Source organism: Acrocarpospora macrocephala (genome assembly GCF_009687865.1).
GTDB lineage: Bacteria > Actinomycetota > Actinomycetes > Streptosporangiales > Streptosporangiaceae > Acrocarpospora > Acrocarpospora macrocephala.
Genome location: NZ_BLAE01000018.1, coordinates 101,895 through 142,358 on the forward strand (window position 1 = coordinate 101,895; position 40,464 = coordinate 142,358).

At 69.4% G+C, this 40,464-nt stretch carries 29 protein-coding genes and 1 pseudogene; 10 read left to right on the forward strand and 20 right to left on the reverse strand.

Annotated features, from left to right (window positions below; all coding sequences use genetic code 11):
- The 5 genes and pseudogenes from Amac_RS17605 to rpmE all read right to left on the reverse strand — a co-directional run.
- Positions 1-2,025, reverse strand: a pseudogene (locus Amac_RS17605) (hypothetical protein); the annotation flags it as partial.
- Positions 2,026-2,271: 246 nt separating this feature from the next.
- The gene (locus Amac_RS17610) at positions 2,272-2,916 is read right to left on the reverse strand and encodes an L-threonylcarbamoyladenylate synthase (protein WP_155355469.1); all 645 of its coding nucleotides are present in this window, start codon (positions 2,914-2,916) and stop codon (positions 2,272-2,274) included.
- Between the two features lie 8 nt (positions 2,917-2,924).
- Positions 2,925-3,779, reverse strand: coding sequence for a peptide chain release factor N(5)-glutamine methyltransferase (prmC, locus tag Amac_RS17615; RefSeq protein ID WP_155347312.1), 855 nt, complete (start codon positions 3,777-3,779; stop codon positions 2,925-2,927).
- Between the two features lie 26 nt (positions 3,780-3,805).
- The gene (gene prfA, locus Amac_RS17620) at positions 3,806-4,852 is read right to left on the reverse strand and encodes a peptide chain release factor 1 (RefSeq protein WP_155355470.1); all 1,047 of its coding nucleotides are present in this window, start codon (positions 4,850-4,852) and stop codon (positions 3,806-3,808) included.
- A gap of 110 nt (positions 4,853-4,962) precedes the next feature.
- On the reverse strand, positions 4,963-5,181 hold the full coding sequence (rpmE, locus tag Amac_RS17625; protein WP_155347310.1) for a 50S ribosomal protein L31: 219 nt from the start codon (positions 5,179-5,181) through the stop codon (positions 4,963-4,965).
- A gap of 293 nt (positions 5,182-5,474) precedes the next feature.
- On the opposite strand from rpmE, the gene Amac_RS17630 reads away from it, so the two are divergent.
- A complete protein-coding gene (locus tag Amac_RS17630) occupies positions 5,475-6,542 on the forward strand; it encodes a hypothetical protein (RefSeq protein WP_155355471.1) in 1,068 nt (355 codons plus the stop codon).
- A 156-nt stretch (positions 6,543-6,698) separates the two neighbouring features.
- The gene (locus tag Amac_RS17635) at positions 6,699-7,811 is read left to right on the forward strand and encodes a hypothetical protein (protein WP_155355472.1); all 1,113 of its coding nucleotides are present in this window, start codon (positions 6,699-6,701) and stop codon (positions 7,809-7,811) included.
- A 187-nt stretch (positions 7,812-7,998) separates the two neighbouring features.
- Here the strand turns inward: Amac_RS17635 and Amac_RS17640 are convergent, their stop codons facing one another.
- The 5 genes from Amac_RS17640 to thrC form a co-directional block, all read right to left on the reverse strand.
- Positions 7,999-8,637 carry a response regulator transcription factor gene (locus Amac_RS17640; RefSeq protein WP_155355522.1) on the reverse strand — a complete coding sequence of 213 codons (639 nt, stop codon included), beginning with the start codon at positions 8,635-8,637 and terminating at the stop codon, positions 7,999-8,001.
- 17 nt (positions 8,638-8,654) lie between these two features.
- Complete coding sequence (locus tag Amac_RS17645; protein ID WP_246268413.1) at positions 8,655-10,043, reverse strand: sensor histidine kinase; 1,389 nt, start codon at positions 10,041-10,043, stop codon at positions 8,655-8,657.
- Positions 10,044-10,381: 338 nt separating this feature from the next.
- Positions 10,382-12,427 carry a transcription termination factor Rho gene (rho, locus tag Amac_RS17650; RefSeq protein ID WP_155355473.1) on the reverse strand — a complete coding sequence of 682 codons (2,046 nt, stop codon included), beginning with the start codon at positions 12,425-12,427 and terminating at the stop codon, positions 10,382-10,384.
- A gap of 398 nt (positions 12,428-12,825) precedes the next feature.
- Positions 12,826-13,719: a homoserine kinase gene (gene thrB, locus Amac_RS17655; protein ID WP_246268415.1), complete on the reverse strand. Its 894-nt coding sequence runs from the start codon at positions 13,717-13,719 to the stop codon at positions 12,826-12,828.
- Between the two features lie 17 nt (positions 13,720-13,736).
- Entirely contained in the window at positions 13,737-14,795 is a 1,059-nt protein-coding gene (gene thrC / locus Amac_RS17660) for a threonine synthase (RefSeq protein WP_155355475.1), read from the reverse strand.
- A 260-nt stretch (positions 14,796-15,055) separates the two neighbouring features.
- Between thrC and Amac_RS17665 the strand changes: the two genes are divergently transcribed.
- Positions 15,056-16,528: a glycosyltransferase family 2 protein gene (locus Amac_RS17665; RefSeq protein ID WP_155355476.1), complete on the forward strand. Its 1,473-nt coding sequence runs from the start codon at positions 15,056-15,058 to the stop codon at positions 16,526-16,528.
- 8 nt (positions 16,529-16,536) lie between these two features.
- Here the strand turns inward: Amac_RS17665 and Amac_RS17670 are convergent, their stop codons facing one another.
- Entirely contained in the window at positions 16,537-17,370 is an 834-nt protein-coding gene (locus Amac_RS17670; protein WP_155355477.1) for a polysaccharide deacetylase family protein, read from the reverse strand.
- Between the two features lie 220 nt (positions 17,371-17,590).
- On the opposite strand from Amac_RS17670, the gene Amac_RS17675 reads away from it, so the two are divergent.
- The 3 genes from Amac_RS17675 to Amac_RS17685 are packed head-to-tail and all read left to right on the forward strand — an operon-like array spanning position 17,591 to position 22,403.
- Positions 17,591-19,921: a methyltransferase domain-containing protein gene (locus tag Amac_RS17675; RefSeq protein WP_155355478.1), complete on the forward strand. Its 2,331-nt coding sequence runs from the start codon at positions 17,591-17,593 to the stop codon at positions 19,919-19,921.
- Entirely contained in the window at positions 19,918-20,976 is a 1,059-nt protein-coding gene (locus tag Amac_RS17680; protein WP_155355479.1) for a glycosyltransferase family 4 protein, read from the forward strand. Before Amac_RS17675 ends, Amac_RS17680 begins: the two co-directional genes overlap by 4 nt.
- Positions 20,977-20,984: 8 nt before the next feature.
- Positions 20,985-22,403 carry a hypothetical protein gene (locus Amac_RS17685; protein ID WP_174900181.1) on the forward strand — a complete coding sequence of 473 codons (1,419 nt, stop codon included), beginning with the start codon at positions 20,985-20,987 and terminating at the stop codon, positions 22,401-22,403.
- Here Amac_RS17685 and Amac_RS57340 read toward each other — a convergent pair.
- The gene (locus Amac_RS57340; RefSeq protein ID WP_155355480.1) at positions 22,341-24,275 is read right to left on the reverse strand and encodes a CgeB family protein; all 1,935 of its coding nucleotides are present in this window, start codon (positions 24,273-24,275) and stop codon (positions 22,341-22,343) included. The two genes, Amac_RS17685 and Amac_RS57340, sit on opposite strands and share 63 nt — an antisense overlap.
- Before the next feature lie 70 nt (positions 24,276-24,345).
- Here Amac_RS57340 and Amac_RS17695 point away from each other — a divergent pair, with 70 nt between their 5' ends.
- Together Amac_RS17695 and Amac_RS17700 are read left to right on the forward strand one after the other, a co-directional pair.
- Entirely contained in the window at positions 24,346-25,995 is a 1,650-nt protein-coding gene (locus tag Amac_RS17695; protein WP_155355481.1) for an asparagine synthase-related protein, read from the forward strand.
- Positions 25,996-26,044: 49 nt separating this feature from the next.
- The gene (locus tag Amac_RS17700) at positions 26,045-27,694 is read left to right on the forward strand and encodes an asparagine synthase-related protein (protein ID WP_246268436.1); all 1,650 of its coding nucleotides are present in this window, start codon (positions 26,045-26,047) and stop codon (positions 27,692-27,694) included.
- Here the strand turns inward: Amac_RS17700 and Amac_RS17705 are convergent.
- From Amac_RS17705 to Amac_RS17730, 6 genes are read right to left on the reverse strand one after another with little or no spacing between them, the layout of a single operon-like run.
- Entirely contained in the window at positions 27,675-29,192 is a 1,518-nt protein-coding gene (locus Amac_RS17705; RefSeq protein ID WP_218041140.1) for a glycosyltransferase family 39 protein, read from the reverse strand. The genes Amac_RS17700 and Amac_RS17705 overlap by 20 nt on opposite strands.
- 54 nt (positions 29,193-29,246) lie before the next feature.
- Positions 29,247-30,536, reverse strand: a complete 1,290-nt coding sequence (locus Amac_RS17710) for a homoserine dehydrogenase (protein ID WP_246268417.1) — start codon at positions 30,534-30,536, stop codon at positions 29,247-29,249.
- A complete protein-coding gene (lysA, locus tag Amac_RS17715; protein ID WP_155355484.1) occupies positions 30,533-31,915 on the reverse strand; it encodes a diaminopimelate decarboxylase in 1,383 nt (460 codons plus the stop codon). Before lysA ends, Amac_RS17710 begins: the two co-directional genes overlap by 4 nt.
- A gap of 59 nt (positions 31,916-31,974) precedes the next feature.
- Positions 31,975-32,604 carry a DALR anticodon-binding domain-containing protein gene (locus Amac_RS17720; RefSeq protein WP_155355485.1) on the reverse strand — a complete coding sequence of 210 codons (630 nt, stop codon included), beginning with the start codon at positions 32,602-32,604 and terminating at the stop codon, positions 31,975-31,977.
- 9 nt (positions 32,605-32,613) lie between these two features.
- Positions 32,614-33,501, reverse strand: a complete 888-nt coding sequence (locus Amac_RS17725) for a serine/threonine-protein kinase (RefSeq protein ID WP_155355486.1) — start codon at positions 33,499-33,501, stop codon at positions 32,614-32,616.
- A gap of 9 nt (positions 33,502-33,510) precedes the next feature.
- Positions 33,511-35,229 (reverse strand): HsdM family class I SAM-dependent methyltransferase, encoded by a 1,719-nt coding sequence (locus tag Amac_RS17730; RefSeq protein ID WP_155355487.1) that lies wholly within the window; start codon positions 35,227-35,229, stop codon positions 33,511-33,513.
- Positions 35,230-35,290: 61 nt separating this feature from the next.
- Here Amac_RS17730 and Amac_RS17735 point away from each other — a divergent pair, with 61 nt between their 5' ends.
- Positions 35,291-36,100: a PP2C family protein-serine/threonine phosphatase gene (locus Amac_RS17735; RefSeq protein ID WP_155355488.1), complete on the forward strand. Its 810-nt coding sequence runs from the start codon at positions 35,291-35,293 to the stop codon at positions 36,098-36,100.
- Here the strand turns inward: Amac_RS17735 and Amac_RS17740 are convergent.
- Both Amac_RS17740 and Amac_RS57950 read right to left on the reverse strand, forming a co-directional pair.
- On the reverse strand, positions 36,067-36,495 hold the full coding sequence (locus Amac_RS17740) for a hypothetical protein (RefSeq protein ID WP_155355489.1): 429 nt from the start codon (positions 36,493-36,495) through the stop codon (positions 36,067-36,069). The two genes, Amac_RS17735 and Amac_RS17740, sit on opposite strands and share 34 nt — an antisense overlap.
- A gap of 199 nt (positions 36,496-36,694) precedes the next feature.
- A complete protein-coding gene (locus tag Amac_RS57950) occupies positions 36,695-37,033 on the reverse strand; it encodes a DUF6879 family protein (protein WP_373869824.1) in 339 nt (112 codons plus the stop codon).
- Between the two features lie 911 nt (positions 37,034-37,944).
- Between Amac_RS57950 and Amac_RS17750 the strand changes: the two genes are divergently transcribed.
- The coding region (locus Amac_RS17750) for a LamG-like jellyroll fold domain-containing protein (RefSeq protein ID WP_170322540.1) at positions 37,945-40,464 on the forward strand (2,520 nt) is incomplete at its 3' end.

Here is a 40,464-nt window from a genome sequence, read left to right on the forward strand (position 1 = left end):
GTCGCCCGGCTGCTGGGCGGCGAGCGCGCGCGGGTCGATCTCCTCGGCGGAGCCGATCAGGAGGGTGGGTTCGGGGTTGAGCGAGCCCGCCCATTCGTTGCCCGACATGCTGGGCATGTCCATCGGGCCGATGTTCTCGTGCAGGGCGATCAGGGCGCGGAGGGCGTCGTCGTCCAGCTGACCGGCGGGCACGGAGAGCACGTCGCCCGGCTGCTGCGCGGCTAGCGTGCGCGGATCGATCGCGGATCCCGACCCGTTCGAGGCGGCTCCGTAGTTTCCTGACGCCGCGTTATCCGAGGTTCCCGGGCTTTCCGAGGTTCCCGGGCTCGGGCAGTCGTCGCCGTCGCGTGCCGGAGGGTTCTGGGCGGAGGGCGAATCCTGATCGCGCGGGGAGTCCTGGGCGGGCGGCTGGTCCTGGCCACGCGGCGAATCCTGCGCAGGCGGCTGATCTTGACCGCGCGGGTAATCCTGCGTGGGTGGCTGGTCCTGGCCGCGTGAGTCCGGTACGGGCGGCTGATCTTGGCCGCGCGGCGAGTCCTGGGTCGGGGTGTCCTGGCTGGGTCCAGGGTTCTGGGCGGGCAGGTCGCCGCCCGCTCCGATGGCCGAAGGCTCGCCCTGGCCGAGTGGGGCGGTGGGGCCGATGATGTCCGGCGAACCGGAGGGCTCCTCGGTGGGGTTGCCCGCGGTGCCGGAAGAGTTGTCGGCTTCGGACGGGGGGTCCTCGGTGGGGTTGTCCGCCGGGGTGCCGATGTAGTCACCCGTCGGGTCGCCTGGGGTGAGGTCCGGGTTGGTGAGTCCGGCCGGGTTGGTGGCACCGGAGGAGTTGTCGGGGCCGGACGGGGAGTACGGGGGTTCCTCGGTGAGGTTGTCGGCCGGGGTACCGATGTACTCGCCCATCGGGTCGCCGGGGGCCAGCCCTGGCTGGGGCGGATCGAAGGGAATGCTCGGTTCCATCGGCTGCACCAGACCGGCCGGGCCGACAGGTTGCGGTCCGTCGCCGTTGGTGATGTAGACACCGTCCAGCGTGCCGGGCGTGTCGATGGGATCGATCTCCTGCATGTGCTCGCTCAACCAGGCCAGATACTCATCCGACGGCTGGTTGAGCGGAGTAGAGACGACCTTCACCCCATCCACAATGATCACCTGACGCCCACCGGTCTGATCGATGTCGTCCCGGTGATCCTTCCGCGGCGTGTCCACCTGGGTGTCATCGTCGCAAGGCTGCTTCGGCTCGACGGGCCGCTCATCTTCACCCTTGGACGGCGGAGGCTGCTCGGTCTCACCCTTCGATGGCGGAGGCTGCTCCGACTCACCCTTCGATGGCGGAGGCTGCTCCGACTCACCTTTCGAAGGTGGTGGCTGCTCCGACTCGCCCTTGGACGGTGGTGGCTGCTCCGATTCACCCTTCGATGGCGGTGGCTGCTCCGACTCGCCCTTCGATGGCGGTGGCTGCTCCGACTCGCCCTTGGACGGTGGTGGCTGCTCCGATTCACCCTTCGATGGCGGTGGCTGCTCCGACTCGCCCTTCGATGGCGGTGGCTGCTCCGACTCGCCCTTCGAGGGTGGCGGCTGCTCCGACTCACCCTTGGACGGTGGTGGCTGCTCCGACTCGCCCTTTGTGGGTGGTTTCTCAGATTCGCCCTTGGGGTCGGGCTTTTCTGGGGAGCCGTCGGAGGCGGGTTTGCTGGGTTTGGGGTCTTCGGCGGGCTTGGTGGTGTCGTTGTTGGTGTCGGACGAGGGGCCGCCGGAGGGGTTGGGGGGTTTCTCGTCGGTGGCGGGACGAGGTGGGGGGTCCTGCTTCTCGCGCTTTTCGAGGAGGGCGAGGCGGGCCGAGACGTCCTTGACCATGGTGGCGCCCGCGTCGGCGACCAGGGAGGGACGGTGGGTGGCGCGGATGGGGACGCCGGCGGTTCTGGTGAACTGGGCCACCTTCGCCTCGACGAGGTCCATCTGCTCACCCGCACGAGTGATCTGCGCCAGGAGTTCCCGGACCAGCTTGGGGTCCATCCCGTCCAGCTTCGCCATGAGCACGCTCCGCGAGAAGTCAGCGTCAATGGTCGCGCTGGCTGCGGGCGCAGCGGCCGGGCGCGTTTCCTTGATTCACGGTAGCTTCGGCGGACGCCGTACACGGAGGGCGATAGCCAGACGGCATGAATCGGCCCTAATGGATCAACCGGAGGTTGGCCAGGCCGAATACCGGGGACAAGACAGGGATTACCCGGGAACCTGAGTTCGTCATTCCGCCGTCAGAATGCCGCTCTTGGCGGTGGCTCAGTCGGTCGCCAGATAGCCCACGATGGCCTTGATCTTGTCGGCCGGGATCGCCCCCTGGCGGAGCACCCGCGGGACCGCTGTGGTGAGATCCAGGATCGTGGAGGGCACACTGTCGTCACACGGTCCACCGTCCAGATAGACGGCGACGGACTCGCCGAGCTGCTCCTCGGCCTGGGCCGCGGTGGTCGCGGGCGCCGCGCCGGAACGGTTGGCGCTGGAGACGGCCATCGGCCCGGTCTCCTTGAGCAGGTCGAGGGCGACCCCGTGCAGCGGCATCCGCAACGCCACCGTGCCCTTGGTCTCCCCCAGATCCCAGGTCAGCGACCGGTTCACCCGGCAGACCAGGGTCAGCGGCCCCGGCCAGAACGCGTCCACCAGATCCTGTCCATACGTCCCGAGCCCCTCCACCAGCGCATTCGCCGCGCGCACGGTCCCGACCAGCACCGGCACCGGCATGTCCCGCCCCCGGCCCTTGGCTTCGAGCAGCGCGGTGACCGCGGTCGGGGTGAACGCGTCCGCGCCGATGCCGTACACGGTGTCGGTCGGCAGCACGACGAGTTCGCCGCTGCGCACCGCCGAGACCGCGTCGATCAGCCCGGACGCCCGCTCACCGGGGTTCGCACACAAATACCGACGACTCATGACATCCCTCACTCTTGACCGAACTTGGCCGTGACGAAACGATCCCGCCCGGTCAGATCCTGCCGCAGCCGCGCGTCCCGCCACCCGTTGTCCTCGGAGAACAGCCAGTAAACGGCGTTGCCCTGCTCGTCCGCGTGCTCCACCGCGACCAGACCGCCGGGCCGCAACAGCCGCCTGGCCGTGCGCTCCACCGCTCTGACCTCGTCCAGGCCGTCCTCGCCCGAGCCGTACAGCGCGCGGCTGGGATCGTAGTCGCGGACCTCGGGGTCGCGCGGCACCGCCCCCGGCGGAATGTACGGCGGGTTGGAGATGACCAGATCGACCTGCCCGTCCAGCTCCGGCAGGCAGTCGGCGAGATCCTCCGGATGCAGCGAGGTGCGCCCCTGCCCGTGCTCGAGGATGTTCCGCTTCGCCCAGCCGTACGCCACCGGGTCGATCTCCACCGCGTGCACCTGGGCCAGCGCGACCTCCTGGGCGATCGACAGCGCGATCGCGCCGGAACCCGTACCCAGATCGACCACCACCGGGGACGCCACGTCCATCTCGCTCAGCCGGTCGATGGCCCAGCCCGCGACCACCTCGGTCTCCGGGCGCGGCACGAAGACGCCGGGCCCGACCTCCAGCGAAAGGTAACGGAAGTATGCCCTTCCGGTTATGTGCTGGAGTGGCTCCCGGGATTCGCGGCGGGCGACGCCCTCCCAGAACAGGGCGTCGAAGTCGGAGTCCTTGACGGAGTGCAGCCGCCCCCGGCTGACCCCGTGGACGAACGCGGCGATCTCCTCGGCGTCGGTGCGCGGCGAGGGCACACCGGCCTCGGCGAGCCGGGCGGTGGCGAGGGCGATCTCGTCCAGGAGGAAGGTCATGTTTTCACTGGGTTCATTTACAGGGTTCAGGAGTGGGCGGCCAGTTTCTCCGCCAGCTCGGCGTCGAGGAGTGCTTGGATGACGGCGTCCAGGTCGCCGTCGAGGACCTGGTCCAGGTTGTAGGCCTTGAAGCCGACCCGGTGGTCGGAGATGCGGTTCTCCGGGAAGTTGTAGGTCCGCACCCGTTCCGACCGGTCCACGGTGCGGATCTGCGACTTGCGCTCGGCCATCGCGGCGGCGTTGGCCTCCTCCTCGGCCAGCGCCTGCAGCCGGGCCCGCAGCACGCGCATCGCCGACTCCTTGTTCTGCAGCTGGCTCTTCTCGTTCTGGCAGGAGACGACGACGCCGGTCGGCAGGTGGGTGATCCGCACCGCCGAGTCGGTGGTGTTCACGCTCTGCCCGCCGGGCCCGCCGGACCGGTAAACGTCGATGCGCAGGTCGTTCGGGTCGATCTGGACGTCGACCTCCTCGGCCTCGGGGTAGACCAGCACCCCGGCGGCGGAGGTGTGGATGCGCCCCTGCGACTCGGTGGCCGGAACGCGCTGCACCCGGTGCACGCCGCCCTCGAACTTGAGCCGCCCCCAGGCGCCGTTCTTGGCCTTGATCGCGACCGTGACGTCCTTGTATCCGCCTAGGTCGGAGTGCTGCGCGTCGATGACCTCGGTACGGAAACCCACCCGTTCCGCATATCGCTGATACATCCGCAGGAGGTCGCCCGCGAACAGGGCCGACTCCTGGCCGCCCTCGCCCGCCTTGATCTCCATGATGATGTCTTTGTCGTCGTTGGGGTCGCGCGGCACGAGCAGGTGCTTGAGCCGTTCCTCCAGCGCCGGAATCCGCAGCTCCAGCTCGTCCGCCTCGGCGGCGAACGAGGCGTCCTCGCCGGCCAGCTCCCTGGCGGCCTTGATGTCCTCGCGGACGCCGTCCAGCTCGCGGTAGGTGGCCACGATGGGCGTCAGCGCCGCATACCTCTTGCCGTACGCCTTCGCCTTGGCCTGGTCGGCGTGCACGGCCGGATCGGCGAGTTTTTGCTCAAGATCCGTGTACTCGCCGATGAGTTCGTCGAGATTCACCGCGCGTCCTTTCTTGGAAGAAGCCCTGCGACAGCCCAATCACCAAGAACGCCGACCCGGGTCCGCCCCCGACGAAAGGGGACGATTCCGAGTCGGCGTCTGGAAAGGAGCTACTTGCCCGCGGTCTTCTTGCCGAAGCGGGCTTCGAAGCGGGCCACCCGGCCACCGGTGTCGAGGATCTTCTGCTTGCCCGTGTAGAACGGGTGGCAGGCCGAGCAGACGTCGGCGTGGATCGAACCGCTGGTGGCGGTGCTCCGCGTAGTGAACGTGTTCCCACACGTGCATGTCACGTTGGTGACGACATACGCGGGGTGGATGTCGGGCTTCATACCATTTTCCTCTCCGAGGGGCGGTCGCCGGGTCGCCTCTGCCAGCCTGGGGGCGGGAACCGGAACCGCTGCGGTTCGGCTACCAGTGTGCCAGATGCTGGAACCCTCCCAGGCCAATCCGCATTCCCGGGGCCAGATCGGGAGCCTGGGAACTCCGTGAGAACCCACACGATCAGGTGGACCGCGCCCCACCAGCCCCAGTAGGCTCACGTGCTCAAACCCGAACTTTTCCCTCAAAATTACCTAAGTTAGGGGAATCCATGAGGAAAGGCCTGCGGAATCTCATTGCAGGCGTGAGCGGGGCGGCGATGATCGCCAGCGGTGTGGCCATCACCGCAACCCCCGCCAGTGCGGCTCCCATCTTCGATGGAGCCGTCTCGTTTGTGGACTCGTTCCTGCCGCCGAGTGGCAGCAGCGTGATCGACTTCTCGGTCAAGCTGAAAGATCCCTACACCGCTTCCGGAACGCCCGAGAAGACGGTCTGGGCCCGGTTCACCAAGGACGACACGGCGTCGCCTAAGACGTGGGCAGCCGCCAACGTCACACAGCCTGCCAACGTCACGGGGACCCCTCCTACGGAAGTTGTTGTCAAGGGCAGTGTTCCCGTGTCGGTCAGTGACACGGCGAGCGAAAAGTGGCAGCTGCAACTCGCGCTCAACAATGCCACGACCGCCCCCGCTGCCGACGACCCTCTTTGGGGCGCAACCACCGACTTCACCGTCCAGCCCGCCACCAAGGTGGCCAACTTCGATATCGACCCGGACAACGTCACGCTGAAGTCCGGCTCCTCTGTCGACGTGGGCATTCGGGCCATCGTCGAGAAGGGCGGGTCCGAGGTCTTCAAGGACGCGCGCGTCGAGAGCGACGAGACCTCCGACTACTACTCGCTGCAGACCGGCTTCGAGGCTGACGGAAAGACCTACTACGACTACGTCTCGATGGACTCCTCCACCGCGACCGGTCGCTGGCAGGCCAAGCTCACCTTCACCCGTGGCACCAAGACGTACGAGTTCGTCAAGAGCTTCAACGTCAGCAAGGGCACCACGTCCAAGGCCAAGTCGAAGATCACCTTCAAGGTGAGCCCGACGAAGGTCAAGAAGGGCAAGTCCGTCAAGATGTACGGGATCGTCTACCGCGGCTACACCTCGTGGGGCCCCTGGAAGAAGAAGATCCTCAAGCTCTACTTCAAGAAAAAGGGCACCAAGAAGTGGAAGTTCGCGGGCTACATCGGCGCGAACAACTCCGGCAAGTTCACCAAGACCGTGAAGCCGAAGTACGACGGCTACTGGCGCGTGGGCGCCTTCGCCACCTCGGTCACGCTCGGTAAGTGGTCGTCCTACAAGTACGTGGACGTTCGCTAGCGCAAGTCCTGAAAGCTCGCACAGAAGTCCGTTTCTGTGCGAGCTTTCACGTTTTCCGCTACGTTATGCCCTTTGGCTGGACGACTCCCACCAGCCCCACTAGGCTCACAAGCCCGACTTTTCCCTCCAATTGACTGATGTAAGGGGCCATCCAACATGAGGAAGACCCTGCGGCTGGTACTTGCGGCCGTAACGGGGGCAGCGGTTATCAGCAGCGGTGCGGCCATCACCGTCGCCTCCCCCGCCAACGCCCTCGCCGTTAGCATCGGCACCATCACGGTGTCCGATAATTTTGTCCCGCCCAGCGGCAGCGACAAGATGCCCTTCAAGTTCACCATCACGGAGCCGCCCTTCGTGGAGGGCAAGGCACCCAAAGTGACGGCTGTCTTCTACAAGGAAGGCGAGGCGACGTCTGGCGCGGGCACAGCTGCCACCGTCAACGCCATCGCCAACCTCAGTTCCGCCACGGCGACCCCGCCGGCGACTCTGGACGTGACCGGCTCGATTCCGATCGCTTCCTCCGACAAGCCGACTACCACGGGCAAGTGGACGATCAAGGTTTCGGTTGCCGGGGACGCTACCCCCGCGCCCAACCCTGTGGTCAGGGACGACCCCTTCGAAGTTGCCAAGGCCACCCGGGTGACCAGCGCGAGCGTGGACCCCAGCACGGTCAAGCTCAAGTCCGGCTCGGACATCGACGTCTACGCGGCGTTCAAGCTGGAGCGCGGCGGTGCGGCCAGCGACGAGAAGGTCACCGATGTCCGGCTGGAGAGCAAGGACAGCGACGACTACTACTCGCTGAACACTGGTCTGGAGTCGGACGACTCCTACCACGACTCGACCTCGATGGACTACGACACCACGGCCGGTGCGTGGCAGCTCAAGGTGAGCGTCACCCGGGGCTCCAAGACCTACGCCTTCGTCAAGGGCTTCACGGTCACCAAGGGCACCTCCGGCAAGGCCAAGTCCAAGATCACCCTGGTCGCTTCGCCGTCCAAGGTGAAGAAGGGCAAGGCGACCAAGCTCTACGGCAAGGTCTACCGCGGCTACACCTCGTGGGGCGCCTGGAAGAAGAAGATCCTCAAGCTCTACTTCAAGAAGAAGGGCACCAAGACCTGGAAGTTCGTCGGCTACGTCGGCTCGAACTCCTCCGGCAAGTTCAGCAAGTCCGTCAAGCCCAAGTACGACGGCTACTGGCGCCTGGGGGCAACCGCGACCAGCACGACCAAGTCGGCCTGGTCTCCGTCGAAGTTCGTCGACGTGAGGTAACTCGCCGTTGAATACTCGCCCCCGTGTCCGGGCCTGGACACGGGGGCGTTTTCATGCCCGGACCATGCCCCAGAACCAACACCCAGCCCATGCCCCAGAAACAATCCCAGCCCCGTGTGCCAGATCCAACACCCAGCCCAAGGTTCCAACCCGCGGCCCAGCCGCTCCCCCCAGCCAGTGCCGTACCTCAATGCCCCAGATAGGCGAGCACGGCGAGCACCCTGCGGTGATCGTCCGGTGCGGGATCCAGCCCCAGCTTGAGGAAGATGCTGGAGATGTGCTTCTCGACCGCCCCCTCGGAGATGACCAGCCGGGCGGCGATGGCGCTGTTGGAGCGCCCTTCCGCCATCAGCCCCAGCACCTCGTTCTCCCGCCCGCTCAGCCGTTCCCTCGGCAGGCGGCGCCGGCTCAGCAACTGCACGACCACGTCGGGATCGATGACCGTCCCGCCCCCGGCCACCCGCCGTACCGCGTCGAAGAACTCCGCGACGTCGGAGATGCGCTCCTTGAGCAGGTATCCGACGGCGGCGGCACCGCCACCGATCAGCTCGGTCGCATACCGCTCCTCGACATACTGCGACAGCACCAGGATCGGGAAGCCCGGCCGCTGCGCCCGCACCTCCAGCGCGGCGCGCAACCCCTCATCCGTGTGCGAGGGCGGCATGCGCACGTCGACCACCGCCAGGTCGGGCAGGTGCTCCTCGACCGCCGCCACCAGCGCGGGCCCGTCCCCGACGGCCGCCACCGTCGCCACCCCGCCGTCGGCGAGCAGCCGCGTGAGCCCTTCCCGCAGCAGCACGGAATCCTCCGCGATCACGACCCGCATGCCGTCCAGACTAGAGCTCACCACGTGCAGGGCAGCTCCGCCCGGACCAGGGTGGGCCCGCCGGGCGGGCTGTCCACGGTGACGATCCCATCGATGGTCGCGGCCCGATCGGCCAGCCCCGCCAGCCCACCCCCCGGTACGGCGACCGCCCCGCCGACCCCGTTGTCGGCCACCTCCACTACCACCCGCAGATCCTGCCTGCTGACGTGCACCCGCGCCTCGGTCGCCGCCGCGTGTTTGGCCATGTTGGTCAGCGACTCGGCCACGATGAAGTAGGCGATGCTCTCCACGGCCGGCGGCGGCCGCTCGGTGATCTCCACCGACACGTCCACCCGGACCGGGGCCCGCCCGGCCAGCGACGACAGCGCCGCGTCGAGCCCCCGATCCGTGAGGATCGCCGGATAGATCCCCCGAGCCAGATCCCGTAGCTCGGCGATCGCCGCCTTGGTGCCCGCGTGCGCGCTGGCCAGCAGTTCCCGGACCGCTTCCGGATCGGCGTCCATCTTGGCCTGCGCGCGACCGAGATCCAGCGCCACCGCCAGCAGCCGCTGCTGGGCGCCGTCGTGCAGGTCCCGCTCGATCCGGCGGCGCTCGGTCTCGGCCGCGTCCACACCTCTGGCCCTGCTGGCCCGCAACCGGTCGGCCCTGGCCGCGAGGACCTTGGTCTCGTCGGCCCCCAGCAGCAGCCGGGCCAGGGCGCCGTGGAGCCAGGCCAGGCCGCGTATCGCGTACAGACCGGCGAAGACCAGCGCGAATCCTAGGATCGTCACCGGAACGGCCTCGGCGACCGTGTCCACCTCGAACTCGCCGATCGACAGCCACTCGTTCCCGAGCACGATCGGAATCGGGCCGACGATCAGCCAAAGCGAGACACACCAGAACACCATCGAGGCGACGAACTCCACCATCCCCACCGGGAACAGCAGCAGCAGGTATCCCAGGTCCTTCCAGGTGGCCGGATCCCCGAACAGCCACCCGACGTGGTTCCAGAACCCCCGCTCCGGCCTGGCCCGGTAGGGATCCTCCAGTTTCACCCCGAACGACCACCGCACCAGCCGCCGCTCCAGCATGGCCGCCCACCGCCACAGGAACATGGTGAGCACCAGCATCGGCACCCCCACCCAGACCACTATGAACGCCACCGACACCGGAATCGCGAAAACCAGCCCGACGAAGTAGCACCCCCCGAGCACGATGCTCCCCAGCAGGTACGGCACCGCCCGCCAGGTGGCCGGATCGACCGCCACTCCCAGCGGCCCCCACCGCCCGAACGGCACCCGATCGCGCAGCGGCCCACGCTCCGCCACGTCCGCGGCGGCCGGACCTTCGCTCGAGTGTTCCGCACCCGATTCCCCGAGCAGAGCCTCGAACGCTGCGGCAGAACCCCGCTGGTCAGCCGTCATCATCTCGCCTCCCGCAAACCGGACATATACAGCTTGTGCAGCATGCCAAGCCCGCCTGGCGCGGCGGTATGGAGCGAGCGGGCGTCTCCATCCTGGAGCTGTCCCCAGGGCGCACCCATGACAACCGCATGCGGTGAGCCCGGGGCGATAACGTTACGGGGCTTCCTCCGGTGTCACGTCCACGTCCGGGCACGCCGCGAGGGCGACCCACGAAACGAGCATCCAGGGCGAAACATTGTGGGGTCTCACCTGTGCCACGTCCGCATCTGGGCGCGTCGCGGGGGCGTACCCACGAAAAAAGCCCCGGGTGGCGAGCACCCGGGGCGTTTCTCGGAGTGAGGCTAGTCGCGGTCGTTGCTGACGGTGGTCTTCTGGACCTGCATCAGGAACTCGGCGTTGGACTTGGTCTCCTTCATCTTCTCCAGCAGGAGTTCCAGGGCCTGCTGCATGTCGAGCGCGTGCAGCACCCGGCGCAGCTTCCAGACGACCTGGAGCTCCTCCTTGCCGAGCAGGATCTCTTCCTTACGCGTGCTGGAGGAGTCCACGTCCACGGCCGGGAAGATGCGCTTGTCGGCGAGCGAGCGGCTGAGCTTGAGCTCCATGTTGCCGGTGCCCTTGAACTCCTCGAAGATGACCTCGTCCATCTTGGAGCCGGTCTCCACCAGCGCGGTGGCCAGGATCGTCAGCGAGCCGCCGTTCTCGATGTTGCGCGCGGCGCCGAAGAACCGCTTCGGCGGGTAGAGGGCGGTCGAGTCGACACCACCGGACAGGATGCGCCCGGACGCCGGGGCGGCCAGGTTGTAGGCCCGGCCCAGGCGGGTGATCGAGTCGAGCAGCACGACCACGTCGTGGCCCAGCTCGACCAGGCGCTTGGCGCGCTCGATGGCCAGCTCGGCGACCGTGGTGTGGTCCTCGGCCGGACGGTCGAAGGTGGAGTGGATGACCTCGCCCTTCACCGACCGCTGCATGTCGGTGACCTCTTCAGGACGCTCGTCCACCAGGACGACCATCAGGTGGCACTCGGGGCTGTTGCGGGTGATCGCGTTGGCGATGGACTGCAGCACCATGGTCTTGCCCGCCTTGGGCGGGGAGACGATCAGACCACGCTGGCCCTTGCCGATCGGCGAGACCATGTCGATGATCCGCGTCGTCATGATGTTGGGCTCGGTCTCCAGGCGGAGCCGCTCCTGCGGATACAGCGGGGTGAGCTTGTTGAAGTCGGGCCGCTGCCTGGCCTGGTCGGGCTCCATGCCGTTGACCGTGTCGAGGCGGACCAGCGCGTTGAACTTCTCCCGGCGCTCGCCCTCGCGGGGCTGGCGGACCGCCCCGGTGATGACGTCGCCCTTGCGCAGGCCGTTGCGGCGGATCTGGGCGAGCGAGACGTAGACGTCGTTGGAGCCGGGCAGGTAGCCGCTGGTCCGGACGAAGGCGTAGTTGTCCAGGATGTCGAGGATACCGGCGATCGGGATGAGGACGTCGTCCTCGCTCACCACGGGCTCGTTGCTGTCGCCGAAACGGTCCCGGCCACGGCGGTTGCGCTCCCGGAACCTGCCGCGACGGCCACGCGGGTCGTCGTCCTGCCCGGGGGGCCCGCTCTGGCGGTCCTGGCGGCTGTCCTGCCGGGTGTCCTGACGGTCGCGGCCCCGATTGTCGCCGCCGTCGGCCGCGCGCGTGTCGATCCGCTCGGTGCGCTCGGTGCGCTCGCCCCGATCGGTGCGGTCGTTACGGTCCGTGCGCTCGGTGCGGTCCGCACGGTCGGTGCGGTCGCCCCGGTCCCCGCGGTCACGGCGGTCGCCGCGCTCCCCGCGGTCGTTGCGTCCCCGGCGCTCGCGGCGGTCGTTCATCCGCTCGCCCCGGCTGTCGCGGGAGTCACCGTGCGTGACCTCGGTCTGTGCGGCCTGAGCCGGAGCGGCCTGCGGCTCGGGCGCGGACTGCACGACGGGCTGGGCCGCAGACTGGGCCGCAGACTGTACGGCGGACTGGACGGCGGGCTGGGCCGCCGGAGCGCTGTCCACGCGCTCCAGAGCGACGGGTTCCGGCTCCGGGCGAGGCTCGGCGACGGGCAGCGTGGCCTGCTCGGGAGCGGCGGTGGCCCGGGAACGTTCCCGGCGGGCACGGGTGGGGCGCTCAGCCGGCGCCGGTTCCGCCGGCTTCGCCTCCGCGGGTGCCGCGGCCCCCCCCTGCTTCTCCTGGATGGCCGCGATGAGCTGGCTCTTGCGCATCCGTCCGGTGCCGCTGATGCCGAGACTGGTGGCCATGGCCTGCAGCTCGGGCAGCACCATGGCGGACAGGCCGGTGCCGGAGCGACGACGCGGCGAGCGCGCCGCGGCGGCGGTGGGGGCGTCGCCGGCGGGTGCGTCGGCGAGGAGTTCGGTGGTGTCGCTCAACTAATGGTCCTTCCCAGGGGTCGGGCGCCGGGCTTGTTCGTCCAGGCGTCCCGGTGGTGCGACCCGGCGGGACAGACCGGGTCGGGCTTCGCGAACCTCATGCATGGATCCCTCTGGGTACCGAGATTCACGAGCGGTAGAGGCCCGGGGGAATCCCCCCGGATTGCCACCACCGACCAGATGTCGAGGTGGTTCGAACGCGCATGTCTCCGAATACACCGCCCCTGACCGCGTGAGCGACTGGAGGAGGCAGATTCCGGGAAATCCCCACTGCTTCGGCGAAGCGAAGTGCGGAGATGTGCGAATGACAAGCACGCACCCAACACGGGGGCACCTGGTGCGGCTATCAGCCTAACATCACCAGCGCACACAGCTATTCCCTGAAGGTCGAAGAGGCATCAGCGTGTCTCAGGAAACTGAACGAACGCACCCACCGGGTCGACGTTCAGCGGCTGGATGTGCCAGTCACTACCCACTTCTGGCGCGATCAAATCCTGCGCAGATCCGATGGAAAACGCAAGAATTGTGGGCCCCGCTCCTGAGACTACCGCGGGAACCCCGGCAGAGCGCAGACGTTCTACCAGGTCAGCGGTGCGCGGCATGGCAGGCGCGCGATATTTCTGATGAAGATGGTCGTGCGTGGCGGTCAGCAGGAGATCCGGCCGCCGGGTCAGCGCGTGCACCAGCAGCGCGGCGTTGGCGGCGTTGGCGGCGGCCTCGGCGTGCGGCACGGTGGCGGGCAGCAGGCCCCGGGCCGCCTCGGTGGACAGCCGGAAATCAGGAATCAGGACCACGGGCCGCACGTCCTCGTGCACGGGCAGGGTGACCGCCTGCGGCGTGCCCTGGGCGGTGTAGGCGATGGTGAAGCCGCCGTACAGGCAGGGTGCGACGTTGTCGGGATGGCCTTCGATCCGGGCGGCGAGTTCGAGCGCGCACGCGTCGTCGAACCCGGGAGCGTCGGCGAACGCGCGGGCGGCGAGCACGCCCGCCACGATCGCGGCCGAGGACGAGCCGAGGCCGCGGGCGTGCGGGATCCGGTTGCGGCAGCGCAGCCGGATGCCCTTGGGCTGGTCGACGCCGAGCGTGTCGAAGGTCGCCCGCATGGTGGAGATGATCAGGTGGCCTTCGCCGGGGTCCACCTCCCCCGCCCCGTGGCCGTCGATCTCGATCTCGACGTCGTCTCCCGCGAGCTCGACCTCGACCTCGTCGTGCAGATCGAGTGCGAGTCCCAGGCTGTCGAATCCGGGTCCCAGATTGGCGCTGGTCGCGGGCACCCGGACCAGAACGCTCATTGGCATGCGTCTCCCCGTCAGGCAAGTTCCAGTGCGGCCGCCGCCGCGTACACGTCGATCGGGATGGTGACCGGGGTGGGCGCGCCCGAGATGGCCCAGTCCGGGTCCTTGAGTCCGTTGCCGGTGACCGTACAGACGATCCGCTCGCCGGGGTTGATCAGCCCGCGCTCGTGCGCCTGCAGCAGCCCCGCCACGCTGGCCGCCGAGGCCAGCTCGACGAACACGCCCTCCCCCTGGGCGAGCAGCTTGTAGGCCGCCGCGATCTGCCGGTCGGTGACGGCCTGGATGTCGCCGCCCGACTCGTCCCTGGCCGCCTCGGCGAGCCGCCAGGAGGCGGGGTTGCCGATCCGGATCGCGGTGGCGATCGTGTGCGGGTGGGTCACCGGCGCCCCGTTGACGATCGGCGCCGCCCCACTCGCCTGGAACCCCAACATTCTGGGCCGCTTGCTGGCGAGGCCGTCCGCCGCGTATTCCCGATATCCCATCCAATATGCCGAGATATTGCCCGCGTTCCCCACCGGGATGCAGTGCACGTCGGGCGCGTCGCCGAGCGCGTCCACGATCTCGAACGCGGCCGTCTTCTGCCCCTGCAACCGGTACGGATTGACCGAGTTGACCAGCGCGATCGGGTAGTTCTCGGCCAGCTTCTTGGTCATCTCCAGGCAGTCGTCGAAGGACCCCTCGACCTGCAGCAGCTTGGCGCCGTGCACGAGCGCCTGGGCCAGCTTGCCCATCGCGATCTTCCCGCGCGGGACCAGCACGGCGCAGGTCAGCCCGGCCCTCGTCGCGTACGCCGCCGCGGACGCGCTGGTATTGCCGGTGGAGGCGCAGATGACCGCCTGGGCGCCCTCCTCCACGGCCTTGCTGATGGCCATGGTCATGCCCCGGTCCTTGAAGCTCCCGGTCGGGTTGAGACCCTCGACCTTGAGGTGGACCTCGCAGCCGACCAGCTCGGAGACCCGGCGCGCCGGAACCAGCGGCGTGCCGCCCTCCAGCAGCGTCACCACGGGCGTCGCCGCACTCACCGGGAGCCGATCCCGGTACTCCTCGATGAGACCACGCCAAGCCCTGGACATGATTGCTCCGTCCCGCGCGCGCGGATGGCACACGCTACCTGCGGTATTGGGCACCGAGTCTAGGGCCAACCGGCCACCGCCGGTGATGCCGTGTCCATCAGGTGGACACGCAGCTGGACAGCCGTCCCGGCTTCCGGACACCTTCTCGGAGAACTCCCAGGCTCCTTCGATACCCTCAGCGCACGGGGCAGTAACAACGGCAAGGTTCGGTGCGGGCCACCGCGACCGCGACGACATCGACAACATGAGGTGCGGGAGCAATGACGGGGCGGACAGCGGGACGGCGCCCACTGATCGCGCACAATGACTACTCGCCGCTGACGCCCCCGGTGCTGGGGCAGTGGGAACCGGCGACCTCGGTCAGCGTGATCGTTCCGGCGCACGGCGGGCAGCACCGTCTCGATCTCACCCTGGCCTCGCTCGTGGCGCAGAGCTACCCGGCGGACCTCACCGAGGTCGTCGTCGTGGACGACGGCAGCGATCCGCCGCTGGGGCTGCCCGAGATCCGGCCCCAGAACACCCGCCTGGTCCGCGCCGACGGCGACGGCTGGGGGCCCGCGCACGCGGTGAACGTCGGCGCCGCCGCCTCGGAGGGCACGGTCATCCAGCGGCTGGACGCGGACATGATCCTCTACCGCGAGCACCTCGAGGCGCTCATGCGCTGGCACCACCTGACCGACTACCTGGTCACCATCGGCTCCAAGCAGTTCGTCGAGGACTCGGGGGGCGCCCCCGCGGCCGTGCGTGACGCGGTGGCGCAGGACCGGGTGGAGGAGCTCTTCGACCTGTCCCACGCGGTGCCGAGCTCGACCGAGCGCACGATCCAGCGCCTGGACGGCCTGCGGCGCAGCAAGAACCCCTACCACGTGTGCACCGGGCCCACCCTGTCGTTGCACCGCCGGCTCTTCCAGGACGCCGGGGGGTTCGACCCGGAGGTGATCCGGGGCGAGGACACCGAGTTCGCCTACCGGCTGGCCCAGGCCGGTTCGGTGTTCGTGCCCGACCCGGAGGCCAGGGCGGTCCACCTCGGGCTGCCCTCCCAGCGGCGCAACCGGTCGGCGACCGTGCGGGCGGTCGAGCCGTTCCTGGCCCATCGCATCCCGCTCCGCCGCGACCTGCGCAAGGAGCGCTCCAGGCAGTGGCTGGTGCCCTACGTCGAGGTGGTCCTGAACGTCGAGCACGTGGCCGAGCGGGACGGCCGCAGGGCGGTGGACGCCGCGCTCAGCGGAACGCTCCCCGACGTCTCGGTCACCCTGGTCGCGCCCTGGTCCAAGCTGCCCCTGGGGCGGCACGGCGTGCTCAGCGATTCCGGGTTCGAGCTGCGGATGTTGCGCGAGGGCTTCGCGCACGACCCGCGCGTCCGGCTCACCGAGGAGATCCCGCCGAGCGCGGCGCCGATCCCGTTCCGGTATGTCGGCCCGGTGGACCTGCCGCTCGAACCGACCTCGCTGGAACGCATGACCAAGCGGATGACTGAGGACGGTCTCGGCCTGCTGGTGGTCACCCTGCCGGACGGCAGGACCGCCAGGATGGAGCGGACCGAGGCGGTGAGCCGGGCCCTGCTGCTGGCCGATCCGGCGTCCTCACCGGCCCAGGTGATCGCCCAGACCCATGGCGTACGGCACAGCGAGGCCAAGACCTTCTGGGCGGGCGAGCTGCCTGCCCTGCCGCCGGCGCCACAGCCGGAGCCACCGTTGCGGGTCCGCATCTTCCGCCGGCCTTCCCCGCGATGAGGACGGACTCAGCCCTTGGTGGTGATCAGCGTGGCGCCTTCCTCGCGCTCAGCCATCAGGTCCGACACGGTGACGAACTCGTAGCCCTTCGCCCGGAGCTGCCGGATGATCGGCCCGAGCCGGCGCAGGAAGACCGGTTCGTAGGTGTTGACCGCGTCATGGGCGAGAAAGATCGTTCCTGGGGTGACGTTGTCCACCACGTACGGGATGACCGAATCCGGGTCCTTCTGGAAACTCGCTTCGACGACGCCCTGCGACCACAGGACGACCCGGTATCCCAGCCCGTCGGCGACCCGCATCGGAACCGCGCCGAGGTGGCCGAACGGCGGCCGGAGCAGCCGCACCTCCCGGCCGGTGATCTTGGCGATGGCTTCGTGCGCTTGGGTGAGGTCGGTCCGGACGGCCTCGTAGTCGCCGAGGTCGTTGAGGCTCTTGTGCAGCCAGCTGTGGTTGCCGATCTCGTGCCGGTCGATCCTGCCGTCCAGGATCTTGGGATTCCTGGTCAGCGTCCGGCCGACGAGGAAGAACGTGGCGGGCACCTTCTCCTCGTCCAGGGCGTCCAGGACCAGCGGCGTGTAGTTCGGCACCGGGCCGTCGTCGAAGGTCAGCGCGATGAGCTTCTTCCTGGTCTCGACCGCCCAGGTGATCATCCCGTGGCCGCGGGCCCGGTCCGACGGCTTGGCCGTCGCGAGGGCGGGGGCGGGCTTCTCCGTGCGCGCGGCGGAGTCTCCGGAGCGCAGGTACCGGTCCGCGGCGACCCCGGCCGCCGCTCCCCCGGCGAGGACGGCCGACAGCCCGCCAATCGTCTTCAGCGCTTTGCGCCGGTCAACTGGCGATTCCATTGATCCTCTTCATCTGCCGATGGGCCGCCCATCCTAACCAAGGACCTGTCAGCTTATGGCCATATGTCGCGTGACCTGGTCCGCCACATTACGATCTTTGCCTTTACCACCTGGTTGCGCCCCTGTAAGTGATAGCTTGACTTTTCTAGCAGTTTGCGTAACTTCTGTGCCCGTACGAGGCCTGAGTGCCACCCGGGGCAGATCTTTATAGAGGATCCTGGTGAACAACGATTCCGTAAACGAGGCCTACCACGGGCGTGGAGTCGATCAGGCCACGCAGTCACTGACGCGTAACCGGATCAACTGGGTTCTGGACCACCTGCCGGCTGGGCGCATCATCGACGTGGGCTGCTCGCAGGGCACCGTGCCACTGCTCGCCGCGCAACGCGGCGACGAGGTGCTCGGCCTGGACCTCGACGAGACCGCGATCACGTACGCGACCGCCCGCCGTGCCGAGTTGCCCGTGGACGTGGCCCGGCGGCTGGACTTCCAGGTCGGCGACGGCCAGACCCTCACCGGCGTGGCCGACCAGTCCTTCGACGCCGCCGCGGCGACCGAGGTGCTGACCCAGGTGAGCGACCCAGGCGCGCTGCTGACCCAGCTGTTCCGCGTGCTCAAGCCCGGCGGGACGCTGGTGGTGACCGTGCCGTACGGCATGCTGGACCAGCAGGACCACCACCGCACCTTCTACCGGGCCGCGCTGCGCCGGTTGCTCGAGCCGCTCTTCGAGATCCACGAGCTGACGGTCCTGGAGCGGCACGTGGCCGCCGTGGGCAGCAGGAGGGCCGAGCCACTCGGGGAGCCGCGCTATGCGCTCGACTCCGAGGAGCGGGCGTTCCTGGCCCGCGAGCGGCAGCTGACCGAGGACCTGCACGGCACCCGGGCGAAGCTGGACTCGGCGAACGCCGCCTACCGGCGCGCGACCGGCCAGAACGACGACTTCAAGCAACGCCTGGCCGAGAGCACCGCCGCGGCGAGGGAGCTGCGGGTCAAGCTCGACGCCGCGAACGCCGCCTACCGCGCGGCCACCCAGCGGGCCGGTGAGACCCGGGCGACGATGACGGCCAGCCTGGAGAGCGAGCGGGAGCAGGTCACCGAGCTGCGTGCCGAGTTGAGGCTGATGCGGATTGAGGCCACCCGGCTCAAACAGCAGATCCAGACCCTGCGCCGGACAATTCAGGACCATCGCGCGCAGATCGAGCGGATCCGCAAATCGAGGGCGTGGCGGCTGATCACGGGGTATCGCCGGATTCTTCATCCACGCGAGCGGGCCAAGGTCCTGTCCGCCCCCGCGCCTCGCCAGGAAACGCCTCGCCCGGAAACGCCGCCGAACGCCGAGGTCGCGCCCAACCCCGCGCCCAACCCCGTCAAGGCGCCGGTGGCCAAGCCCGCCGAAGCCGTGGCCGTCCCGATGGAGGTCGTGGAGGCCCAGTTCCGGGAGTGGCTGGACGCCGCCAGAGCCGCGGACGGCGATGAGGTGATCCTGATGTTCTCCGGGACGACGTTCGTCCAGGAACACCGGGGGAACCGGCCGATCCGGCTGACCAACGTCTACCTGAAGCGGCACTGCCCGGTCTTCTTCAACTACTACCGCTGGCACGCCACCGACCCGCTGCCGGAGCACCCGGACGTGCTGCTGTTCCAGAGCCCGATCGACATCACGCCGAGCCTGCTCGACGAGCTGCTCCGCGCCGACTTCGGCGGCAAGCGGAAGCTGCTGTTCGCCTCCTTCCCGCACGACCTCATGGTCCGCAACCTGGTGACGGCGGCCCAGCACGGCTGGGTCACCATCTACGACGCGCGTGACGACTGGGAGGAGTTCGCCAAGGTCGGGATGGCGAAGTGGTACCACCCGGGGCACGAGCGCTACATCGCCGCCCACGCCGACATCGTCACCGCCGTCTCCCGCCCGCTGGCCAGGAAGATGTCGGCCATCGCGGCCTCGCGCGAGGTGCATGTGGTGGCGAACGCGCTGGACACCGCCTTTCCCGAGCCGCCACGGCCGCGCCGGCCTGCGGACCGGCCGGTGATCGGCTACTTCGGCCACCTGACCGACAAGTGGTTCGACTGGCAGCTGATCATCGACACCGCCGAGCGCTACCCGGACTACGTGCTGGAACTGGCCGGGCACCAGGAGCCCAAGCTGAACCTGCCCGCCAACGTCCGGCTGCTCGGCATGGTGGGTCACCAGGAGCTGGCCGAGCGCAGCCTGACCTGGGGCCTGGCGGTGATCCCCTTCAAGAACGGCCCGCTGGCCGACGCGGTCGACCCGATCAAGGTGTACGAGTACCTGCACCTCGGGCTGCCGGTCCTGGCCACCTACTTCCCGCAGTGCCGCGACTACCCCGGCGTGACCGTGACGGAGTCCGCCGAGGAGTTCCTGGCCCTCGTGCCGCGCCTGCTGGGCACCGAACCGGACACCGAGCGGATCGCCCGGTGGCTCCAGGACAACACCTGGGAACGCCGGGTGGAAACCTACTCCCGGCTCTCCCACCACACCGAGGCCAAGGGCCGTACCGGGCTCATGGCGCTACTGGACGGGACACGATGAGCAGGCCACGGATTGTCTTCTGTTACCGGTACGGCGTGCTCGGCGGTGTCTCCACCCAACTGCTCAACCGCTACCCGCACCTGTCCGACGAGTACGACGTGACCGTCCTCTACGAGGCCGACCACGGGATGGCGGGCAACTTCCCGCCCGGCGTGGTGCGGATGACGCCCAGCGCGGACGACCGCGTCCAGGCCATCCGCGAGCTGCGCCCCGACATCGTGGTGGTCATCGACAGCCCGCGCTTCATCGCCGCCTGGCAGGAGGCGGGCGAGCCGGGCCGCCTGGTGCTTGAGGTGCACACCACCACGCCCAACCTCGCCTACCTGCGCGACCAGGGCCAGTTCAACGGGCTCACCCACATCGTCACGGTGAGCGAGTACATGGAGCGCATGCTGCGGGACCAGGGTCTCGGCGACGTGGCGCCCATCTCGATCGTGCCCAACTGCCTGGACGACGACTGGCGGGCCGACGCCAACCCGCCGCAGCTCAACGAGGCGCCCATCGCCTGGGTCGGCAAGCTCGACGGGCACAAGCGGTGGCGGACGGCGACCGACATCATGGACACGGTCTGCCAGAGCGTGGGCCTGGACGTGGTGCCGCTCATCATCGGCGGCTACACCGCGCCGGCCCATCAGGTGCAGGCGCTCACCACCAAGCTGGCCACCTTTCCCTCGCTGTCGCGCGGCCAGTGGTGGCCCCGGCTGGAGTACCGGAACATGCCCGCGGTCTACTCCACGATCGGGTTCAACGGCGGCGTGCTGCTCTCCACCACCACCAACGAGTCGTTCGGCATGTCGGTGGCCGAGGCCCTCATCCGCGGCTGCCCGGTGATCGCCCCGGCGGTGGGCGCCCTGCCGGAGATCCTCCCCGCCGAGGCGATGTACGCCCAGGGCGACTGGGACGCCGCCGCCGCGCTCACCCGCCAGGCCCTGCTGGACTCCGACTTCCGCACCCGGCTGCTGTCCACCGTTCCCCAGGTGGCGGAGCTGACCCGCCCGGTGAACGCGCTGGCCGCCTACCAGAAGATGATCAACGCCACGCTCGAAAAGATCTAAAGCCTCCGATGGCGCGGCACGTCCGGGACAACCCGCTGTTCGTCGTGCTGCTGGCCGGTGGCGCGGCGCTGCGCCTCGTCACCATGCTGGGGTTCCGGCCGGCCCTCTGGTTCGGCGGCGACACCGACGTCTACGTCCGCGCCGCCGCCGACCTGGAGCCGCTCGCCTCCCGGCCGGTCGGCTACTCCTTCCTGCTCAGGATGCTGATGCCGGGGCACTCCTTCACGCTCGTGGTGGCGGTGCAGCACCTGCTGGGGCTCGGCGTGGCCGTCCTGGTCTACCTGCTGCTCCGCCGCGCCGGTGTGCTCAAGTCCCTGGCCGCCCTGCTCACCACGCCGCTGCTCTTCGACGCCTACCAGGTGCAGCTGGAGCATCTGATCATGTCGGACACGCTGTTCGGCTTCCTGGTGGTCGCGGCGGTCGCGATGCTCCTGTGGCGGCCGGTGCCCACCCCGGCGCTGGCCGCCGCCGCGTGCCTGACGCTCTCCCTGGCCGCGGTGACCCGGACGGTGGGCCTGCCCCTGCTCGGCCTCGCCGTCGCCTACCTGCTGGTACGGCGGGCCGGGTGGCGAGGTCTCGCCTGTGGCCTGCTGGCGGCGGCGGTGCCGCTCGTCGCGTACGCCACCTGGTTCCATGCCGCGCACGGGCAGTTCGCGCTCAGCCGGGCCGACGGCGTCTTCCTCTGGTCGCGCACGATGACCTTCGCCGACTGTTCGGTCCTGAAGCCGCCGCCGGAGGAGGCGGTGCTCTGCCCGGAGAACGTGCCACCGGAGATCCGCGCCGAGCGGCCCGCAGCCTCGCGGTGGATCTGGAACGAGTGGTCGCCCATCCAGCGAGCGCCGGGGGACCTGTTCAGCGTGCAGACCAACGACGTGGGCCGCAGGTTCGCGCTGCGGGCGATCTTCGGGCAGCCGCTGGACTATGCGGGGGCGGTGGCGCGGGACACGGCGCGGGCGTTCTCCTGGGTGCGGCAGCCGCATCCCGGCACGTACACGGTCGGCTTCTACGAGTTCGACCTGGCCGACCTGCCGCTGCCGACCGAGCACTCCGCCGGGAGCGTGACCGTGGCCGAGATCGCTCGGATCTACGCCCCGATGCCGGGAACCGACAGCGTGCCGCCGTACTCCTCCCTGATCCGGAAATATCAGGACTACGTCTTTCTGCGCGGGCCGATCCTTGCCCTGCTTCTCCTGGCGGGGCTGGCCGGAGTCCTGGTCAGGCGGCGGGCCGTGATCCTCTTCCCGTGGCTGGTCGGGGTGGCGCTGCTGGTCGCGCCGCCCATGCTCGCCGACTTCGACCATCGGTACGTGCTGCCCGCAGTGCCGCTGCTCTGCCTGGCGGCGGGGCTGGCGGCCGTGCGACGGTCAGATCATGACGTGGTCGTCGGGGGGCCCGTAGAAGGAGAGCGCCGCGTCCTGCCGGTCTAGGCCCCAGGCCGAGCCGAGGTCGTCGATCTCGACGAAGCCGAACCTGTCGGCGGCGTAGATCCGGATTCCGGCCTGCGCGCAGTCGGCGAAAAGGTCCTCTCCCCCGGCGGGCAGGTCGCGGAGCGCCTGGGTGCTCACGAGCATCGCGGCCGGGTTGAGATCGCTGACGTACCGGTGTTCGTCGGCGGGGTTGACGATCAGGTTGGCGGCGCTGGGGGTGTGGTGGGTGTAATACGCCCGTTTGCCGACGATCCCGGCCTCGGTGTAGTCGAAGGCCATGAGCAGGTCGGCCAGGAAGTGCCTGCCGTACCTGGCGGTGGGTGCGAAAGGGGCCATGTAGTCGCCGACCGCCGCCTCGCGGACCAGCCGAGCGGAATCGGTGGGCCCGGCGGGCAGGACGAGGACCTGGTCCACCCCGGCTTGGGCCGCGCGCCGGCCGAGGGCTGCCTCGTCCGGGCCGGAGGCCACCAGCACCAGCCGGGTGGGCCGCAGCGTCTGGGCCGCCACCGACGCGACGACCCGATCCAGCTGGGCCGGGCCGTCCACGGCCGCCACCACGGTCACCTCCGGCCGCCGCCGCTCAGGCACGTCCCGGCCCAGCTCGCGCAGCACGGAGTCGATGCGATGCCGGTAGGTGTGCGCGGTCAGCACCTCGCGCATCGCCAGGTGGCCCACCCGGTCCCTCAGCTCGGCGCTGCGCAGGAGGGTGCGCAGCAGCGCCCGGGTCTCCTCCCTGCCACCGGACATCGGGATCAGCTCGCCGAAGATCTCCCGGATGGCCTTGGCGTACCCGGAGACGAGCGGGGTCCCGGTCGCGGACACCTCGAAGACCCGGCGGGCGCACATGGTGGGCGAGTCCACCACCGTGTTCACGTTCAGGATGACCTTGTACAGCTTCTGCGCGGCCAGCATCTTCTCGTACGGCAGCATGCCGACGATGCTGGGCACGTACTCGGGCGGGAAGTCGTACAGCTTGTCCCCCGGCTCGCGGCGGCTGTAAATGTGCAGGCCGTGGTCGATGGCCGGGGCGACGACCGCGTCCATCTGCTCCTGCCGCTCGGGGTGGCGCGCGGCGAAGTAGGTGCCCGCGAACACCACCTCCAGGCTGCCGTGGCCGTCCACCCTGATCGGGTTGTGGATCCGCGGCTGGGCGCCGAACGGCATCAGCCCGACCCGGTCGTGCCCGAGATCCTCCCGATACTGGGCGAGGCACTCCTCGTCCACGGTGAAGACGTGGTCGAACAGCTTCGCGGCCTTGAGGAAGACGTCGTAGTTCGGCGGATCCTCCTTGTTCCAGAAGACCGTGGGGATGCCCTGCTCCCGGCACCAGGCGACCAGGTCGATCAGGGGCTGCTTCGGCTCGGTCCTGATCAGGAAGCGCCACCGGAAGTCGTTGCCCCGCCAGGCCGACTCCACGAAGAGCAGGTCGGGCTTCTCCCTGGTCAGGACCTCGCGCCAGTCATCGGGGCCGAAATCCCCGATCTGGGTCCACTCGTAGGAGAGCGCGAGCGCGGAGAAGGTGTCCAGGATGGTGGCCACCCGCAGGCCCGGACGGTTGACCATCCCGGCCGGGAACTCGATCTCCGGAATATCGGGCAGCAGGCTCGGCTCGGGCTCCGGCGGGCGCGGCGGCGGGGCCGGGATGCTGATCCGGGTGGGGGGCGCCAGCGGCGGCAGGGGGCGCAACGCCCCGAACACCATGCGGGCCGAGTTCCGCAGCTGGCGCTTCCTGGCGGCGCCGCCGGCGGCGGCGAGGCGATACCACCGGCGCCGCCGGGTCGACTCGAGCTGCCACTTGGCGTAGTCGGCGCGGTAGATCTCGCGTTCCAGCCGACGTCTCAGCTCCGCCGCCTCGTCATCGCCGCCCGGCATGCTGGTGACCAACCTTTCCGCAAAGCCGCTTCAACAGACCTGAAGGCTATCGAATAACTACAATTGCTCAGTGGAGATTTCGTACCGGGCTCGGCCCTTCGTCTGCGGCGCCCTGGGCCGGTGGGATGCCGCCGCGCTGTCCCGGTTAGTCGCCGCGGCGCCGGAGGGGCTCACCCGGGCGGTCCGCACACCCCACGCCGAGCTGTGGAGCACCGCCGCCCCCGAGCGCTGGTCCGCTGCGGGCAGCCGCGGCTTCAGCTGGGCCCCAGGCGCGGCGGGCCGCCGCCCCCGCTCCTGGCCCGACGCCGCCGAGCGCCGGCTGGCCGCGGGCCTGGTCCTCACCGGCAGGGACGAGGCGCTCCTGCACACCGACGCCCTCGGCCTGCAGGAGCTCTACCTGCGCAGGATCGGTGACGGCCTCTACTTCGCCTCCCGGATCGACCCCCTGGTCGGGTTGGACGAGCAACGCCTGCACGTGGACTGGAGCGCATGGGCCAACCTGCTGGTCACGGCGGCCCTGGACGACCAGACGCCATTCGAGGAGATCCGGCGGGTCCGGCCCGCCACCGCGCACGCGTTCCGGGACGGCAGGCATCAGCCGCTCTCGTTCACGCCCGGCTGGCTGAACGTGGAGCCCGGGGAGCGGCCCGACCCGGGCGAACTGGTGGACGTGGTCGCCGCCGCCGTTCCGCGCCGCCTGCTGCGCCGGGTCTCGATCTCGCTCAGCGGCGGCTGGGACTCCCGTTTCCTGGCCATGCTGCTCAAGGGCCGGACCAGGAACCGCTCCCGCGCCCTGTCGACCAGCAACGACGACGGGCTCGAGCACGACCTGCGGCTCTCGGAGCAGGTGGCGGCGGCGCTGGGCCTGCCGTACGAGGCGGTGATCCCCGGGCCGGAGGGGTGGCTGGAGGCGCACGCGGAGGTGCGGCGGCGGCTGGAGTACCAGTCGTGGCAGCACACCTGGCTGTACCCGCTGGCCCAGCTGACCCACCAGCGGGACGACATCATGCTGGACGGCTTCGGCGGGGACGTGCTGTTCCGGTACAAGGGCTACTACGCCGACATCGACCGGGATCGGGCCCACGGCCGCGACATCATGTGGAGCAAGGTCATCGCGGCCCGGTTCACCCACGACGGCGTGTACGCGGACGGGGTGCGCGGCGCGGTCACGGAGCTGTCCCGCCCGGCTTTCGACCGGGTGGCGGAACCGCTCCTGGGCCACCACGCCTGGCCGGTGTTCGCCCGGATCGGGTTCGCCTCCCGTAGCGTCGGCATGTCGCCGTCCCTGCTGTTCGGGCCGGAGACCGACGTCCGGCTGCCGTTCATCCAGCCGGACGTGCTGACGCTGGCCGCGCGGCTGCCACTGGGCGCGCGCGGCGAGAGCGACGATCTTTACCGGACCATGATGTCCCTGGCCAACCCCCAGGTCGCGACGCTCCCTTCCACCAACGACCCGCAGCCGAAGGTGGATCCGCCGATCCCGCGCCGACAGGCCAGCCCGGCCGCGCTCGCCACGATGGCGCAGGCGATCAACGCGCGGGACGAGGTGCGACCGTTCTTCGGGTGGTCGCTGCTGCGGGTGCTGGACGATGAGGAGGTCAGGAACCGGCAGGGGGTGTGGAACCCCACGCTGTACCCGCTGGAGTGGGGAAGCCTGCTGGCCCAATGGCTCGACAGGTACGACTCCCGGCTCGCCCCAACCAAGGCACCGTTTGCGTAACGAGATATGCCTTTATGGATCACCCGTAACTACAATCGCGCCCGTGCCAATGCAATACCGGGCTCGCCCGTTCGTCTGCGGAGCCATCGGTCCGTGGAACGAGAAAGTGCTGAATCGCCTGATCGACGCCGCCCCCGGGGGGCTCAGCGCGATTCACCGCGAGCCCAACGCGATCTTATTGTCCTCGGCGAAGCTTGAGCGGTGGACGGCAGGATCGGCGCATGGCTACCTCTGGTCTCCGGTGAGCGAAGGCGGCAGGCCCGGCTCGTGGCGGGAGGCCGCCGAGGAGCGCATGGCCGCCGGGCTGTGCGTGGAGAACGGCGTGCCGGTGCTGCACTCCGACGGTCTCGGCCTCCAGGAGATCTACCTCAGAGCGCACGGCGCGGCCCTGTACTTCTCCGTACGGATCGATCCGCTGCTGCACCTGGACGACAGCCGATTACACGTTGACTGGGCGGCCTGGGCGGCCCTGCTGATCACGGCGGTGCTCGACGACCAGACCCCGTTCGAGGAGGTCCGCAGGGCCGAACCAGCCACCGCCTACCGGTACGCGGACGGCAGGACCTCGAAGGTCGGCTTCCTGCCGTCCTGGCTGACCGAACGGACCGGCCCCGAGGTCACCCCGAAGGCTCTGGTCGAGACGATCGCCGCCTGCCTTCCCCGCCGCCGCCTGCGCCGGGTCTCGGTCACCCTCAGCGGCGGCTGGGACTCCCGCCTGCTGGCCGGCCTCAACAGGACCATCACCCGCAACCGCATGCACGCCCTCACCACCAGCAACGACGACGGCGCCGAGCACGACACCGGCTACGCGACGGAGGTCGCCCGCGCGCTGCGCATCCGCCAGCACACGGTGATCCCCGGCCCCGAGGCCTGGCTGGCCGAACACCATGAGGTCCGCCGGCGCCTGCAGTACCAGTCCTGGCAGCACACCTGGCTGATGCCGATGGCCAGACTGACCCACCAGCGCAGAGACCTCGTCCTGGACGGCTTCGCCGGGGACGTGCTGTTCCGCGCCAAGGACTACTACACCGACGTGGCCGCAGCACCGGACCCGGCCGCCGCGCGCCAGATCATGTGGGAACGCGTGGCCTCGGCGCGATTCACCCACGAGGGCGTCTTCGCGCCGGGAGTGCCGGAATCGGTCACCGAGGCCTCCCGGCCCGCCTTTGACCGAGTCGCGGACGCCCTCGGCGAGCATCACCTGTGGCCGCTGTTCGCGCGCCTAGGCTTCGGCACCCGCCAGGCTTCCACCTGGCTGTTCGAGCCCGAGACCGACCTGCGGTTCCCATTCGCCCACCCCGACGTCCTACGGGCAGCTGCCCGGCTACCCCTGACGACCAGAACCACCGGAGACCCGCTCTACCGCTCGATGCTGCGGCACGCCCACGCGACGAGCGCCGCCCTACCCTCCACCAACGATCCATGGCCGAAGAAGCCCCTCCAGGCCCGCCGACAGAGCAGCCCGGCCGCGCTGGCCCGGATGACCGAGGCGATCCTGGCACACGACAGCGTGGTCACCGCCTTCGGACCCCAGCTCCGCCGGGTACTCACCGACCCGGAGATCCGCAACCGGCAGGGCGTCTGGAACCCCACGCTGTACCCACTGCAATGGGCCAGCCTGCTCGCCGACTGGCTCACCGCCTACGACTCCCGGCTGGTCCCCAGCCCATGGCCGTACGTCACGAAGGTGAGGGCGTGACCTGGTAGATCTGGAGAACCCCATCCGGAGTCTCGAACGCCGTCCGCCACGTCTCAGGGATCTTGAGCGGCGAGCCGAAGACGCGGGAGGCACGGGTGGGGCACATGGAGCAGATGTTCCCGTCCACCGCGTCGTACAACATGACGTAGTCACCCGGCCGGGCCTGCTCCGCCTCGGACAGGAGTTCGATCCGGCTGGTGACGACCGGCGCGCCGAACGGGCCGTTGCGGTAGACCCGCATCAGCACCTCAACCCCGTTGTCGCCCCAGACCGTGTGCTGCGCGCCAGCCGTCTCCGCCAGCCAGGTCCTGGCCTGGCTCAGGTGGTGGCCACCGGACTTCGGCCAGGTGGTCCACTCCGTGGCGGCCGTCCAGGTGGCGGCGAACCCGACCGTCCCCGCGACCGCTCCGGCCAGGTACCTGGCCACCGGCGGCCGGCTGGTGAGGCGGTCGACCGCCCACCGTACGAGCAGCCAGATCGTGCCTAGGCCGCCGAGGACGAAGGCCGGGAATATCGGGAACCAGTACCGCTCCACCCACAGGTTCACGGTCGGGCTCGCCGGATTCACCAGGCCGCCGAGCAGCGTCAGCGGTACCCACAACAGCGCGATCCAGCCCAGGAAGAAGCCGAGCTTCCTGGGCCGCACGATGCCTCCCGCGACCGTGACGCCCAGCAGCAGAAGCAGCCAGCGCTTCTCCTCGACCCGGTTGAGGTGGAAGATCAGCCGGTCCAGGTACTCGGTGACCGGTCGGTTGCGGTAGGTCCGCGCGATGTGCTCCTCCTCGCCCTGGGCCGCGATCGCGGTGGCGTGGATCCTGGCCAGGGCGTCCCCCCTGACGATCGCCATCAGCAGCATCTCGGCCGCCACCACGCCGATCAGCGGCAGGCCGAGGAAGAGCAGGTCGCGGAGGCTGACCCGGCGCCACAGCAGCGCCGGGATCAGCGGCCAGAGCAGGACGATGAACTCCCGCACCAGGTAGCTCCAGCCGAGCAGCAGCCCGATCACCACCAGCGCCAAGCGGGGACGGCTGAGGTCGCCGCGCCGGATCGCCACCGTCAGCGCCAGCGCGAACAGGGTCAGCGCGGTGGCGAGCAGGTCCGGCAGCAGATCCCCGCTCTTGTCGAACACGTGGGTGTTGAACGACACCAGCAGCGCGGCGGCGATGCCCACCGTCCGCCCGAAGAACTGGCAGCCCAGCACGTAGGTTCCGACCAGCAGCAGCAAGCCCGCGAAGAGCGGCACCACGTAGTAGGCCGCCTCGGAGTAGCCGAAGACCTCGATCGCCAGCCGGACCGGCAACACCAGCCCGTAGCGCAGCCACTGGTGCAGGACCGTGGACTCGCCGACCGCCGGAGCGTACGGGAACTCCTGGGCGGCCAGCAGGTAGGTGAGCTGGTCGGAAGGGACGGGCGGCGGCAGCAGGGTCAGCCGCACGGTGGCCCAGCCGATCGCCAGTGCCACACCCAGCGCCCACGTCACAGCTCGCGATTCCCGCACCAATAGCACCGCGGAGATTCTGGTGCTAACCGCATAAAGTCCGCGTAAGGAACGCTACGGCGCCTCGTCGCCCTCTACTCGCATGACGCTGGCGACCGCCCGGACGATGTCCAGGTCGCGGAGCCGCTCCACGGTCAGCGACAGTGCCGCGTCGCTGGCCCGGTGCGTGACGAGCACGAGCTGCGCGTCGTCTCCCCGGCCCTCCTGCCGGACCGTCTGGATCGACACGTCCTGCTGGGCGAACACGTCGGCCACGGTGGCCAGGACGCCCGGCTTGTCGGCCACGTCGAGCGACACGTGATACCGCGTGACCGTCTCCCCGACCGGATGCACGGCGAGGTCGGCGTACACCGACTCGGACGGCCCGCGGGTGCCGGCCAGACGATTGCGGGCCACCGCGACCAGGTCGCCCAGCACCGCCGACGCGGTGGGCGCCCCGCCGGCGCCGGCGCCGTAGAACATCAGGCGACCGGCCGACTCCGCCTCCACGAACACCGCGTTGTACGCCTCCCGCACCCCGGCCAGCGGATGCGACCTCGGGATCATCGCAGGATGCACCCGGACGCCGACCGAGCGGCCGTCGTCGGAGCGGGCGCAGATCGCCAGCAGTTTGATCACGTAGCCCATCGCCTTGGCCGAGGCGACGTCGGCGGCGGAGATCTCGGTGATGCCCTCGCGGTGCACGTCCGCCGCGGTCACGCGGGTGTGGAAGGCGATGCCGGCCAGGATGGCGGCCTTGGCGGCGGCGTCGAAGCCCTCGATGTCGGCGGTCGGGTCGGCCTCGGCGTAGCCGAGGGACTGCGCCTCCTCCAGGGCGTCGGTGAAGGACGCGCCGGTGGAGTCCATCTTGTCGAGGATGTAGTTGGTGGTGCCGTTGACGATGCCGAGCACCCGGTGCACCCGATCCCCCGCCAGCGACTCGCGCAGCGGCCGGATCAGCGGGATCGCCCCGGCGACCGCGGCCTCGAAGTAGAGGTCGGCCCGGTTGGCGGCGTGCACGGTGGCGCCGTCCTCGGCCAGCAGCGCCTTGTTGGCGGTGACCACGGACTTGCCGCCCGCCATCGCGGCCAGGATGAGCGACCTGGCCGGTTCGATGCCGCCGATCACCTCTACCACGATGTCGATGTCGTCGCGGGTGACCAGGGCGTGCGCGTCGGTGGTGAGCAGCGACTCGGGCACTGCCACGTCACGTTTTCGGCCCAGTTTGCGCACGGCCACCCCGGCCAGCTCCAGCGGCGCGCCCACCCGGGCCGCCAGGTCGTCGGCCTGCTCGGTGAGCAGCCGCACCACCTGGGAGCCGACCACGCCACACCCCAGCAGGGCGACCTTCAGCGGTTCGCTCACAACTGCCCCCTCAGCAGGTCTTCCTCGGTCTCGCGCTGGACGATCACGCGGGCCTGGCCGCCGGACACCGCGACCACCGCGGGCTTGGGCAGATAGTTGTAGTTGTTGGCGAGCGAGCGGCAGTACGCCCCGGTGCCCGCGACGGCGATCAGGTCGCCGGGGGCCAGGTCGGCCGGGAGGTAGAGGTCGCGGATGACCATGTCGCCGCTCTCGCAGTGCTTGCCGACCAGGCGGGACAGCATCGGGGCCGCCTCGCTGGATCTGGAGGCCAGGCGGGCGGTGTATTCGGCGCCGTACAGCGCGGTGCGGATGTTGTCGCTCATGCCGCCGTCGACGCTGACGTAGGTGCGCAGGCCCTCGACGTCCTTGACCGTGCCCACCTCGTACAGCGTGATTCCGGCCAGGCCGGTGATCGAGCGGCCGGGTTCGACGGTGAGGCGGGGCAGCGGCAGCCCGGCGGAGGCGCAGACGTGCGCCACGATCTCGCGCAGGCTCTCGGCGATCAGCTTGATGTCGGGGGCGTCGTCGCCGTCCACATACGGGATGCCGTAGCCGCCGCCGAGGTCGAGTTCGGGCAGCACGACCCCGTGCTCCTGCTTGATCTGGGCGAGCAGGCCGGCCAGCCGCCGGGCGGCCACCTCGAAACCGGCGGTCTCGCTGATCTGGGAGCCGATGTGCGAGTGCAGGCCGACCAGTTCCAGTGAGGGCAGCGCCAGCACCCGGCGGACCGCCTCGGCCGCCGCGCCGCTGCTCAGCGAGAGGCCGAACTTCTGGTCGTCGTGGGAGGTGGCGATGAACTCGTGGGTGTGCGCCTCCACACCGACCGTCACCCGGATCATCACCTTGGGGCGCACGCCGTGCTTGTCGGCCAGGTAGCCGAGGCGGGCGATCTCCTCGAAGGAGTCGGCCACGATGTGCCCGACCCCGGTGACGACGGCACGTTCCAGCTCGGCCACCGACTTGTTGTTGCCGTGCAGGGTGATGCGCTCGGGCGGGAAGCCGACGCTGAGCGCCACGGCGAGCTCGCCCGCGCTGCACACGTCCAGGCCGAGGCCCTCCTGCATGATCCAGCGGGCCACCTCGCGGCACAGGAACGCCTTGCCCGCGTAGTGCACGTCGCCGTCGTGGAAGGAGGCGCGGTAGTCGCGGCAGCGGGACCGGAAGTCCTCCTCGTCCATCACGAGGAGCGGGCTGCCGTATTCGGCCACCAGGTCGCGGACGTCCACGCCGCCGATCGTGATCGCGCCGTCGATTCGCTCGGACGTTCGCGGCCAGAGCGCCGGGGTGAGGGCGTTCAGGTCGGCGGGGGCGTGCGGCGGGCGTTCGTCAGGCAGCTGCTCGGCGTGCCTGTCACCGGCCGGATGGGCGAATCGACTCACCTGAACGAGGTTATCGGACTCCCCACCCCGGATGAGACGGTTGCCCAGGTGCCGAGACGCTACATCCGGTCGGGCGGAACCTCCGCCGACAGCGCCCCCAGCACGACCCGCACGGCGCGGGCCAGCCAGAGCCGCGCGGTGTGCACCTCCCCGGCGGGCTCGTCGCCGACCGGAGTCGCCGGGGCCCGCTCATGCGCGTCGTGGTACGCCCCTGCCAGCCGTTCCGCGAACGCCTCCCAGCGCGGATCGCGGCTGCTCCGGCGACTGGGCAACTCGGCCAGCATCCGCAGCACCCCCCGATCCTCCACGCCATCCAGCAACTCCGGCCGGAACCCGATCATCGGCACCTCAAGCTGCGCCCCCCACCGCGCCACCGCAACCGCCCGCGAATACGCATATTTCACGACAAATCCGGGGTTGTCCCATGTCCGTGGACGGTCGGGCCACGTGCACGAAGCCAGGTGGGGCAGCTCTTCGAGCTCCGCGACGTGCTCACCGGGAAGCGTCACCGTCACCAGCAGCAGCCCGCTCGGCTGGATCTCGACGTCCGCGATCCCGTCCGCCGCGCGCAGGTCCTCGACGGAGACCCCGGCCCGTGCCAAGGGCGAGATGTATCTGGCCGCCTCCGCCCAAGTGCCCACCGGGGTGGGAGGGTAGCCGAGGAGCGCGCCAAGCCGGTCAGGGGTCACCGGAGGACTTTAGCCGGGAACACGGCCGACCACGCGGGCGTACATCCGGCCTGGGGCCGGGACGGGATCGAGGAAGCCCGGCAGCGCGGGCAGGTCCACGGCGAAGGTCTGGAGCAGCTGGTAAAGGGTGTTGGCGTCCGCAGGGCGGCGTTCGGGTTCCTTCTCCAGCAGGGCTTCGATGAGGTCGGCGAGCGCCGGAGGGACGCCGGGAACGGGCGGCGGGCGCTCTTTGACCTGGCGTTCGAAGACGACGTAGTCGGTCGTGCCGGTGAACAGTTGCCGCCCGGTGAGCATCTCGTGCAGCACGCAGCCCAGGGCGTACAGGTCGCTGCGCGGTCCGGCGACGCCGCGTTTGATCTGCTCGGGAGCCATGTACGCGGGGGTGCCGAGAATCTGCCCGGTCCTGGTGAACTGGGCGCCGTCGGCCTCGCGCAGGATGGCCAGGCCGAAGTCGAGGACCTTGACCGTGCCGTCCGGGCACAACATCAGATTGGTCGGCTTGAGGTCGCGGTGGCAGATGGCGAGCGCGTGGGCGGCCGACAGGACGGCGCACGCCTGCGCGGCGATCGCGGCGGCCCAGGCCACCGGCAGCGGCCCGTGCTCGCTGACCACGTCGGCCACGGTGACGCCGTCGATGAACTGCATCACCTGGAAGAGCCGCTGCTCGTGCGTGCCGAAGTCGTACAGGACGGGCGCGCCCGGATGGTCCAGCCGGGCCAGGATGCGCGCCTCCCGGATGAAACGCCGCTCCAGCTCCTCGTCGGGCCCGCCGGGCAGCCGGAGGAACTTGACCGCGACCTTCCGGTCGAGATGCTTGTCGTGGCCGCCGTACACGGCGCCCATACCACCCTGACCGAGGGGGAGGTCGTCAAGCTCGTATCGGTCAGCGATGACCATGCGGCTACTTTAGAGGAGATGTCCGCTGGCTAGACCGTCCAAGCCCAGCCGGATGAGCCGCTCGCCCCGCCTGGTGGTGGCCCGCAGCGCGTCGTCCAGTTCCGCGAGCCGCCGGAACGCCGCCCCGTACGGCCGCTGTTCCGGCAGCGAAAGCCGCGGCACCCGGGTCCGGCGGGCGTCCAGGCGGCTGGTTCCCCGGCTGTGCCCGCCGCCGGCGCGCAGGAAACCGGCCAGGAAGTCGGAGTCCAGCCGGGCCGGATCCAGCCGGTAGAGGGTGAGCTGGGGCCCGAGCACCGCGCCGCTCTCCGCGATCACCCGGACCGTCCCGGTGGGCGTGGTCACCACGTCCCCGGCCTCGATCACGATCTGCCCGGCCGCCGACCCCGTCCGCCCGGAGGGGACGCCGCCGAGCAGCACGTCGTCGCCGGACAGCACCGGCACCTCGCCCTGGTCGGCCACCTCTCCTGGCTTCATCGCCGAATGGTGCACGGCCAGCAGCCCGGCCTTGGCCAGTTCCCCCACCGTGGTCATGTTCAGATCCCTGGGCTCGTCGAGCACGGCCAGATCCGGCCCGGTCAGGCTGCTCGCCGACGCCCGGAAGCCCTCCTGCTCGGCGATGAACTCCGCGGGCGTGCCGCGCCGGTCGAAGCGCAGCGGGCTGACGTCCACCTCGTCGTCGAGCAGGTCGATGATGCGCACGCCCTGCGGATCACGCTGGAACTCCAGCCAGGCGGGCCACACGCCGGACAGCTCGCCGTTGAACATGAGCACCTGGGCGGGCGGGCGTTCCCCGCTCTCCGGGCGGCGCAGCACCCACAGGTCGCCGCCGCCGATGGCGATCACCGCCCGCAGGGCGCCGCCTCTGAGCAGGTTGGCGCGGATCCGGCGACCGGGGCGGCGGGAGGCCGCGGCGGGCGGCATCAGGATCACCACGGTCCCGCCGGGCCGGACCCGAGCCAGGCAGTGCTGCACCCAGGCCAGCTCCGGCTCGCCGCGCGGCGGCAGGCCATACTCCCAGCGCGGATCCCCGGCCAGCTCGTCATGGCCCCAGGCGCGCTCGTTGAACGGCGGATCGCAGACGACCGCGTCGACGCGCTCGCCGGGGAAACCGTCCTGGCGGAGCGAATCCCCCGCCACCACGCGGCCGTCCACGCCGCGCATGCGCAGCCGGATCTGCGCGATCCTGGCCGAGGAGCCGGACAGCTCCTGGCCCCGGGCCGCCTTCGCGCCCAGCAGCAGCGTCCCGATCCCGCACGCGGGGTCGAGCAGCGTGCCGCCGCCGGACAGCCGGATCATCAGCTCGGCCAGCTCGGCGGGCGTGACCGCCAGCTGCCGGGAGTGCGCCTCGACATACCGCTCGCACAGGAACTCGAAGGCGTCCCGCGTCCCCCGCTCGTCGGCGAGTTCCGCGAGTAAGTCGGTGACCCCGGGCCGCAACCCGGACGGACGTCCTTCCAGGAAGTCCCCCGCCGCCGCGACCAGCTCCCCCAGGCGCAGATCATCCCCGGACGCCCGCAACCGCTGCCAGGCCAGATCCCCCGGCGACAGCTCGTACGGCTTGCCGTTGCGCCGCAGCCACTCCTCGACCTCGGCGAGCGAGAACAGCGGGCTCGCGGTGGTCCCGCCGACAGGCTGCGGGAAGTCCTCATGACGGCGACGCCAGTTGCTCACCGCGGCCCGGCCGACATCGGCCAGCCGGGCGATGTCGCCAGCGTTCACGTAAGTCACGTCATCACTCTACACGACATGCCTACTTGTGAAGTGCTTCAACCAATGTTTTACTGTGCATATGAAACACAGCACGCTGGGACTCCGGTACGCCGCCCGATCCGATGTCGGGCAGCGCCGCCAGAAGAACGAGGACTCGGCCTACGCGAGCGGGCGGCTGCTCGCCCTCGCCGACGGCATGGGCGGCCACCCGCACGGCGCCGTCGCCGGGGCCACCGCGATCCGAGTGCTGTCCGGGCTGCCCATGGACGGCGAGCCGATCGCCGCGCTGGAGGCCGCGGTGCACGCCGCCGCCCAGACGCTGAAGAGCATGGCGGAGGCCGACCCCGCGATGAACGGCATGGGCACCACGCTGACCGCCATGCTGTGGAACGGCCAGGGCTTCGCGCTGGCCCATGTCGGCGACTCGCGCGGCTACATGCTGCGCGACGGCGTGCTGTACCAGATCACCCACGACCACACGCTGGTGCAGTCCCTGGTGGACGACGGCCGGATGACGCCGGAGCAGGCGGCCGAGCATCCGCGACGGTCGATGCTGATGCGCGCGCTGGAGAGCACCGGCAACGTGAACCCCGACATGTCCTCGCGCGGGGCCTACCCCGGCGACCGCTACCTGCTCTGCTCGGACGGCCTGCCCGCCGTCGTGTCGCCGGACACGATCCACGAGATTCTCACCTCCGTCGCCGACCTCGACACCGTCGCGCGCACCCTCGTCGACCTCGCCAACCGGGGCGGCGGCCCCGACAACATCACCTGCGTCGTCGCCGACGTGGTCGAAATGCCCGCCGACTGCACCGAAGACGAGCACCCCATCATGGTCGGCGCCGCTTCCTCCGATCAAGACCCAACCCCTGACTCGGCCCGCCTTTGACTCACAGAGGGCCCGTCATTCGGTTCAGCATTCTCTGTACGACGGCGAGGGCGCAAGGGCAGGTCAACCACCAGCTTGTATGACGGCATCCACGGCCGGCTGGCCGCCCGCTCGCCTGCGATGCGCAACGCCAGGGAAAACCTGCCGCACAGCCTGACCGGCTCGGCCAGGTCCTCCGGCGAGTCCTCTTTCCGGTAGTCGGCGGTCACATTCCTGATCAGGTCCAGCGACTCCGCTTCCACGAGCATGTCGACCCGGACGCGGTTGGCCCCGTCGCGAGCCACTAGCCTGGACATCCAGCTCCGGCTCATCACGACCACCAGGCAGCTGTCGATGCCTGGAAGCAGCGGATGCACCTGGGCCTCGCTCACCGCGTTGCACAGCACGATCAGCACGTTGCCCGGCGAGCCGTGAACGAAATAGAGCCGCGCGGTCTTCGAGTTCTAGCGGGATCGCGCTGATTGGCACCTCAAGCGCGCGCAGAACCCGGCCTTCTGGACCGCCACGCTTCCTCAGTGACAGCCGGACGCCGACAGGAGGCCAGCTTCAATGGAAGGGCTCGCTCCTCAACATGGGAGATCGAGCAAGCCGTGGCTACGTTCGAAGAAGGAGTAATGTCCTCGCTGATCGCGTAAGTCCCGCGATCGGTGCCCGCCAGCGTGTAGCCAACCCGAGTTGATGTATCGGACTCCACCAGCAAGCAACGCCCCGCTCGTCATAGCGGACCTCGTGCGTGACATCCGGCCCCAGGATTACCACTTCCGGCAACGCGCCCATCACTTCCAACGGCCGGACGGCATCCGGACCCACGAGCCGGACGAGCCCGCCGTATTCGTGCCGGAGCCGGAGGAGGCGGTGTTCTATCGAAGATATGGAGTAACCCGGTTCTTCAACTACCCGGACACGCCAGGTGCGGAACTCCGCCCGAGCGATGCGCTCGTACTAGCCTCGAAGCGACTCGCGCCGCTGGTCGAGCAGCTGGAGCGCCTTTCTCCAGTCCCCCTGGCTTCCCAGCTGCCCATCGCCGCGTTATTGAAAGGCTTGGCGAGTTCTAGCTTCCAGAAATCATCTTGTCTGATAGCCCAGAAGTCCTCAGCGAAATCGTAACGATATTCCGCAGTGGCCATCCGGTCACCACGAGACACATCAAGAAGATCACGCGCCCGGCATATCCGACTTCGCCGTGATGAGCATGAAACGGAATTACTACCAGCCTTTTGTCAGCAGGCTCGCCAGATAGCACGAATCCTTATGCGACACCGGCTGACATTGGCCCAACAACTAGTGATCCTATACCCATCATGACAAGGCATCGCCACTCAGGATTCGATCAGGTCCGAACGAATAGGGAACCACTTCCCCCACCCATCACCAACATCGGATATGCAACCGAATATTCGACCCAGGCCCTAAAATCGCGACATTTTTAGTTCTCATCGAGAGGGTCCGCCATTAGCCGAGGTGTTAGCAAAATCACAAGATCGTCCGACGAACAAAGAATCCCTGACGGGAAGCTCTGGCCAGAGGCCTAATTATGGGGAGCCGCCACCTACGCGCTATCAGGACTACGGAGAGTACCCAGGCACCTCCAGATCCGTATGGCAGCCATCGCGCAGGCGCCCTCGTCCTGCGAGCCATCAAAACCGACCACTATCAGGATGGAAGATTAAATGATATGAAAACACCTGGACGTGATCATCGACACGAACGGGGCGCATGTGAGAATGTCCGTCAAAATACGACTATTAATGGTCGCCGGGGTCATCGCATCGCTACTCACAGTATCTCCGGCATCTGCGGAAGAAATAACACCGACTCCAGCACCGGTGCAACCGCAGCCGCCGGTGACGCAATTCCCCAGACCGGAGGATCCCGACCTCGCATTACGGCAGGCCATCGCTGCCGCGAGGGAGCAGAACAAACCCATCGAAGTGACAGCGGTCGGCACGGAATCCAGTTGGACCTGGGCGTACCCGGACGGAAAGCTCACCACCCAGTCCTTCGCCGGGCAGGCGCGGGTGAAGCAGGCGGACGGTTCATTCCGCTGGGTGGACACCACTCTGGTGGCCGACGGCGACCGGGTTCGCCCTAAGGTGGCCGTCGCCGAGGTCGAGCTCGGTGGGGGCGACAGCCCTTTCCTGGCGTCCATGGAACGCGACGGGCAGCGTTTCGCCCTCGACTGGCAGGACCGGCTCCCCCAGCCACGGCTCGACGGCAACAAGGCGATCTACCCGGACGCGGCGGGACCGGGCGCGGACGTCGTGGTCACCGCGCTGGCTGGGGGTTTCCGGCATGACGTCGTCATCCGGCAGCGGCCGTCGGGGCCGGTGGAGTACCGGTTGCCCATCACCACCGAGGGCCTGGACCTGGCCGAGGCCAAGGGCGGGGGCCTGAAGCTCACCGACAACAAGGGCAAGACGGTGGCCTCCGCAGCCACGCCGTATGTCGAGGAGGCCCCCAGCAGCGACCCGAAGAGCGGCATCGCCCATCGTGGCCGCATCGACCTGAAGCTCGCCCGGGGCGAGGGCGGGGGTCGAGTGCTGGTGGTCCGGCCGGACCCGGCTTTCCTGGCCGACAAGAACACCACCTACCCGGTTACCGTGGACCCGGTCGTCTCGCTGACCGCGACCACCGACGCCTGGGTGGAGCACGTGAACAACACGGCCAACTCCACCGGCGAAGTCTTCAACGTGGGCACCGGGACGTACTGGGCGCAGGAGCGCCAGTGCCAGGGCAGCGTGTGCACCTCGACCAACAAGATCTTCCCGCAGTTCGTACGCGGGTACGTGAAGTTCCAGGACTCCAGCGAGTACCTCGGCAAGTACATCGACTCGGCGAGCATCCAGCTGGTCGGCTACTACACGGGTCCGTGCACCGACGCGGTCATCACGGCCTCGGCGATCACCTCGGCATGGAGCACCACCGGCCTGTCCTGGAACACCCGCCCGCCGACGACCAGCACGGGCGCAGTGACCACTCAGCCGTCCTGTGATTCCGGGATTATCACCAACTCCATCAACGTGACCGAGATGGCCCGCACCTGGGCGGCCGGGACGCCCAACCACGGGGTCGAGCTGAAATCGAACGAGGACCCGCGCTCGACCTGGCCGGACGACCCCAACCCCCGAGTGACCCAGTACTGGTCGTTCGACTCGGTGGAGTCCGGCCAGAGTCCGGCCATGCTCAGTGTGACGTACCTGCTGCCGCCGGAGATCCCGACCGTCACCGGGGAGTCGATCGACTCGATCGTCGGCAACGACGCGATCTCCCGCACCACCGACGTGAAGATCAACTACTCGACCACGGCGCTGGACGGGAAGAAGCTCGACTACCTGGTCTCCATCGCGGACCCGACCACTGCCCTCGGCGCGCCCGAACCGACGCCGACACCGACACCCACTCCGCCCCCGCCTGGCGGAGGCGACACGCAGGCGGCGGCGCACTGGCGGCTGGACGAGCCGTCCGGCACGACCGCTCTGGACACCTCGGGCCACGGCCACGATGCGCTGATCTCTAGCCTGGCCACCCGCGGCCCTGGCCGGTTCGGCGGCGCCGTCACCCGAACCCCGGCGGGGTCGGTGGCCATGGCGACCACGCCCGTCCTGCGCACTGACCAGAGCTACACGGTCGCCGGATGGCTCAAGCTCAACGACCGGGCCGGCTGGTACCAACTCGCGCAACAGAACGGCACCACCCGCGCCCCCTTCTACCTGGGCGTGGACGCCGGAAGCGGCGACATCCTCTACGTCCATTACAGCGCCGACACCGCCAGTCCCACGCAGTACGGCGTGTACTCCGGCGTGGATGCCCCCGTCGGCCAATGGTTCCACCTGGCCGGAGTCTACGACGCCACCGCCGGACGACTATCGGTCTACCTCAACGGAAGCCTCCTCGGCACCACCACCGGCGTCCCCGCCAGCTGGAACGCCACCGGTCCCACCACGATCGGCACCCACATCAACGGATCAATCGACGACGTCCGCCTCTACCAGAAGGCGCTGACCGCCACCCAGATCGGCCGCCTGGTCAACCTGCGTGGCTACTGGCCGATGGACGAGGGCACGGGAACGTTCACCGCCGACGCCGCCGGACAGGGCCAGACAGCAACCTTGCACCCGTCCGCCACCTGGGGTCCCGGCAAGTTCGGCCGATCTCTCACCAAGGCCGGGGGGATAGCAGCCACGGCGGCGGGTCCCGCGCTGCGCACTGACCAGAGCTACACGGTCGCGGGATGGCTCAAGCTCAACGACAGGGCCGGCTGGTACCAACTCGCGCAACAGAACGGCACCACCCGCGCCCCCTTCTACCTGGGCGTGGACGCCGGAAGCGGCGACATCCTCTACGTCCATTACAGCGCCGACACC

What these genes read in the sequence shown, in the direction of transcription:
- Amac_RS17610 (WP_155355469.1), bottom strand. Translation starts at nt 2,916, where the DNA reads ATGAGTCGTCGGTATTTGTGTGCGAACCCCGGTGAGCGGGCGTCCGGG.
- prmC (WP_155347312.1), bottom strand. Translation starts at nt 3,779, where the DNA reads ATGACCTTCCTCCTGGACGAGATCGCCCTCGCCACCGCCCGGCTCGCC.
- rpmE (WP_155347310.1), bottom strand. Translation starts at nt 5,181, where the DNA reads ATGAAGCCCGACATCCACCCCGCGTATGTCGTCACCAACGTGACATGC.
- Amac_RS17635 (WP_155355472.1), top strand. Translation starts at nt 6,699, where the DNA reads ATGAGGAAGACCCTGCGGCTGGTACTTGCGGCCGTAACGGGGGCAGCG.
- Amac_RS17640 (WP_155355522.1), bottom strand. Translation starts at nt 8,637, where the DNA reads ATGCGGGTCGTGATCGCGGAGGATTCCGTGCTGCTGCGGGAAGGGCTC.
- Amac_RS17645 (WP_246268413.1), bottom strand. Translation starts at nt 10,043, where the DNA reads ATGATGACGGCTGACCAGCGGGGTTCTGCCGCAGCGTTCGAGGCTCTG.
- thrB (WP_246268415.1), bottom strand. Translation starts at nt 13,719, where the DNA reads ATGAGCGTTCTGGTCCGGGTGCCCGCGACCAGCGCCAATCTGGGACCC.
- thrC (WP_155355475.1), bottom strand. Translation starts at nt 14,795, where the DNA reads ATGTCCAGGGCTTGGCGTGGTCTCATCGAGGAGTACCGGGATCGGCTC.
- Amac_RS17665 (WP_155355476.1), top strand. Translation starts at nt 15,056, where the DNA reads ATGACGGGGCGGACAGCGGGACGGCGCCCACTGATCGCGCACAATGAC.
- Amac_RS17670 (WP_155355477.1), bottom strand. Translation starts at nt 17,370, where the DNA reads ATGGAATCGCCAGTTGACCGGCGCAAAGCGCTGAAGACGATTGGCGGG.
- Amac_RS17680 (WP_155355479.1), top strand. Translation starts at nt 19,918, where the DNA reads ATGAGCAGGCCACGGATTGTCTTCTGTTACCGGTACGGCGTGCTCGGC.
- Amac_RS17685 (WP_174900181.1), top strand. Translation starts at nt 20,985, where the DNA reads ATGGCGCGGCACGTCCGGGACAACCCGCTGTTCGTCGTGCTGCTGGCC.
- Amac_RS57340 (WP_155355480.1), bottom strand. Translation starts at nt 24,275, where the DNA reads ATGCCGGGCGGCGATGACGAGGCGGCGGAGCTGAGACGTCGGCTGGAA.
- Amac_RS17700 (WP_246268436.1), top strand. Translation starts at nt 26,045, where the DNA reads ATGCAATACCGGGCTCGCCCGTTCGTCTGCGGAGCCATCGGTCCGTGG.
- Amac_RS17725 (WP_155355486.1), bottom strand. Translation starts at nt 33,501, where the DNA reads ATGGTCATCGCTGACCGATACGAGCTTGACGACCTCCCCCTCGGTCAG.
- Amac_RS17735 (WP_155355488.1), top strand. Translation starts at nt 35,291, where the DNA reads ATGAAACACAGCACGCTGGGACTCCGGTACGCCGCCCGATCCGATGTC.